At 44.1% G+C, this 47,165-nt stretch carries 38 protein-coding genes, 1 tRNA gene and 3 pseudogenes; 26 read left to right on the top strand and 16 right to left on the bottom strand.

What is annotated here, in order from left to right; translation table 11 throughout:
• Positions 1-12 precede the first annotated feature (12 nt).
• Positions 13-89, top strand: a tRNA-Asp gene (locus tag Xhom_RS15670).
• A gap of 574 nt (positions 90-663) precedes the next feature.
• Positions 664-1,524 (top strand): endonuclease/exonuclease/phosphatase family protein, encoded by an 861-nt coding sequence (locus tag Xhom_RS15665; RefSeq protein WP_084023261.1) that lies wholly within the window; start codon positions 664-666, stop codon positions 1,522-1,524.
• A gap of 57 nt (positions 1,525-1,581) precedes the next feature.
• On the opposite strand, the gene Xhom_RS15660 is transcribed toward Xhom_RS15665, so the two are convergent.
• A complete protein-coding gene (locus Xhom_RS15660) occupies positions 1,582-2,967 on the bottom strand; it encodes an amino acid permease (protein WP_069318102.1) in 1,386 nt (461 codons plus the stop codon).
• A gap of 169 nt (positions 2,968-3,136) precedes the next feature.
• Between Xhom_RS15660 and queE the strand changes: the two genes are divergently transcribed.
• On the top strand, positions 3,137-3,808 hold the full coding sequence (gene queE, locus Xhom_RS15655) for a 7-carboxy-7-deazaguanine synthase QueE (RefSeq protein ID WP_069318103.1): 672 nt from the start codon (positions 3,137-3,139) through the stop codon (positions 3,806-3,808).
• Positions 3,809-3,842: 34 nt separating this feature from the next.
• Here queE and queD read toward each other — a convergent pair whose 3' ends face one another.
• Positions 3,843-4,205: a 6-carboxytetrahydropterin synthase QueD gene (gene queD, locus Xhom_RS15650; RefSeq protein ID WP_069318104.1), complete on the bottom strand. Its 363-nt coding sequence runs from the start codon at positions 4,203-4,205 to the stop codon at positions 3,843-3,845.
• Positions 4,206-4,562: 357 nt separating this feature from the next.
• On the opposite strand from queD, the gene cysJ reads away from it, so the two are divergent.
• Genes cysJ through Xhom_RS15635 form a run of 3 tightly spaced genes read left to right on the top strand, consistent with a single transcriptional unit; the run spans position 4,563 to position 8,855 of the window.
• Entirely contained in the window at positions 4,563-6,383 is a 1,821-nt protein-coding gene (cysJ, locus tag Xhom_RS15645; RefSeq protein WP_069318105.1) for an NADPH-dependent assimilatory sulfite reductase flavoprotein subunit, read from the top strand.
• A 1-nt stretch (position 6,384) separates the two neighbouring features.
• Positions 6,385-8,124: an assimilatory sulfite reductase (NADPH) hemoprotein subunit gene (gene cysI / locus Xhom_RS15640; RefSeq protein ID WP_069318106.1), complete on the top strand. Its 1,740-nt coding sequence runs from the start codon at positions 6,385-6,387 to the stop codon at positions 8,122-8,124.
• Positions 8,121-8,855 (top strand): phosphoadenylyl-sulfate reductase, encoded by a 735-nt coding sequence (locus Xhom_RS15635; protein ID WP_069318107.1) that lies wholly within the window; start codon positions 8,121-8,123, stop codon positions 8,853-8,855. The genes cysI and Xhom_RS15635 overlap by 4 nt, the downstream gene beginning before the upstream one ends.
• Positions 8,856-9,056: 201 nt before the next feature.
• Here Xhom_RS15635 and Xhom_RS15630 read toward each other — a convergent pair whose 3' ends face one another.
• The 9 genes from Xhom_RS15630 to Xhom_RS15590 all read right to left on the bottom strand — a co-directional run bounded on the left by Xhom_RS15630 (position 9,057) and on the right by Xhom_RS15590 (position 18,516).
• A complete protein-coding gene (locus Xhom_RS15630) occupies positions 9,057-10,370 on the bottom strand; it encodes a DUF6687 family protein (protein WP_232326180.1) in 1,314 nt (437 codons plus the stop codon).
• A gap of 35 nt (positions 10,371-10,405) precedes the next feature.
• Complete coding sequence (locus Xhom_RS15625) at positions 10,406-10,918, bottom strand: DUF2165 family protein (RefSeq protein ID WP_069318109.1); 513 nt, start codon at positions 10,916-10,918, stop codon at positions 10,406-10,408.
• Between the two features lie 45 nt (positions 10,919-10,963).
• A complete protein-coding gene (locus tag Xhom_RS15620; protein ID WP_069318110.1) occupies positions 10,964-12,367 on the bottom strand; it encodes an MFS transporter in 1,404 nt (467 codons plus the stop codon).
• A gap of 36 nt (positions 12,368-12,403) precedes the next feature.
• The gene (locus tag Xhom_RS15615) at positions 12,404-13,267 is read right to left on the bottom strand and encodes a VOC family protein (RefSeq protein ID WP_069318111.1); all 864 of its coding nucleotides are present in this window, start codon (positions 13,265-13,267) and stop codon (positions 12,404-12,406) included.
• 2 nt (positions 13,268-13,269) lie between these two features.
• Positions 13,270-14,322: a methyltransferase gene (locus Xhom_RS15610; RefSeq protein ID WP_069318112.1), complete on the bottom strand. Its 1,053-nt coding sequence runs from the start codon at positions 14,320-14,322 to the stop codon at positions 13,270-13,272.
• Between the two features lie 161 nt (positions 14,323-14,483).
• Positions 14,484-15,467, bottom strand: coding sequence for a formylglycine-generating enzyme family protein (locus tag Xhom_RS15605; RefSeq protein WP_069318113.1), 984 nt, complete (start codon positions 15,465-15,467; stop codon positions 14,484-14,486).
• A gap of 15 nt (positions 15,468-15,482) precedes the next feature.
• A complete protein-coding gene (locus Xhom_RS15600; RefSeq protein ID WP_069318114.1) occupies positions 15,483-16,178 on the bottom strand; it encodes a class I SAM-dependent methyltransferase in 696 nt (231 codons plus the stop codon).
• On the bottom strand, positions 16,175-17,872 hold the full coding sequence (locus Xhom_RS15595; protein WP_069318115.1) for a WD40 repeat domain-containing protein: 1,698 nt from the start codon (positions 17,870-17,872) through the stop codon (positions 16,175-16,177). Before Xhom_RS15595 ends, Xhom_RS15600 begins: the two co-directional genes overlap by 4 nt.
• On the bottom strand, positions 17,869-18,516 hold the full coding sequence (locus tag Xhom_RS15590; RefSeq protein WP_069318573.1) for a GTP cyclohydrolase II: 648 nt from the start codon (positions 18,514-18,516) through the stop codon (positions 17,869-17,871). The genes Xhom_RS15595 and Xhom_RS15590 overlap by 4 nt, the downstream gene beginning before the upstream one ends.
• Before the next feature lie 354 nt (positions 18,517-18,870).
• On the opposite strand from Xhom_RS15590, the gene Xhom_RS15585 reads away from it, so the two are divergent.
• The 14 genes and pseudogenes from Xhom_RS15585 to rpoS all read left to right on the top strand — a co-directional run bounded on the left by Xhom_RS15585 (position 18,871) and on the right by rpoS (position 31,550).
• Entirely contained in the window at positions 18,871-19,530 is a 660-nt protein-coding gene (locus Xhom_RS15585) for an ArsR/SmtB family transcription factor (RefSeq protein ID WP_069318116.1), read from the top strand.
• Between the two features lie 338 nt (positions 19,531-19,868).
• A complete protein-coding gene (gene cysG, locus Xhom_RS15580; RefSeq protein WP_069318117.1) occupies positions 19,869-21,311 on the top strand; it encodes a siroheme synthase CysG in 1,443 nt (480 codons plus the stop codon).
• A gap of 10 nt (positions 21,312-21,321) precedes the next feature.
• A complete protein-coding gene (gene cysD, locus Xhom_RS15575) occupies positions 21,322-22,230 on the top strand; it encodes a sulfate adenylyltransferase subunit CysD (RefSeq protein WP_069318118.1) in 909 nt (302 codons plus the stop codon).
• Positions 22,231-22,241: 11 nt separating this feature from the next.
• Entirely contained in the window at positions 22,242-23,684 is a 1,443-nt protein-coding gene (gene cysN, locus Xhom_RS15570) for a sulfate adenylyltransferase subunit CysN (RefSeq protein ID WP_069318119.1), read from the top strand.
• Positions 23,685-23,693: 9 nt separating this feature from the next.
• Positions 23,694-24,338 carry an adenylyl-sulfate kinase gene (gene cysC, locus Xhom_RS15565; protein ID WP_099139804.1) on the top strand — a complete coding sequence of 215 codons (645 nt, stop codon included), beginning with the start codon at positions 23,694-23,696 and terminating at the stop codon, positions 24,336-24,338.
• Positions 24,339-24,520: 182 nt separating this feature from the next.
• Positions 24,521-24,838 carry a cell division protein FtsB gene (gene ftsB / locus Xhom_RS15560; RefSeq protein WP_069318121.1) on the top strand — a complete coding sequence of 106 codons (318 nt, stop codon included), beginning with the start codon at positions 24,521-24,523 and terminating at the stop codon, positions 24,836-24,838.
• A 20-nt stretch (positions 24,839-24,858) separates the two neighbouring features.
• Positions 24,859-25,656, top strand: coding sequence for a 2-C-methyl-D-erythritol 4-phosphate cytidylyltransferase (gene ispD / locus Xhom_RS15555; protein WP_069318122.1), 798 nt, complete (start codon positions 24,859-24,861; stop codon positions 25,654-25,656).
• Entirely contained in the window at positions 25,653-26,126 is a 474-nt protein-coding gene (ispF, locus tag Xhom_RS15550) for a 2-C-methyl-D-erythritol 2,4-cyclodiphosphate synthase (protein ID WP_069318123.1), read from the top strand. The genes ispD and ispF overlap by 4 nt, the downstream gene beginning before the upstream one ends.
• Before the next feature lie 2 nt (positions 26,127-26,128).
• Entirely contained in the window at positions 26,129-27,178 is a 1,050-nt protein-coding gene (gene truD / locus Xhom_RS15545; protein ID WP_069318124.1) for a tRNA pseudouridine(13) synthase TruD, read from the top strand.
• Between the two features lie 267 nt (positions 27,179-27,445).
• A pseudogene (locus tag Xhom_RS36745) lies at positions 27,446-27,604 on the top strand (P-loop nucleotide/nucleoside kinase family protein); the annotation flags it as partial.
• 288 nt (positions 27,605-27,892) lie between these two features.
• Complete coding sequence (surE, locus tag Xhom_RS15535) at positions 27,893-28,657, top strand: 5'/3'-nucleotidase SurE (RefSeq protein ID WP_069318125.1); 765 nt, start codon at positions 27,893-27,895, stop codon at positions 28,655-28,657.
• Entirely contained in the window at positions 28,651-29,277 is a 627-nt protein-coding gene (locus tag Xhom_RS15530) for a protein-L-isoaspartate(D-aspartate) O-methyltransferase (RefSeq protein ID WP_069318126.1), read from the top strand. Before surE ends, Xhom_RS15530 begins: the two co-directional genes overlap by 7 nt.
• A 152-nt stretch (positions 29,278-29,429) precedes the next feature.
• Positions 29,430-30,503, top strand: coding sequence for a murein hydrolase activator NlpD (gene nlpD, locus Xhom_RS15525; RefSeq protein WP_069318127.1), 1,074 nt, complete (start codon positions 29,430-29,432; stop codon positions 30,501-30,503).
• Between the two features lie 54 nt (positions 30,504-30,557).
• On the top strand, positions 30,558-31,550 hold the full coding sequence (gene rpoS, locus Xhom_RS15520) for an RNA polymerase sigma factor RpoS (protein ID WP_069318128.1): 993 nt from the start codon (positions 30,558-30,560) through the stop codon (positions 31,548-31,550).
• 228 nt (positions 31,551-31,778) lie between these two features.
• On the opposite strand, the pseudogene miaE reads toward rpoS, so the two are convergent.
• From miaE to Xhom_RS15505, 3 genes and pseudogenes are all read right to left on the bottom strand, one after another.
• Positions 31,779-32,581 (bottom strand): annotated as a pseudogene (miaE, locus tag Xhom_RS15515) (tRNA isopentenyl-2-thiomethyl-A-37 hydroxylase MiaE).
• 17 nt (positions 32,582-32,598) lie between these two features.
• Positions 32,599-35,160 (bottom strand): DNA mismatch repair protein MutS, encoded by a 2,562-nt coding sequence (gene mutS, locus Xhom_RS15510; protein ID WP_069318574.1) that lies wholly within the window; start codon positions 35,158-35,160, stop codon positions 32,599-32,601.
• 711 nt (positions 35,161-35,871) lie between these two features.
• Positions 35,872-36,219 (bottom strand): GFA family protein, encoded by a 348-nt coding sequence (locus Xhom_RS15505; RefSeq protein ID WP_069318129.1) that lies wholly within the window; start codon positions 36,217-36,219, stop codon positions 35,872-35,874.
• A 51-nt stretch (positions 36,220-36,270) separates the two neighbouring features.
• On the opposite strand from Xhom_RS15505, the gene Xhom_RS15500 reads away from it, so the two are divergent.
• The 6 genes from Xhom_RS15500 (at position 36,271) to yjiA (ending at position 43,299) form a co-directional block, all read left to right on the top strand.
• Entirely contained in the window at positions 36,271-36,582 is a 312-nt protein-coding gene (locus Xhom_RS15500; RefSeq protein ID WP_232326181.1) for a winged helix-turn-helix transcriptional regulator, read from the top strand.
• 441 nt (positions 36,583-37,023) lie between these two features.
• On the top strand, positions 37,024-37,833 hold the full coding sequence (gene map / locus Xhom_RS15490; protein WP_069318132.1) for a type I methionyl aminopeptidase: 810 nt from the start codon (positions 37,024-37,026) through the stop codon (positions 37,831-37,833).
• 146 nt (positions 37,834-37,979) lie between these two features.
• Complete coding sequence (locus tag Xhom_RS15485) at positions 37,980-39,548, top strand: phosphoethanolamine transferase (protein WP_069318133.1); 1,569 nt, start codon at positions 37,980-37,982, stop codon at positions 39,546-39,548.
• 175 nt (positions 39,549-39,723) lie between these two features.
• Positions 39,724-41,877 (top strand): carbon starvation CstA family protein, encoded by a 2,154-nt coding sequence (locus Xhom_RS15480; protein WP_069318134.1) that lies wholly within the window; start codon positions 39,724-39,726, stop codon positions 41,875-41,877.
• 163 nt (positions 41,878-42,040) lie between these two features.
• Complete coding sequence (locus Xhom_RS15475; RefSeq protein ID WP_069318135.1) at positions 42,041-42,244, top strand: YbdD/YjiX family protein; 204 nt, start codon at positions 42,041-42,043, stop codon at positions 42,242-42,244.
• 101 nt (positions 42,245-42,345) lie between these two features.
• Entirely contained in the window at positions 42,346-43,299 is a 954-nt protein-coding gene (gene yjiA, locus Xhom_RS15470) for a GTPase (RefSeq protein WP_069318575.1), read from the top strand.
• Between the two features lie 436 nt (positions 43,300-43,735).
• Here the strand turns inward: yjiA and Xhom_RS15465 are convergent.
• Together Xhom_RS15465 and Xhom_RS15460 are read right to left on the bottom strand one after the other, a co-directional pair.
• Positions 43,736-44,302, bottom strand: a pseudogene (locus Xhom_RS15465) (tyrosine-type DNA invertase); the annotation flags it as partial.
• 952 nt (positions 44,303-45,254) lie between these two features.
• On the bottom strand, positions 45,255-46,580 hold the full coding sequence (locus tag Xhom_RS15460) for an SLC5/6 family protein (RefSeq protein WP_069318137.1): 1,326 nt from the start codon (positions 46,578-46,580) through the stop codon (positions 45,255-45,257).
• Positions 46,581-47,165: the final 585 nt, after the last annotated feature.

Genomic DNA, 47,165 nt, shown 5'->3' with positions numbered 1-47,165 from the left:
AAGAAATTCGGTGGTGCGGTAGTTCAGTTGGTTAGAATACCGGCCTGTCACGCCGGGGGTCGCGGGTTCGAGTCCCGTCCGCACCGCCACCGTATTTAGAAAAAACCCTGAGAGAAATCTCAGGGTTTTTTCTATTGATAAAATGTTAATTCTTTATTGATATATGAACGATTTCATCGAAGTATATTAATTTTTTTCTTATCATTCATAAGTTTCTTGACTTCCCAAACAGTCTAACGCCGATATTGTAATCAGTAATGGTTCTATATGTTATTCTTAATCATCTGAAATCTTGAGTATCAAGGGGCAAATAGAGCCGTTTAATATTTGACACATTTAATATCTGAGATAGCTACTCAGGCCGTGTTTCTTAAAATAAAGTGGTAGTATCATCATTACGGAGCATATTCTAAGAGTTTGTTTTAGGCTATGTAGCGTGATTCACCTAAATGTGATGGCTCTTGAAAAATCACTTATAACCGATTTAACAACAGCTCAAAGTCAGCCATTATCAACAAAATTTTTAACCAGTTACTGTCCAAGTTTGATGAAAAAGGCTCGATGAACCTCAAATTTTTTCTGGATGATAGTAATATTCGCACCAGCAGAGATGAGACTGACAGATAAAAGAGTTCAAGCGGGTGTGCTGTTGATGGGGGACGTATGGTAGGGCGATATTTGGCGAAAAGCTTGGCAAAAAGGGACTATGTGAGAAAGCTATATGCTAAAAGGAGAAATGCGACAAAAAACTATGCCATGCGCTATATTGCAGGTCAGCCTGTAGCGAGAGTTTTACCCACATCTACACAATTACTTGCAGACAACTCATTACCCTATGGGCAGCCGCTGCCAATCTATAATCATGAGTTTTGCGTTGCCATATGGAATATCTACAAACAACAACGCAGATCGTGGCAAGACGTTTTGGATTCTTTGATTAAGAATAGCCAACTCATTTTATTGCAGGAGGCGCAAACAACGCCTGAATTACTGGATTTTGTTGCTGCTACAGGTTTAGTTGCAGATCAAGTTCCTGCATTTTCTATCCCTCAGCACCCATCTGGTGTTATGACCTTAGCATCTTCTTCTCCCGTCTATTGTTATCCATTACGTGAAAAAGAGCCGATACTGCGATTCTCAAAATCTTCATTAATCACAATTTATTCATTACCCGATGATCGTCAATTGATGGTCATAAATGTACATGCTATTAATTTTAGTTTTGGCATTGATGTATATAGCCGACAACTTAACGACATTGGCCTTCACATTATGCTGCATCATGGCCCCATAATTTTTGCCGGTGATTTTAATACGTGGAGCCGTCAGAGGTTTAATGTGTTGGAGCACTTTGCCCAGCGGATGCAATTAAAAGAAGTTTATTTTAATGATGATCGCAGAAAGATTGTTTTTGGTAAGCCCCTGGATTTTATTTTCTATCGTGAGCTAAAAGTTTCGAGTGCATCGGTTTTAACTACGAAGGCTTCTGATCACAACCCTTTGATTGTTAAATTTGCTTTATGACATGGAAATAGTAGATAAAGGAAAAGCGCCGGAATTTCTCTGGCGCTTTTTTCGGTATTATTGATTAGATGGACGTGTTGCCGATAATTTTTTTTTGACCCCAAAGAAATAGGCCAGAGTGAGGATAAGTACCCAACCTATTCCAACATAGAGAGCATCTCTTGTCTGCTCAAAGTAGCCTAGCAATGCGATGATGCTGATCATGAAAATAATCGTAATTGCGGGAGCAATTGGCCACATCGGAATTGGAAATTTCAGTGTTTTGATCTCTTCCGCACTCATTTGATGGCGCATGGCGACATGGGAAATTAAGATCATTAACCATACCCAGACAGTCGCAAATGTTGCGACAGAGGCGATAAGAATGAATATTTCCTTAGGGATTAGATAATTTAGCACGACGCCAATCGACAGCGTTGCTGTCATGACAAGAACAGTCATCCACGGTACACCATTACGGGTCAATTTTTTGAATGACTCAGGTGCTTGTCCTTCCTGCGCCATACCGTACATCATCCTGCCGGCACCAAAAATATCACTATTGATAGCGGAAATAGCAGCCGTAATAACTACGATATTCAGGATATTTGCAGCGGAATTAATTCCCAGATTGGAAAAAATCTGTACGAATGGACTTCCTTCCTGACCAATCTGATTCCATGGATAGATGCACATTAGAATACACAGGGTCAGAACATAGAAGATCAAGATACGAAACGGGACGGCATTGATTGCTTTAGGGATCGTTTTTTCTGGATTTTTTGCTTCACTGGCGGTGATACCAATCACCTCTATACCACCAAAAGCGAACATAACAATGGCGAATGAGGCAATGACTCCACTGATGCCATTTGGCATAAAGCCGCCATGCTCCCATAAATTTGACAGACCAGTCGCGTGATCAGTTGTTTGCCCGAAACCGTAAAACATAATGGCAATGCCACCGATAATCATGGCAATGATAGCTGTGACTTTGATAATCGAAAGCCAAAACTCCATTTCCCCGAAGATTCTTACGTGGCAGAGATTCAAGGCACCAATAAAACAGACTATACCCAGAACCCAAATCCACTGATCAACATGTGGAAACCAAAGCTTCATATATGTGCCGAATGCAGTAATATCAGCAAGACAAACAAACAGCATTTCAAGTACATAGATCCAACCGGTCAAAAAACCGGCCAAAGGCCCCAGATAATGGCTGGCATATTGTGAAAAAGAACCTGAAACGGGATGATGAACGGCCATTTCGCCAAGTGCTCTCATCACAATAAATACGGCAGCACCACCGATTAGATAGGCCAGCAATACAGCGGGGCCAGCTTGCTGAATTGCTGCTGCTGAGCCATAAAACAGCCCCGTGCCTATTGCAGAGCCTAAAGCCATAAAGCGGATATGCCTTACGCTTAAGCCCTGTTTAAGCTGATTTTCATTATTTTGCATTCGTTATTTCCATCTATCTTTTCATGCCAGAGAGTATTTCAGGCATATAATGCTCTGTCTGGCATGAGATGCCAGCAAACGCAACCTCGTACCTTACCATAAAGATGGATGTCCGCGGGATAGATATCTGTAATAATAACGGGTAGTTTTAGTGAAATTAGGGTTTTTTATGATCTACCCAATAAATGAAATCTTTCAGACTTTACAGGGAGAAGGGGTATTTACCGGTGTTCCTTCGATTTTTGTTCGCTTACAGGGATGTCCGGTAGGGTGTAGCTGGTGTGATACCAAACATACGTGGGAAAAAGCAGCTGATAAACAGCAACCAATGGACAACATCTTACTAAAATCGCAGGACAGTGATATTTGGGGTGTGGCTACAGCGAGGCAATTGCTCAATATATTCACCCGACAAAACTACAGCGCGCGTCATGTTGTTATCACAGGGGGGGAACCGTGCTTATATGACTTGCGTCCCTTGACTGAAACACTGGAAAGTGAAGGTTACCAATGTCAGATAGAGACAAGTGGTACACATACAATCCAGTGTTCTGACAAAACATGGGTAACGGTTTCGCCGAAGGTAAAAATGCGTGGTGGATATCAGGTCTTGCCTGAAGCCATGAAGCGTGCGGACGAGATCAAACATCCTGTTGGACGGGAGCGCGATATTGAAGCATTGGATGAACTATTGACGATGCTCGATGGAAATCCTGTCCCGGTTATTGCCTTACAGCCTATAAGTCAGAAAGAAGAAGCGACCCGTTTATGTATAGAAACATGCATTGCCCGCAACTGGCGTTTTTCTATGCAGACTCATAAATACTTAAATATCGCCTGAGGTTTATTCAGCACCAGATCTTGGTGCTGAATCCTTATTCTCCACGATAGATACAACCTGCACTACAGGTTTCTTTGACCATGATAGCGCTGAGTTGAGTCAATGTCGGTTTTAATTGTTCCCAGATCCACTTAGCCAAGATTTCACTGGTTGGATTTTCAAGCCCAGGGATCTCATTGAGATAATGGTGATCTAGCCGTTCCCAGATAGGTTTAAACGCAGTTTTTACATCGGCAAAATCCATGATCCAGCCTGTCAGCGGATCGACCTCTCCGGTGATTTCCAGACGTACCATAAACGAGTGCCCATGCAAACGCCCGCATTTATGTCCTTCAGGAACATGTGGCAGGTGATGCGCAGCTTCAAACTGAAAATCTTTAAAGATAGTTGTACTCATGATGCTTTTCCCTGATTTCAAAAGGCCGGCTATTCTACCTGAACTTTGCAAGCTTAACGTGATTTTTCTGGAGATATAACGCACAGCGCTTAACGACTTTATCGATATATTAAATCTGTAAATAAAGTTAGGCTTTTTGGTTATGAGATATTGCGATCCTTTCTTTAAATACTCATCTTATTTTGGGATAACCTGATAATTAATCCATGTTTATTATTTTTAGATCCAATGGATTTCGAATTGTATTGAGGAAGTCATCGAATGAATGTAACCAACAAAAATATAATTTAAAGATCAATGGTATACATCATAAATTTATATGACATGGATATTGGCTATAGCAAAGGGCACTGGATAATGACTGCAAAACCACCTTCAACTGTATTACTACCTGTTTCTCCAGAACAATTATCACGTTTGCAATCAGCAACCAGTGATTTTTCCCCGCATCAATTAGCTTGGCTGTCGGGATATTTTTGGGGAATGGTGAATCACCAACCACAAACTGAGATGGCGACGCCAGCCGTTCCAGCTCAAGAAACTGTGACTTTGCTTTCTGCGTCACAAACAGGCAATGCCCGACGTTTAGCTGAACAACTCCGAGATTCGTTATTGGCAGCAAATCTTAATGTGAAATTGATTAATGCGGGTGATTATAAATTTAAGCAAATTTCTCAAGAGCGGGTATTGATTATTATCGCTTCAACACAAGGTGAAGGAGAACCCGCCGAAGAAGCAGTTGCACTGTATAAATATCTTTATTCCAAAAAAGCGCCCTCAATGAAAGAGACAGCTTATGCTGTATTTGGTTTGGGGGATACATCGTATGAAAATTTTTGTCAGGCAGGAAAAGATTTTGACAATCGTTTGAATGAGCTGGGTGCCCAGCGCCTACTGGATCGTATTGATGTGGATGTAGAATATCAGGAGCAAGCTGACCAATGGCGTCAGCAAATCACGGATATTCTGAAACAGCGTTTGCCAGTACAGGCAAAAACGACCATTTCAACTCAATCCATTCCAACTCAATCTATTTTAGTTACGCAATTGGACGCTGTAGGTGAGAAGTATACCAAAGATAATCCTCTGACAGCATCATTGCTGACAAAACAGAAAATTACGGGGTGTGGTTCTGACAAAGATGTTCGCCATATCGAAATTGATTTTGGGGATTCAGGGCTGAGTTACCAACCCGGAGACGCTCTCGGAGTTTGGTTTGAAAACGATCCCGCCTTGGTGGATGAATTAATCACATTGCTTTGGTTGGAGGGTTCTGAACAGGTCAATGTACATGGTCAGTCATTCCCATTACGTGAGGCATTGATCCATTATTTGGAGATCACCCAAAATACTGGGGTGATTGTTGAGAAATATTCCGCATTGGCGAAAGATGAAAAATTACTGGCATTAGTAGCTGATAAACAGGCATTGCAGCAATACGCCCAGAAAACGCCTATTGTGGATATGGTCAGGGACGCAGCCTCACATCCTGAACCCCAACAATTTATTGACTTGTTGCGTCCACTGACACCACGGCTTTATTCCATTTCCTCTTCACAGTCTGAAGTTGAAAACGAAGTGCATATTACGGTGGGAGTGGTTCGTTACGATATTGACGGGCGGGCTCGTACAGGTGGGGCGTCTGGTTATCTGGCTGACCGATTGCAGGAAGACGACAGCATACGCATTTTTATTGAGCATAATAACAACTTCCGCTTACCTGCTGATCCCCAAACACCTGTCATTATGATTGGACCGGGTACTGGCATCGCCCCATTCAGGGCATTCTTACAACAACGTGATAGTCAGAGAGCTGAAGGTAAAAACTGGCTATTTTTCGGTAATCCACATTTTGTTGAAGATTTTCTTTATCAGGTTGAATTCCAGCGCTACGTGAAAGATGGCTTGTTGACCCGTATTGATCTGGCATGGTCACGGGATCAACAACAGAAAGTGTATGTACAAGACAAACTGCATGAGCAGGGAGAAGAAGTCTGGCGCTGGATCCAAAACGGCGCGCATCTGTATGTTTGTGGTGATGCGAACCGTATGGCAAAAGACGTAGAGCAGGCCTTGTTGGGCATCTTTTCACAACATGGTGGAATGGACGCTGAACAGGCTGATGAATTCTTGAATGAATTGCGCGTTGAGCGCCGTTATCAGAGAGATGTTTACTAACATGAGCAATGTGAACAATAAAAAACAGGGCCCTTTGAACGTTGAAGGCAAACTTGCTGATAGTGAACGTATGAAGTTAGAAAGTGACTACTTGCGTGGAACGATCAGCGAAGATTTAAAAAATGGGCTGACAGGCGGGTTTGAGGGCGATAATTTTCTCCTTATCCGCTTTCACGGTATGTATCAGCAAGATGATCGTGATATTCGTGCTGAGCGCGCAGAACAAAAATTAGAACCCCGTCATGCCATGATGCTGCGGTGCCGCCTGCCGGGCGGTATCATTACACCTCGCCAGTGGTTGGGGATTGATCGGTTTGCGACAGAAAATACCTTATATGGCAGTATTCGGTTGACCAATCGACAGACCTTTCAATTTCATGGCATTTTGAAAAACCACCTTAAACCTGCCCATCAACTACTGGCTCAAATGGGGTTGGATTCACTGGCAACAGCTAACGACGTCAATCGTAACGTATTGTGTACCTCCAATCCCGTGCAATCAGCCTTGCACCAACAGGCTTATGAATGGGCGAAAAAGATATCGGAACATTTATTGCCTCGTACCAGCGCATATGCTGAAATTTGGCTGGATAAAGAAAAAATCGCAACAACCGATGAAGAGCCGATTCTTGGAGCAACTTATCTGCCGCGTAAATTTAAAACTTCGGTAGTTATTCCACCACAAAACGATGTGGATTTGCATGCCAATGACCTTAATTTTGTCGCTATCGCAGAAAACGACCAATTGATCGGCTTTAATCTGTTAGTGGGTGGGGGGCTGGCCATGACCCACGGCGATAAAAAAACGTTTCCGCGGTTGGCGAGTGAATTTGGTTTTATTGCATTGGAACACACATTGGCAATTGCGGAATCAGTGGTGACAACCCAACGTGATTGGGGCAATCGTACCGATCGCAAAAATGCCAAGACCAAATATACCCTTGAGCGTGTTGGTGTCGAAACCTTCAAACGGGAAGTTGAAAAACGTGCGGGTGTGAAATTTGAACCGATCCGGCCTTATGAATTTACCGGTAGAGGCGATCAAATTGGCTGGTTAAAAGGCATTGATGATCAATGGCACTTAACTTTGTTTATTGAAAATGGTCGTTTACTAGATTATCCCGGCAAGCCGTTAAAAACAGGAATTGCAGAAATTGCGAAAATTCACCAAGGTGATTTTCGTTTGACCGCCAACCAAAACCTGATTGTGGCTGGGGTTCCTGAAAGCGAAAAAACACGGATTGAGGAAATTGCTCTTCTGCATGGATTAATTGATGAGAGCGTAACGACCTTACGCCATCATTCCATGGCTTGCGTTTCATTTCCTACTTGTCCACTGGCGATGGCGGAAGCCGAGCGTTTTCTTCCAAGTTTTGTTGACCATGTTGATGCGTTGATGGAAAAACATGGTGTCGGTGATGAAGAGATTATATTGCGTGTCACGGGCTGTCCGAATGGCTGTGGTAGGGCAATGCTGGCAGAAATTGGTTTGGTCGGTAAAGCGCCTGATCGTTACAATCTGCATCTTGGTGGAAACCGCATTGGCAGCCGTATTCCCCGTATGTACAGGGAAAATATTATTTCCGCAGAAATTCTGGAAATACTGGACGAATTAATTGGCCGTTGGGCTGCAGAACGTCAGTCTGATGAATGTTTTGGCGATTTCTTGGTCCGCGTTGATATCATCAAACCTGTATTAAATTCAGCCGTTGATTTTTATGACTGGCAGGAGGCGATATGAGTCAGCCAAATTTATCGGAGTTAGAGGGGCTAACAACAGAGCAAAAAAACACCACCTTGTTTGAAATTAATCAACAATTGGAATTACTGGATGCCCGTGCACGCGTTCGTTGGGCATTGGCGAACTTATCTGGCGAGTTTGTGCTTTCCTCTAGCTTTGGTATTCAGGCGGCTGTTTGCTTGCATCTGGTGACACAGGAATATCCTGATATTCCTGTGATCCTCACTGATACGGGATATTTATTTCCTGAAACTTATCAGTTTATCGATAAGTTGACCGAAAAACTCAATCTGAACTTAAAAATATTTCGTGCAGATAATTCCTCTGCTTGGCAAGAGGCACGTTACGGAAAATTATGGGAGCAGGGTGTAGAGGGCATTGAACGTTATAATCAAATCAATAAAGTTGAGCCGATGAACCGAGCTTTGAAATCGTTGCAAGCACAAAGCTGGTTTGCGGGGTTACGTCGTCAGCAATCAGAAAGCCGGGCTAATTTACCTGTGCTGGCAATTCAACGAGACGTTTTCAAAATTCTGCCAATTATTGACTGGGACAACCGGCAAGTGCATCAATATCTAACGCAGCATGGCCTTGAATACCATCCATTCTGGGAACAAGGCTATCTTTCCGTAGGAGATACCCATACTACCCAAAAATGGGAGCTGGGCATGAGTGAAGAGCAGACCCGTTTTTTTGGTTTAAAGCGCGAATGTGGTTTACACGAAAGTTAAGTTAATATTGAGAGTCATGTTGTTTTTTTATGAGGCTGACCTCTTATAAAAGAGGTCAGCCTTTATTCATGTTGAATATTTTGCTTAATCGGTTTTGGTAACACCTTAAAAATTTGGCGAAAAATGCCGTAATAAACCCTGCCAGCATTGGGCGAGGGGTACGATGTTTTTCGCTAATTGGTGGGACTTTTCGTACAGAGCCTAAGAAGCAGCATATACACTTGGTGACCAAGCCGCGGGTGCAATCGCGAGGAAGTGTTTCAACTCGCTCACGATCGTCTCTATCGGTAAACTACTCAGCTGTGCGCCGTCGCGTCCAAGTCGTGGCATAATGTGTTGCACACCATCGTAGTGCCAGCAGAAATCTTTTGTTTCGGCTGATTGTAACGCCTGCGCTAAAATCGATAGATCACGACGCGGTCGTGGTGCAGCAGAATCTAACTCCACCCATCCTTCATAGCGCTGGTGGATGACTATGTCATCCTGCGTGACGAGAGCGATCGTCGATAATGGTGTGCGGTTGTGGAAGGCAATAGACGAAAGTCCGAAGTAACGTTGCGGTATGCGCACATATGGCACATTAGAGGTAGGTAGACGGAATATCGCAAGATCAATTTCAGGGTATTGCTCAACCGTCACGTTCTGACTGTCGAGTAACGCTTCCGTTTCCATGTGATGCCGTTCGGCATCACGCCAAAGCGCATCGTGGATTACAGAAACATCCAGCAAATCACGCAATGCTGGCAGCATTGTGCTAAAGAGTGCCGTAATACGCAAACTTTCGTTTGGTATCATTCCAGTAGCGTGTGATGTTTGTGCAGCGATTGTGTTTAGAGCGAATGCGAGTTGGCGTGCCTTTGTGTTATGACCACACGCAAAATCACCGAACCGTGCAACGTCGACGAGAAGTTGTCCGTGGCTCTGCGCGTGATCAGGCGCGATCAGTGCGTAGACAGATGCTAGTCCATCTAGATCAAAGTGGTCGGTCGTCACATGTCTCACATCAGGATACTCTGACATATCAGACAAAAAGCGAAATACGCTTTCAGTTGACAGGTTCGCTTTGTAGCGAGCCGGAGTTCGGTTTGCTGGCCAATGCGACAATGTAAGTTGCGTTGCTATATTATGGATTGCGTCGGCTGATATATTCGGCACGTCACGCGCCTCTTCGAACGGCAGGAACGCGAGGCGATCGCTGGATGATAACCGTACTTCTTGGATAGGTGATGATGAGGCTGTAGCTATAATTTTCGGCGTGAGCGCGGTAAGACGAGCACCGTCAGCATTAGGCTCGCGCAATTCAAGTTCGCCATGACGGCTAAGATCGTAATGCAGCACTGCGAGATTTTGCCGTCGTAGGTCATGTGGATTACCGTTTCGTGTAATAGCACCTCCCCCTGCAATTAGGTTTTGTAAATCAAGGAATTGGTTGTCACGGATCGCGACAACGCGGCTTGCGAGAAGCCGTAGCTCAAATCCATCAAGCCTAGCGGCAACGTCATCGTTAACTTGCACGAAGCAATCACCATCGTGAAGTGGAAGGGAACTTATCATCGAATGTCTCCTATCAATTCGGGTGCCATACTGAGATGGAACAGCAAAAATGCGGCGATCGACCAAATAACGATAGCAATGTGTGTAAGTTGCAGGCCCTCTTGCCGTATCCAGTAGCCATACCACAATCCCCCCAGTAACAGAACGAACGCACACATAGCAAAGCAGGTAATACCCACATTGAGCCATGGTAGCGCTTCTGGGTATGATGAAGCCGTCATCAGTAGCAAATAACCGCCTATCCACATGGCAATAGCGGTAATTGCCTGCAGTACCACAATAAAGGCAAGTGCAGCTCCATGCATCGCCCGTGATGTTGTTGCACGACGCAGCAACGGTGTATTCACGGGCGGTTCCTGTTTGAGAAATGCCATGCTCATCATGCGACCGACTGTGCCCGTCGTCACTGTGAATGACTGCACATTATTGATCACGCCTATTGTCGCCCATCCGGCGATCCCGAATGCATGCAGAGCCTTAAATAGATCGATTCCGGCTATCGAGTCCATGATTAGTCCTCATAATGGGTCTTCGTGGGCAGACGCTTGGCGAATTCATACAATGCGTACACGGCGTACGATAAACATAGCGAGCACCGGAGCAATCGCAAAGACTGCGAACATCCACATAGCGGCACTCTGAGCGCCAGCTAAACCGCCAGGGTCAGAGAATCCGGCAAGATTGGCCACGATACCGGCAAGTGCTGAGCCAATAGCTGTTGCATACAGTTGCACAGTTGTGATCGATGTCGACGCAAGATCTTCCTGACCAGCAGGCGCGTTCGTAAATACCTGTGTGAGCAGATGCGGCCAGGTGGCACCAATGCCGGCACCAACCGCAGCGAGCGCCACGCACATCAAGGTAAGGCTAGGAACCGGGCTGAGCAGGTGCTGCGATGGCATGATGATGGCAAGCACGATGAGCGCAAGCACAACGAGAATCGGGCCACGCCGCACAAGCGCCTGCGCAGTATGTGCGCTGCGTCCGGAGCTGAATAGCGAGCCAGCCGTCCAACCCGCCGCCATCAGTGCAGTCGCATAGCCAGCGATTAACGGCTGATAGCCGTGGATGGTTTGCAGAAAATACGGTACGAATATCTCGCTCGTCATACCGATTACAAGCAGGCTCATGCACGCATAAATTGCGCCAAGAGGCGCGCGTATATCGTAAGCGCCGGTCGGCAGCAGTTTAATTTTCGACTTATGATCAAAGCGCGCAATCAACGCGAAGATCACGAGGCCAGCTATGACACCGCCGATGTTTGCAAAAACTTCCTTCGACAGGCTTGCGACCGATATGATGAGTACCGATACACCGAGCAGCAGAATCTTGCCAATTGCGGCTCGCTCCGTTTGTGCACTAGATTTCTCATAGGCCGGCAACTGGACGAGCACGATCACCGCCAGCACGGCGGCAACAGGCAAAAGAGCGATAAATGCGAGACGCCAGGTGTCTGAGTGCGCAAAGATGCCGCCGATTGCAGGGCCGCAGAGTGTGGCGATACCCCACATGCCGGACACCATCGCCATTGCACGGGGCCACAACCGCCCATCGAATACGATACGAATGAGTGCGTAGCTGAGTGCAAACAGGATGCCACCGCCGAAGCCCTGCACAAATCGTCCAACAAGCATCCACAACATGTCTTTTGCACTTGCGCACACGAGTGTCCCCCCACAGAACACAATGAGAGCGACGAGATAAGCAGCACGCGGTCCGAAACGGCTTAGTACGTTTTTGGACAATGGTGCGCCAATAATCGACGCGACCATGAACAACGTGGTGTTCCATGCATAGTACTCAAGCCCACCAATATCTCGTACGACGGACGGTAGGATTGTCGTCGCGATATAGATATTGATCGCATGTAGCGCAACTCCCCCTGCAAGCGCAATTGAGAGCAAGCCGTTACGTCCGGAAAGCAGTTCTCCCCAAGAGGGAGTATTGTTAGAACTCATGGACTACCTCGTTTGTTAATAGGTTGAAAATGGTTATCAGTTCGGAGAAAAATGCTGCGAGATGAGATATGGATTACTCTCAAGCATTTCGATTTCTGGTGAATAAATCTCAATTACAAGACCGTCAGGATCTTCGAAGTAGAAAGCGGTACGCACACGATCCAGTCCCAAATGATAGCCAGGAGTTGGGCCGTTGCCTTTTACGATCTTGATATTGCTGTCTGCCTCTACTATTACAGCGATCGATTTGACACCTTCAGGGTCTGTGCGCACGCCAAAATGGTAACCTGGTGGGTAAACAACGGTATCCGTTTGTTCGATAAAAAAGTCGAAGCCGTTTAGCTCCATCACAACCTTCTTTGGACCTAGATTATAGCAATAGGATGCTCCTAAGATTCGATGATAGAAATCGACAGATTTGTCAAGATTTCGAGCAAGGATGTTAATATGATTCACTCGTAGTTCGCGCGGCTTGCCATCTTCAGGTTTGTCACGTAGGCGCCGCCACATCTTGATACAGGCAGTGAATGTAGCGAAGCTTGCAAGCCAGTCACGTACGATATCGGCTGACTCTCCCATAGATTTCATCTCAAGTGCGAAGGGATAGCCGAACACACCCTGAGGAACTTCGTGCCATGCTGCAGATGCTTCACCGCCGATACTTTCCCGATCGATACAAACCTGTGCAACAGCAATCGGCCCAACTTCAGCTAGTCTATTGTTATTTATAACATTCGGTGTACCACTCGAAAGTACAAACACCCCATCCGGCGTTGTACTGCCCACCTCTACTATACTCAATCGGTAGCCGGCTACTGTGCATTGCTCGGATAATACACGAGTGACCTGTTCTGCGTCTGTTGGATTAATATCAAGATTGATCAGTTTGAAGACAAGCATAGTTATACCTCACTAGCAGGGCGTTGACCGATGAGAAGTGTATAGCGGCCAATTGAGTGCTCACTGATAGACAAGCCATTCTCATGCACAGCGCGCGCTATCCACTGAGTCGGATGTAGTTCGCCGTGATTGGTGTTAATCATCATATGGAGTGAGAAGTCAGCAGATAGCGCGGGAGTGATACGATTTTCATCCATTGTCATTGTGAGGATCAAGAGTACTCCACCGGGATTAACAATATTGGATGCGTAGCGGATCACTGTAAGTACTTCTGTTTCATCAAAGTAGTGAAGGCAGTCGTTCAACATAACTACGTCAGCGGCTGCTTTCTCGAAGTTGAGAGGATCAAGCAGGTTTTTCTCACAAAACTTAAGCCGTCCACTGAGGCCGTATGCTTCAATAGTTTTTTGCGCAGCATCTCGGGTCGTTGGTAGATCCCATATCTGGCCTATCAGTTGTGGATGACAACGTAACGCCTCTGCGAGGTAGGTACCGTGTCCACCGGCAAGGTCGATCGACGTATTTGCGTTCGTGAAAACACTGAGGCCGCTCACGATGTCGCGCATGGGCTGGCTCAAGCGTACCATTGCGTCATTAAACGCGTTGCGAGCGCGTTCATCGCGCATGAAACGGTTTTCCTGTTGGAAGTCGAGAGGTTTTTCGCTACGTAGAACTTCTCCAATCCGGGGCCAGTTATCCCACTGCAAATGCTGATGTTCAATAATCGCGCCTATGTAGTCGGAACTAGTACTTGTCAAGTATCGCGTAGTTAACTCAGTGTTCAAAAATTCGTTGCCATCCTTCCTCAGAAGCCCGAGAGCAACAAGAGCGTTTAACAGGATAGATACCTTACTCTCGACCATGTTAAAATTCTTGGCAATTTTGGCCGATGTACAATTTTCCTGTGTCAAATCAAATAGCTTTTCGGCAACGGCATAGTGCAGGACTGCCGATTGCCGGTATTGGTCGGACAATTTCACCAAGTCGACGACTGAAGTCAGTGCAATTTTGTCGTTTGCCGACTCATAAATTGTCTCAGCTGCTAGTTCGATCATTGAAGTCCCTCGTTAAATAATATGATTTTTGAGAAGCTGGTACGCCTTGCTACACTATTGATAGGTTATCCTTCTGCTGGAAAACCTGCTCATCGCAAAGGTGCTGTCTTCAGATACGCTACTACAGTTATAAAGTGGTCTAATCACAATTCTGACCATGCTTAAAGCGACTCTACGAGCCGAAAACCCATCGCGTAGATATCACGCTGATAGCGGCCATGACGACGTGTGCAGCGTGCCAGATCGCCAAAGCGCGTGAAGCTACCACCACGTGCGACCCGATAGCTACCCTGAGTGCTTGCTAGATCATCGTTAATCACATTGCCTCCAGGGTAGGGATAATAATCGTCGGCGACATATTCCTCGACATTGCCAGCAAGATCGTCGATTCCAAATGTGCTACGACCAAGAGGAAATATACCAACAGGCGTTGTCGATAAGGGCCCTGCTTCGACCGTATTGGCTGCGTAAGGATTAAACTCGTTACCCCACGGATACTCGGATCCAGTACCTCCAGAAGCTGCATACTCCCATTCAGCTTCACTAGGCAACCGAAAACGCCGACCCGTAGCCCTGCTCAGCCAATTTGCATACGCTTCTGCTGCTTCCGGAGGGATAGACCAGACTGGATGATTTGCTTTCTCGCTTGGGTAGACACCGAAGGACCAAGACGTCGGAAGCCATGGCGCACTCATTTGCTCAAGAAAGAGCCGATATTCGAGATTTGTGACTGGATAGCGCATAATCCGGAATTCCTTGATTTCCACGTTGTAGCGTGGGCATTCCTTAGCTATCCATTCCTCGATTACACCGACACATTCCCATTCGGCAATTACCTGTGGAACTTGCTCCGGTGCAGTGCCGAGCCAAACGCTTGCACCGGGTACATCACACATTTCAGGATCAAGCGGACGGATACGTGGATCGCCAGAAAAGCTGAGCAATGTACCCGCTGCGTAACGGCGTTCGAATGGCGTAGACGGATTCTGCGCGATTGCTATCCACTCTGCAGGCTCAAATTGCAGTAGATCGAGATGCATTGAAAATACCGTCGTGGGCATGCGCGCAACGAATAGATTTTCTGGCAGTGCCATCGCTGCACGATCACTGAGATAATTAGGGTTGTCGGCGAGCATAAGTTTCATGGGCATGGCCTCATCTCAGTAAGAACACGATTTTCTAACCGTCATAACTAAATAGTTCAGTCCGGCTTTTGGACGCGGTACTCGATGCACACTAACAAGAGTGAAATGCGTGATGTGCAACAACTCGATAAGCTCAGACTCTGTGAACTCACGATAAAGCCGTTGCGTTTTATTTGCATACAGCCGTCCTGGCTCTTTCGACTCAAACACTGATATTGTGAAGAGCCCAGTTGAACGTAAAAGCTCGTGGATGCGCCTGAGATATATAATGTATTCGTCTGGATGTTGGTGATGTAGACAGCCGTTGTCTAGCACTCCATCAAAAAGGTTCTCACCATCAAGATTAGTCACGGGTGTTGTGCTAAATAGAACCTGATTGCCCCAGTTCTGCACTAGTTGTGCCCACTCGGGGAGTTCAACAAGGTCAATCGCTGTGACCCGATGACCTTGAGCTAGTAAGAACTGGGTATCACGTCCGCGACCTGCGCCAACGTCTAGGACATCGGAAGAACGACCAAGATGAGCATGCAAGATAGTACTTGCCTGCTGCATTGCGGCCTCTTCGGTCCAGACGTCTCGTCCCTCGTTATAACTCGACACAAAATCCGAGCGTAATACCTCTTCATAGTCGTGTGGTGCTGTGCTTGGAACGTCAACGGGAACGATTACCCGCTGAGTATCAATATAATGCGGTTTAGTGCCACTGCTCATATGTGCTCCAGCGGGATGTGATAGACATTGCCGTCATATGAACTTGCAAGAAACACATGTGTGAGCGGATCGTAGCTGAGGGACGACACTCCCGCAGTCGTTACCTGCTCATTGATTACCCAGAGGCTATCGATACGGTCATAAATAGCAACACGGCCGTTATAGCTGCCAGTCGCGACATAGCGACCGTCAACTCCTGCCGCAACACATTTGATCGAGTGTGTGTGGGGAGTCGAGATTACATCCACATGATGATTTGGTGACCATATCCGCAATTTCAGATCGCGGCTTACCGATGCAAAATAGCCGTCACTGAGGCCGATACAGCCATTCGCGATCTTCTCGTGTGCATTCTTAAGCATGCATACCTGCTCAAGTGTTGACACACGATACCAAGTCGCTGACGCGTCTGCCGCAATGGAGAAAATCAGATCACCAGAGATGGCAATGCCCTTAACCGCGTTACCATGCAGTGGCAGGTCAGCGACGTGCGTTACTTGCGAACCATCTATACGCAGCACAATACCTTCACCCGTGTATGCACCGAGCACCGCATGATCGATGCCATTGCGCTTGAACGCCACTCCGCAGTTTAGTGGGGAACGATGCTGGTACAACTCGCGACCAGTACGCGCATCAAACACTTTGCCGAGTTGCCCACCTGTCAGGATCACGTCACCTACGGGCGTGAGAAAGTTGCATAGACTGCCCGTGCGTGCGTGTTCACGCTGATCGACCCATACGATGCCTGCATCACCAATCGTCCATTGTTGGCCATCGACTAACACGGCTGCATTGACGACGAGTGTTGGCGCTAGCTCAGTCAAATCCCAGTCATTGGATTTCCAGTTGTACAGACGATAGCTGGCTTGGAAAGTCGCGAACACAATGTGATCATCACCTTCGAAAGAGCATGAACGCGGCCATACTTCAGGCGGCAACGACGCGCTCACGAGTTCTTCCAAATGCCCAAATGGATCCACTTTCCATAGCCGCATTGTGCGATCGTATGATAGAGACACTAAAAGGCCTCTGTTATGGTCGAGTACAAGACGTTTTACACCCGCATCATGTGCCCTAAATGTCACCTGCGAACCGTCAGTATAGATTGAAATTATCTCTCCTTCGTCGTTGCCTGCGAATATGCGTCCGTCTGCTGCGATAGCGATCGTATCGGTTTCGATGCCATCGAGATCGATGTCAGCGACGAGGCTGTTTTTCTCAAGTGACCAACGCTTGATCGTACCGTCGTCGCTTGACGAGACAAGTTCGTCGGCATTATGCATCCATTCAACCGAGATTACGTCAGCTGAATGGCCTTTGAACGTATGTAGCAGCTTGCCACTGAAATCGTACACCCGAACGTGATGATCGCGTGAAGCAGTTGCGACCAGAGGCTTATTCGGATGAAATACGCTCATTTCTACATCGTCCTCATGATCGGCGAACACAGCGACCAACCGTAAGTCGGGGACAGTCCAGAGCCGAGCACTATAATCTGATGATGATGTAACGGCATAAGCACCATCGGGCGAGAACACTCCCTGATTCGCTAGGTGATCGTGCATTGCACGGACGAGTGGACGTTGGGTCTTGGCATCCCACAAGATAATCTGGTTATCGTAGCCTGCTGTTAAGACGTACTTATCACGGTATGCGGCAATTCCGCTGATCGGTGCATGATGAGTGATCATTGGAGTTCCTCGCCAAGGTTTATGGTGTGATGGTGTTTGTCGATCTTCGTGCGCAAATAGCGGTGATTCGTACTATTGACGAACACTCCGGTCTGTAACACGTGCTTGACACTAATCCCGCTTCTCTCGAGCTGCGAAATCTTGTCCGGATTATTAGTAACAAGGGATATCTCGAAAATACCAAGTGCCTGCAGCATCTCTGCGGCTACGCGAAAATCACGCATGTCTTCAGGAAAATTGATCGCTTGGTTTGCAGCGTACGTATCGAGGCCTTGTGAAATCTGCAAGTCATACGCGTCAAGTTTGTTGTACAATCCGATACCGCGACCTTCTTGGCGTAGATAGAGCAGGATGCCACCAAGCTTACCGAGCATGGTAATCGCTTCGTCGAGCTGCTCGCCGCAGTCACAAAGCGCAGAACCGAACACATCACCTGTTAGGCATTCGGAATGCACACGAACATGCGGTGAGCTGCTGAGCGGTTCAAAAACGATTGCAAGATGTTCTCCAGTGTCGCAAAGACCAGAGAACGTTACCATCTCGGCTTCAAACCTCTGGTGACTGCTACGAAGATGTATGGGAACTTTGACACGGGTCCGAACAGATGCGCTCACTGTTGTTGAGGTTATTCGAGCTTTATTCATTCTGTATTTCTCGCAGTTAATCAGTATTTTGTTTGGCCACATTAGTTGGCAATCGATAAATTACTCGCCCATCGTAGAAACAGCTTCGCAAAAGGCCAGCAACTTGCCAGTGCAAACAACAGGAACGGCATCTTTTCGGCAAAATGAAAATTACAGTTGAGTCGAAATCAGACATCAAGCAGAACCTTCTATGACCATTGAATTCCGTATGGCGTATGCGTGAACTTGCCCAGTTTGTGGTCATTTTATTTTATAAATCCATCATTCCATAAATGAATGGATTAATTACATAATTAGACGAATTATGTAATCTATGTCGCAAATATTTAGGTTTTAAGCTGTTATTATATAAAAATGAATAATCACACCACCTATGCTATTAGCGAAATGGCGGATTTCGCCAAGACACTTGGGCATTCACATCGATTGACCTTGCTTGAGGCAATCTTTCGACACGAAAGCTCGGTAGAACATTTGGCAGAAATATCGGGTCTCTCTATCACCAATACTTCACAACATTTGCAGCAATTGCGACGTGCTGGATTCGTCCAAACCCGCCGCGAAGGCAAGCATGTCCTGTATCGGATTGGTGATGGTCCAGTTGCAAATATACTGAGCGCGTTACGAGACTATCTTGCTTATCAGCAAACCGAGATTCAGCGTGTCGTTTCCGACAGCATTCATCATCCAGGACATTTAGAAGGTGTCTCTATTGAAGAACTGCTCCGCAGGCAGGAGGAAGGTGTACTACTGCTGGACGTGCGCTCGGAAGAGGATTATGCGGCAGGACATATTCCGGGAGCTATTAACATCCCAACAGAAGTGCTCGGACACCACCTTGAAGAGCTGCCTCGTAATCAGGATATCCTCGCCTATTGTGGTGGACGATATTGTGTGCTCTCTATTCAGGCTGTTTCATTACTGCGATCCAAAGGATTCAAAGCACTACGCCTTGGAGATGGATTACCAGGATGGCGAGCAGCAGGTTTGCGTGTGGAAGCTCTAGGACGTTGATCCCCATCTGTATACTGCACCGAGTCTTCTCACGACCATAACAACCCGTCTCTGACCATGAAAGCCAGCGTAAGACTTGTCATGAATAAGCAGCGATCTTTGACGTAGGAAGACTCGCCCGGAGGGCGGGGAGCAGTCACCTTATGCGATTCAGGAACAAATAATTCCTTTTTGTCATTTCATAACCTGATCGTGGCCTCATATATTCATTATCTAGTACTCATAATAATTAATAGGTTGTATACCCAATAAATTTCAAATTGCAGCACAGACAACAAAACTGCAATGTGAAAGATGAAGGGAACACGTACAGCTTTTACACTGGATGATCTGCCACCGTGGACTATTTACCCTTATTTGTTGAGCTCAAAGCCCGATCTGTACTGCTGGTGGGCGGCGGAGAAATCGCCTCCCGCAAGTCGAGCTTATTGTTGCGTACAGGTGCCAAGCTAAAGATTGTGGCGCCTGAACTGCATCTTGAATTGCAACAACGCTATCAAAAGGGCGAGTTTGAGTGGTTACAGGGAACGTTTAAACCAGAATATCTTGCTGGCGTATTTTTGGTGATTGCAGCGACTGACGATTCTATTCTCAACGAATATATTTTTACAGAAGCCAATAATCGTTCTATTTTGGTGAATGTCGTCGATAATCAGCCACTTTGTTCTGCTATTTTTCCCTCAATTATTGATCGTTCTCCGATTATGGTTGCGATCTCATCGGCAGGAAAAGCCCCTGTATTGACCAAATCACTGCGAGAAAAACTGGAGTCTTTGTTGCCATTTCATCTTGGCACAATGGCAAAAATTGCGGGGGGCTGGCGTGGACGTGTGAAACAGCACCTTACTTCCATGCGTCAACGGCGCCACTTTTGGGAAAAAGCATTTAATGGACGTTTTTCCACTCTGATCGCGAACGGGCAACTTAAACAAGCAGAAGAGCAGCTAGAGCAGGAGTTGCTCCATATCCAAGAACACCGTCAAGGCGAGTTGGCATTGGTTGGGGCGGGGCCGGGTGATCCGGGACTGCTGACCTTAAAGGGATTGCAGGTGATCCAGCAGGCTGATGTCGTACTGTATGATCATCTGGTTAGTGCGGAAATTTTGGAATTAGTGCGCCGTGATGCAGACAAGATCTGCGTTGGAAAAAGAGCGGGAAATCACTCAGTTGCACAGGAAGAAACTAACACGCTTATCATCAAACTGGCGAATCAGGGGAAAAAAGTGGTTCGCTTAAAAGGCGGCGATCCATTTATCTTCGGTCGTGGTGGAGAAGAATTACAAATTGCCGCAGCGGCAGGTATTCCTTTTCAGGTTGTACCCGGCATTACAGCGGCAGTGGGCGCATCGGCTTATGCAGGTATCCCATTGACTCACAGAGAACATTCGCAAAGCGTCACTTTTATTACAGGCCACTGCCATGAAAATGGCAATGATCTGGATTGGCCGGCATTGGCGAGAGGTAATCAAACACTGGCAATTTATATGGGCGTCATAAAGTCAGCCCTGATTAGCCAGAAACTCATTTCACATGGGAGAGATGCCAATACCCCTGTTGCGGTCATTGGCTGTGGCACTCGACCTGAACAGCAAGTGTTGACCGGAACATTGTCTGAACTCGAACGGTTGGCACAGAACGCACCATCGCCCGCATTATTGGTGGTGGGAGAGGTGGCTCAACTCCACCACCAAATAGCATGGTTCGGGCATCAAGCGCAGTCAATTGATCAAACACAGTCTGTCGCCCACATAAACCGCCATTCTGTTATTGACTTAGACTAAGGATCTATCAATGGACGAAAAAAGACTGACCCATTTGCAGCAACTTGAAGCTGAAAGCATCCATATCATTCGTGAAGTGGCTGCTGAATTTGCTAATCCAGTAATGCTTTATTCCATTGGTAAAGATTCCTCGGTGATGCTGCATCTCGCACGTAAGGCATTTTATCCGGGGAAATTGCCTTTTCCTTTATTACATGTTGATACGGGATGGAAATTTCGGGATATGTACGACTTCCGTGATCGCACAGCGGAAAAATACGGTTTTGAATTGTTGACTTATCGTAATCCCCAAGGTGAAGTACTGGGAATTAACCCGTTTATTCACGGTAGTGCAAAGCATACTGACATCATGAAAACGGAAGGGCTGAAACAGGCGCTGGATAAATACGGCTTTGATGCCGCGTTTGGTGGCGCGAGGCGCGATGAAGAAAAATCGCGGGCTAAAGAACGTATCTACTCATTTCGTGACCGTTCCCACCGCTGGGATCCTAAAAATCAGCGCCCGGAGCTCTGGCGCAACTATAACGGCCAGATCAACAAAGGGGAAAGCATCCGGGTCTTCCCGTTATCTAATTGGACTGAATTGGATATCTGGCAATACATTTATCTGGAACAAATCGAAATTGTTCCTCTGTATTTTGCCAAACCGCGCCCTGTTATTCAGCGAGAAGGGGCGTTGATTATGGTTGATGATGATCGAATCAACCTGAAATCCGGAGAAGTTATTAGTCAGCGCAAAGTACGCTTCAGAACACTTGGCTGCTGGCCGCTGACAGGTGCGGTGGAATCGGAAGCCGAATCGCTGCCGGAAATCATAGAAGAAATGTTGATATCGACAACCAGTGAGCGGCAGGGGCGGCTGATTGACAGTGATCAATCTGGTTCGATGGAACTGAAAAAACGTCAGGGTTATTTTTAAGGAGTCCAGATATGCCAGCAGTTGCACACAATGAAATTATCGCTAGCCAAATCAAACAGCAAGGTGGCGTTGAAGCCTATCTGCGGGCGCAGCAGGAAAAGGGATTACTGCGCTTTTTAACCTGCGGCAGCGTGGATGATGGCAAAAGTACACTAATTGGTCGTTTGTTACATGATACCCGTCAGATTTATGAAGATCAGCTTGCGACATTGCAAAGCGACAGCAAGCGGATTGGGACTCAGGGCGAAAAACTGGATTTGGCATTATTGGTTGATGGATTAGCTGCCGAACGGGAACAAGGCATCACCATTGACGTTGCATACCGTTACTTCTCCACAGAAAAACGCAAATTTATCATTGCAGATACACCGGGGCATGAACAATATACCCGCAATATGGCAACGGGTGCTTCAACCAGTGATCTCTCCATTTTGTTGATTGATGCACGAAAAGGCGTTCAAGAACAAACGCGTCGGCATAGTTTTATCAGTACCTTGTTGGGGATTCGCCATTTAGTCGTAGCAGTGAACAAAATGGATTTGCTCGACTATCAACAAAATATATTTGAGCAGATCAAACAGGATTATTTGGATTTCGCTGCTCAATTACCTGCCAACTTGGACATTTATTTCGTTCCGGTCTCAGCACTGGAGGGCGATAACATTGCCACTCACAGCGAAAAAATGACATGGTATACGGGAAAAACTTTACTGGAATTTCTTGAGACTGTGGATGTACAGACAAAAGCATCGGAACAGCCCCTACGTTTTCCTGTGCAGTATGTTAACCGCCCTGATCTCGATTTTCGTGGATACAGTGGTACTTTGTCGTCAGGGGTTTTACGCCAAGGCCAGAAAATCAAAGTTATGCCATCAGGTGTCGTTTCCACCGTGGAGAAGATTGTCACTTTTGACGGTAATCTGCCCTTTGCCGTATCTGGAGAAGCCATCACTGTTGTACTAAAAGATGATATTGATATCAGTCGAGGTGATCTATTGATTGCCGTCGAAGATCAAATGACGGTAGCACGCCATGCTTTGGTAGATGTCGTATGGATGTCAGAAAAACCGCTGGTTCAAGGGCAAAGTGTGGATATCAAAGTCGCGGGCAAAAAAAGCCGTGCCAAAGTTGATAATGTCCAATATCAGGTGGATATTACTAACCTGACTCAGAAAGTTGCGGTTGAATTGCTATTGAATGGAATTGGGCTGGTGGAATTTTCATTTGATGAGCCGTTATTACTCGATAATTACCGGAAAAATGTGGATATCGGCGGCATCATTCTGATTGATCGTTTGACGAATGTCACGGTAGGTGCGGGTCTAGTCCGTGAAATTCAAACTGATGTTTACGAGGAGCCGAAAGAATACAGTGAGTTTGAATTAGAACTCAATCAGTTAGTTCGTCGTCATTTCCCTCACTGGGGAGTACGTGACTTACTGGGAGGAAAATAAGTGTCTCAAATTAAAAATTCAGTTTCTTCCGACGATCCTGGCAATATTTCTAATCATGCCGCTAATAACATTGTCTGGCACTCACATGTATTGGACAGAAAACAGCGAGAAACAGCGAATGGACATCCTGCATTAGTGATTTGGTTTACGGGGTTATCGGGATCAGGAAAATCCACTCTTGCAGGGGCATTAGAGCAGGTATTATTTTCGCGAGGAATTAAAACCTACTTACTGGATGGTGATAATTTACGCCATGGCCTGTGCAGTGATTTGGGATTTACTGAAATCGATAGACAAGAAAATATCCGGCGAGTAGGAGAAGTCTCAAAATTAATGGTTGATGCCGGGCTGGTGGTACTGACCGCATTTATTTCTCCCAATAGAGCAGAACGACAAAAAGTACGTGAACTTATGGCATCGGGGCAGTTTATTGAAGTACACGTCGATACTCCATTGGCGGTGTGTGAAGCTCGTGACCCTAAAGGCTTATATAAAAAAGCGCGAGCGGGAGAATTGCCTCATTTCACAGGAATTGATGCCGCCTATGAAACGCCAGAACATCCCGATATTTATTTAGATGGAGCACAATCCGTAGAATTATCAATTGAAAAATTACTTTTTGTACTGAAAAACTACGGTATCCTGCCTGCTTAATTATTATTCCAACGAAACATCCATGAAACACACTATTGCGAGTGGAATAATGTGTTTCTACACTCACTTAATTCGATGCGTATCCATTACGTCTTGCAATCATGTTTTGTGATTCATGTATTGTGATAGTGGCGTCATGCTTTCAGTTGTGGGATGATTAGCGGGTTTTTCAGGGGGCGGAGATGGGCAAACTAACGCTACTATTGTTGGTTCTACTTGGCTGGTTACAGTATTCGCTGTGGTTCGGCAAAAATGGTATTCATGATTATATGCGGGTTAAAACAGAGGTCGATAAGCAAGAAATCGACAACTTTACGCTTAAAGCACGTAATGACCAGCTATTTGCTGAAATCAAAGATCTGAAAGGAGGACAGGAGGCGATCGAAGAACGTGCCCGTGATGAATTGGGCATGATTAAGCCGGGAGAATCCTTTTACCGTATGGTGCCAGATAATTCGAAACAAAATGCACAACCATCCTTGAATCAGAACAGTAAATAATAATCGAAATGAATAATTCCATGCCTGATGCGCTTGCTGGCCGTTTTTTTACAGAAAACGCTTTTACTGAAATAGTCGCATTGATCCCTGCTGCGGGCATTGGTAGCCGGATGAAATCAGACTGCCCAAAACAGTATCTTCAGATTGCCGGAAAGACCATCCTTGACCATACCTTGTCAGCATTGCTTGAACATCCCCGTATTGAGCGCATCATTGTTGCGCTTAATCCTGCTGATACGCATTTTAGACAGCTTGCCATTGCTTCTGATCTACGGATTACCACTGTGGTTGGCGGAGAGGAGCGCGCTGAATCTGTCCTGGCCGGACTAAACTATTTGGCGAGTTTACCGACAGACAGAGCTGTTTGGGTCTTGGTACATGATGCCGCCCGACCTTGTTTGCATAGGGATGACCTTGAGAACCTGCTACGGCTGATTGATTACAGCTTGGAATCGCCAGAAGTGTGTGGTGGCCTTTTAGCCTCCCCCGTGAGGGATACCATGAAACGTATGGGATCGCCATTAGTAGAAAAATCCGCCACGCTTAACCATACCGTCATTGATCATACCGTTGATCGTAAAGGACTTTGGCACGCTTTGACCCCACAGTTATTCCCTTTACAGCTATTGCGTGATTGCTTAATGAAATCACTGGCAGAAAAAGCATGCATCACCGACGAGTCTTCAGCGCTAGAGTATTGTGGTTACCAACCCGTACTGGTCAATGGACGGGCGGACAATATTAAAGTGACCCAACCCGAAGATTTGGCATTGGCTGAGTTTTACCTATCCCGAAAATCGAAGGAATCTATCTTATGAGAATTGGACACGGTTTTGATGTGCATAAATTTGGTGGAGAAGGGCCATTGATCATTGGAGGCGTCCGTATTCCTTATGAGCAGGGATTAATTGCCCATTCAGATGGTGACGTTGCTTTGCATGCTGTCACTGATGCTTTATTGGGTGCGGCGGCATTAGGCGATATCGGTAAATTATTTCCCGATACTGATCCTGCCTTTAAAGGTGCGGATAGCCGTGAGTTGTTGAAAGAAGCGTATCGCCGGATTCGTGCAAAGGATTATCGAATTGGCAATCTGGATATCACCATCATTGCACAGGCACCGAAAATGTTGCCCCATATTCTCCAAATGCGGATCAATCTGGCAGAAGATCTTGAATGCCATATGGACGATATTAATGTTAAAGCAACAACCACAGAAAAACTGGGATTTGTTGGCCGTAAAGAAGGTATTGCCTGCGAAGCCGTGGCTTTGCTGGTAAAGGAATAAGCATGACATTGAGTGAATTACACTGGCTTTATGGCCAACCAGAAGCGACAGGTATTGTCAAAGCCTCACCAGAAGACTTTATTGTTCGTGAAGATTTGGGATTTTCTCCTGATGGAGAAGGCGAACATTTGATGATTCATATCCGCAAAACAGGGTGTAATACCCAATTTGTGGCAGATCATTTAGCTCGTTTTGCCAAAATACCTGCTCGCTCGGTCAGTTATGCGGGGTTAAAAGATCGAAATGCAGTTACGGAACAGTGGTTTTGTTTGCACCTACCGGGAAAACAAGATCCTGATTTAACGGCGTTCCAGCTTGAGGGTTGTGAGGTACTGGCGACTTCCCGCCAAAAACGGAAACTCCGGATTGGTTCATTAAAAGGCAATGATTTTACACTGGTATTAAGAGAAATATCTGACCGCCCATCCGTTGAAAAACGTTTGCAACAGATAACACAGACTGGTGTGCCGAATTACTTCGGTGAGCAACGTTTTGGTCGTGGTGGACAAAACCTGGTTCAGGCACAGCTTTGGGCTGCTAATGAAATCCAAGTCAGAGAACGTAACCGCCGTAGCTTTTACCTCTCTGCCTGCCGTAGCGCCATGTTTAACGCCATTGCCAGCCTGCGTATTGCGCGGGGTGAGCATCAGCAGGTACAAAATGGGGATGCGTTACAACTAACAGGACGCGGAAGCTGGTTTGTGGCTGATGAATCTGAACTGGATGTATTGCAGCAACGGGTTATGGGTGGGGAATTACAGATAACCGCTCCTTTGCCGGGTGATAAGGCATTGGGCACTCAGCATCAGGCTTTGGATTTTGAGCAGCAGTACTTGCAAGATTATGAATTGCTTTGGTCATTAGTTAAGCGTGAGCGTGTAGAGAGCGCCCGTCGGGCAATGTTGATCAAGCCGCTTAACCTGCGTTGGGAATGGCTGGATGATCAAACTGTGACCCTCCATTTTTCTCTGCCATCAGGTAGTTTTGCAACCAGTGTTGTTAGGGAGATTATCAATCAGGAGCAAAATAACGAGGCTGATATTGCGGAGTAGTTATTATTTCGTAGTCACCATTATTGCGGGTAACTACCTCAATTAACTCTATTGCTTTCCCATAGGTTGATGCCAAGAAATACAAATGGCTTTTCATTGTGTCTCTTGGCAACACCAAAATAGAGTCATTTCATCTCGTTCAGAGTTGTCCTTTCACGCTATTTGTTGATATAAAGCTATTGATATAAAACTCAAAAGCATCATTTCCTATTAACATACTTTTTGGAAAGGTGGGCCTTTGTCTGGCACCGTCTAGCGAGGAAAAATATGTCTTTATCAGAACCTCCCAATTATAAATATTCCACCCATAAAGACAGGCCTGTTCTCCACATATTGTGTGGAAAAATAGCCTCGGGAAAGTCGACTCTCTCGGCAAAACTTGCTCAGCAGCCAATGACAATTGTGATTAGTGAGGATCGATGGCTACATAGTTGTATGGAATAGTTGTTCGGAATCGTTGTGCCGAATAGTGACACAGCATAGTTGGCTGCGCTAATTCACTCAATGGCTTACGTAAATGGTGGCTTCTTTCATTTGTTATGGTCTGAATGCAAAGCACTCTACAAAACTGGTAACGTCATGCTAAGATCAAACAATTTTCTAATTGTCTTAATATTGTCCAATCGCGGGTTACATTAAACAAACAGGACAATATTCTAGGGGAAATTAACGTATCAACTATGTTTCACTTAATAAAATCAATGAGATACTTCAATGCTGCGGATATTGCTGAGTAACGATGATGGTGTCACCGCTCCGGGAATTCAAACCTTAGCGGCTACATTGCGGAAACACTATCATGTTCAGGTGGTTGCACCTGATCGTAACCGCAGCGGTGCGTCGAATTCCTTAACGCTGGATCGCCCTTTGCGCATTAATACACTGAAAAATGGTGATATGGCTGTTCAGGAAGGTACGCCGACAGACTGTGTCTATCTAGGGGTAAATAATTTGGTTCGTCCTCGCCCTGATATTGTGGTTTCAGGAATCAACTGTGGCCCTAATCTTGGTGACGATGTGATTTATTCCGGTACCGTTGCGGCTGCAATGGAAGGGCGTCATTTAGGATTACCTGCATTGGCGGTATCACTCAATGGTGAGGAACATTACGAAACAGCAGCAGAAGTGACATTGCGTTTATTAACCATGCTGCAAGCATTCCCACTGAGAGCAGGTAATATTCTGAATATCAATGTACCTGATATCCCTATTGAGCAAATCAAAGGGTTTCGGGTGACACGATGTGGCAGTCGCTGTGCTGCTGAAGAAGTTTATGCTTTGGAAGATCCCAAAGGAAGTATGCTCTACTGGATAGGCCCTCCGGGCGAGAAACATGATGCTGGGCCTGATACGGATTTTGCTGCGGTAGAGGAAGGATTTGTCTCTATTACGCCTTTGCAGGTGGATTTAACGGCTTATAAAGCACAAGAACTGATAAACGATTGGTTGAAAAAAGTCGGGGATATCGGGGAATGTTAAGCCGGTCAATGAAAAATTTGCTGGATCAATTACGTCAGCAAGGTATACATAACGAACAGCTACTGGACATCATTGCTAAAGTGCCTCGGGAAAGTTTTGTTGATGAAGCCCTTGCGCATAAGGCGTATGAAAACACGGCACTGCCCATTGGACATGGGCAAACGATATCTCAGCCCTATATTGTTGCCCGTATGACAGAGCTGCTGAATTTAACGGCTGATGCCAATGTACTAGAGATTGGTACAGGATCGGGTTATCAGACGGCAATACTTGCTCATTTAGCCAAACACGTCTTCTCCGTAGAGCGTATTAAGGGATTACAGTGGCAGGCTAAACGCAGGTTAAAGCAGCTCGACTTACATAATATCTCAACCCGTCACGGTGATGGATGGTATGGATGGCCATCAAAAGGGCCATTTAATGCCATCATTGTCACAGCAGCCCCGCCAGAAATTCCACCATCACTCCTTCATCAGCTTGCTGACAGAGGAGTGATGGTGTTGCCTGTAGGTGAGCGCTCTCAGTCACTGAAAGTGGTACATCGTTATGGGAATGATTTTCATGGCGAAGTTATCGAATCCGTCCGTTTTGTACCCCTAATTCAAGGTGAATTGGCATAACTGGCTAATTACTTTGTCTTAATTTTTTAAAGTTGCTGTTATTTTTGCTGAAATTAAGCAAAATATTTCGCTTTAAATCTCTTATGATTCTAAATTTCTTTATAAATAATCATTCTTAACACTTATTATTTTCCTTTGTGGGGGAATAAGGTATGAATTTAGGAAACCCAATGAAAAAAATAAAGTGGATAATCACCAATACTGTAATGGGAATTATGCTAGTCGGTTGTAGCAATACACCAGACCGCCCTGCTCCAATAGTGAATATTGATAATAAGGCAAAAGATGGAGGAATATCCTCCAGACCGCCATCAATTTCGACTCCCATGCCATCTTCTCCTGCAATCATTTCAATGAATCGCAAACCAGAAAATCGTGCTATGGAAAATCGTTATCCAGTGAATCATGCTGCAAAAGATAGCTCACATCAAGGAAAGATCGTCTATAACCGTAACTATGAAAGTATTCCCAAAGGAAGCTATAGCGGAAGCTCTTACACGGTTAAGCATGGGGATACGTTGTTCTATATAGCATGGATTACAGGGGTTGATTTTCGTGATCTATCTCGCATAAATAATATTTTGGAACCATATGGCTTAAATGTTGGTCAGGTCCTGAGAATAGATAATGTAACCTCCAATAATGGTGTATTATCAGCATCAAATAGCAACCAATCTAAAATTAAGCAGGTTGATTTTCAAAAAATTAATGCGTATCCTGCAAATATTGATAGACCTAGCTCTGAAAGGATGTTGCCAAGAGAAACTATTTCTGTTAGCGACAATTCCTCTTTAAAAGTATCTACAGCAACAGATACAGGCGCCAATAGCACCATTAGCAATAGCAACGGGGTTACTAGTAGTTGGAGATGGCCTGCGGAAGGAAAAACCCTTGAAGGTTTCTCTGATTCTCTGGGGGGAAATAAGGGCATTGATATTGCGGGTAGTCGTGGCCAACCCGTATTTGCAACTGCTAGTGGGAAAGTGGTTTATGCCGGAAATGTGCTACGCGGATATGGAAATTTAATAATAATAAAACATAACGATGACTACCTGAGTGCCTATGCTCATAACGACACCATGTTGGTACGTGAGCAGCAGGATGTTCAAGCGGGGCAAAAGATTGCCACCATGGGTAGTACCGGAACAAGTTCCGTAAGATTACATTTTGAAATTCGCTACAAGGGAAAATCCGTAAACCCGCTGCGTTATCTTCCGCAGCGATAAACCGGGGCAGGGATCTGATATTCCTGCCCGCATTATCATGGGTAGGAGCAGCTGATGAGCCAAAGTACGCTTAAAGTTAATGAGTTGTATGATGCGGATTTAGACGAAAATAGCATGGAAGCTGATGACTTTGATGAAGCGTTGCTGAAAGATGGGGATGATGTAGCTAGTCTTGATGACGATTTGGATTTGTTGCAAGGGGTAAACCAACGAGTACTTGACGCAACACAACTTTATCTCGGAGAGATTGGTTTTTCTCCACTGTTAACAGCAGAGGAAGAGGTTCTTTTTGCCAGACGGGCACTTCGGGGAGATATGGCCGCACGCCAACGCATGATTGAAAGTAACTTGCGATTGGTCGTCAAAATATCACGCCGATATAGCAATCGGGGATTAGCACTGCTGGATCTGATTGAAGAAGGTAACCTTGGGCTTATTCGTGCGGTGGAAAAATTTGATCCTGAAAGAGGTTTTCGTTTTTCTACCTATGCGACATGGTGGATCCGACAAACAATTGAACGAGCTATCATGAACCAAACTCGAACAATTCGTCTGCCTATTCACATAGTCAAAGAACTGAACGTCTACTTACGTACTGCAAGAGAACTAGCACACAAATTGGATCATGAACCCAGTATCGAAGAAATTGCCGAAAAACTGGATAAACCTGTTGAAGATGTAAGTCGTATGATGCGGCTTAACGAACGCATTACTTCTGTCGATACGCCAATTAGTGGTGATTCAGATAAAGCATTGTTGGATATTTTATCTGATGAGAACGATTCTGGGCCAGAGACAACTATTCAAGATGACGATATGAAACACAGTATCGTCAAATGGTTGTTTGAACTGAACGCAAAGCAGCGTGAGGTTTTGGCCCGCCGTTTCGGTTTGCTGGGATACGAAGCAGAAACATTAGAAGATGTTGGGCGAGAAATAGGATTAACAAGAGAAAGAGTTCGTCAAATTCAAGTTGAAGGGTTGCGTCGTCTTAGAGATATACTGCATAACCAAGGCTTGAATATAGAGTCGTTATTCCGCACTTAGTGACTTATTTTATCGGATAGATTTCAAATTGCAGCGTGACGGAAAATAAATGGCTTTCTCTATAACTCGTTGATTGAGTGCAGAGACGCTAATCCTGAGGGTGGCAATTTGAAAGATAAATAGTATATTAATCCATAATAAAAGGTGGGCTAAATAAGTCCACCTTTTATTCGTTTATTATTTATCTTTCGCTTAACCGGTTTATCTTTTGTTCACTTATTCTTGCGTTTATTTATTCGCGATAGCAGGAATACCGCTGTGAAATTTAAAATCATGGTCATATGTTTGAATAAGTTCTGCTTCAATCCGGCCGAAATAACTTATCCTTTCCGTAATATCGTCTTTGGATATCGATTGGACCAGTGTTAAATAATCCTGATAATGGCGTGCTTCAGAACGCAGCAAAGAAATATAAAATTTGCCTAATTCTTCATCCAGATGAGGAGCAAGTTTCGCGAAACGTTCACATGAACGCGCCTCGATATAAGCACCAATAATCAGTTTATCAACCAGTGTATAAGGCTCATGGTTGGTAATATGTTGGAACAGCGATTTGGCATAGCGGCTGGTGCTGATGCTGTCATAGCTGATCCCTCTGGCATCCATGATTTCCAGTACCTGATAAAAGTGGTGTAATTCTTCCTTAATCAACAACACCATTTTATCAATTAAGTCCTGACTATAAGGTGACTTTGCCCGGGCAGTAATTTGCTTGGTGACCTGATTTTTGCCTTTCAGTGAGTGGATATCGCCAATTTTTTTATAGGCAAAGTCTTCATAAGGCTTAAACCATGCCAACAAAGTATCGGCACTTTCGGGATCAACGGCATATTTCGAATTAAGAACATCGCACTTTGAGCAGCTTTTAACTCACATAACAGATGGTCGCGTAGTAAAACCGGCAGATTTTCAGGCTGCCGGGCTTTTTTTACCCATTGTTCAGGGGTTTCACACTGTAAAAATTGATAAATGGGTGATAGCAGATTGGTATCAAAATTCATTGAGACATTACTGATTGCTAAGCTATTCATTATCACCGCATTCATGGTTATACCATATCTTTCAGACGATAAATCCATTCCAGTGCCTGACGTGGTGTCAACGTATCTGGATTCAGGTTTTCCAGTGCTTCAACTGCCGGAGACGTTTCTTCTGTCAGCAGAGTCAATTGTGGTGTATCGACGTGGCTCGCTGTCGTATTATTGGAGAGTGATTCCAACTCCTTGAGTTTCTGGCGCGCTCGTTTAATAACATCACGAGGAATACCCGCCAAAGAGGCAACCGCCAGTCCATAACTCTTGCTCGCTGCGCCTTCTTGCACACTGTGCATAAAAGCGATGGTATCGCCATGTTCAACGGCATCCAGATGAATATTAACGACACCTTCCAATTTTTCAGGCAGCATCGTCAGCTCGAAATAGTGAGTTGCAAATAGTGTCATCGCCTTGATGCGGTTAGCCAGACTTTCAGCACAGGCCCAAGCAAGAGATAAGCCATCATACGTTGATGTACCACGCCCAATCTCATCCATCAAAACCAAACTGTACTCGGTGGCGTTATGCAAAATATTGGCCGTTTCAGTCATTTCCACCATAAATGTGGAACGTCCTGAAGCCAAATCATCGGATGCCCCTACACGGGTGAAGATGCGATCTACGGGGCCAATGACGGCTTTTTCGGCAGGAACAAAACTTCCTATATACGCTAGCAGTGTAATCAAGGCCGTCTGGCGCATATAGGTACTTTTTCCCCCCATATTCGGCCCAGTGATAATAAGCAAACGGCGTTGTGACGAAAGCGTTAATGGGTTCGAAATAAAAGGCTCACTGAGTACTTGCTCAACAACCGGATGGCGACCACCCGTGATTTGAATCCCGACTTTATCTGTCAATGTCGGGCTCGTGTAATTCAGTGTTTCAGCACGTTCAGCAAGGTTCGCCAGCACATCCAGCTCTGCCAGTGCTTCGGCACTGGTCTGCAATTCTGCCAGATGAGGCAGCAACAAATCGAACAATTCTTCATACAGGGCTTTCTCAATGGCGAGAGCTTTGCCTTTGGATGTCAGCACCTTATCTTCATATTCCTTTAACTCTGGAATAATGTAGCGTTCCGCATTTTTCAGCGTCTGACGGCGTACATAATGGATTGGTACTAAGTGGCTTTGTCCACGGCTGACCTGAATATAATAGCCATGCACCCCATTGAAGCCTACTTTCAGGGTATCGATACCGAGCTTCTCACGTTCGCGAATTTCCAGCCGATCCAGATAATCACTGGCACCGTCGGCTAAGGCTCGCCACTCATCTAGCTCAGCATTATAGCCTGTGGCAATCACGCCACCGTCACGGACTAAAACAGGCGGAGTTTCGACAATCGCATGTTCCAACAGCGTCTGTAATTCTTCAAAATGTCCCACGCGCTGCTTTAACGCTTGAATATAAGGCGAATCGGAAGATGCCATGATTTGATGAATATCCGGCAATTGCTGGAAGGCGTGGCGCATTTTGGCCAGATCACGAGGGCGGGCAGAGCGGAGTGCAAGACGGCCAAGTACACGTTCTAAATCACCGACTTGACGTAAAAATGGTTGCAATTCATAGCCGATTTCCTGCAAAGCGGAAATGGCCTGCTGACGATTTTCCAGTATGTCTTTGTTACGAATGGGCGCATGTAGCCAGCGTTTTAGCATTCGGCTGCCCATTGGTGTCACACACTGATCGAGCACTGAAGCTAGCGTGTTTTCAATACCACCAGATAGATTTTGTGTCAGCTCCAGATTACGGCGGGTTGCGGCATCCATAATGACTGTTTCTTGCTGGCGCTCCATCGTAATACTGCGGATATGGGGCAGAGCGGTACGTTGCGTGTCTTTCACGTATTGCAGCAAGCAGCCGGCAGCACGTAGGGCGAGGGTTGCTTTTTCCACGCCGAAGCCAATGAGATCGCGGGTGCCAAATTGCAAATTCAGTTGTTGTCTTGCTGTATCCAGCTCAAATTCCCACATTGAGCGGCGACGCAAACCATGACAGCGTTCAATCAACGCCATATGCCCAAATGTTTCAGGATAAAGTAGCTCTGCAGGACGGGTACGTTGCAATTCTGCGGCAATGGTATCTTCGTCGGCCATCTCGGAAACGCGGAAACGTCCGGAAGTGATGTCCAGCGTTGCATAACCAAATCCCTGATTATCCTGCCAGATAGCGGCCAGAAGATTATCCTGACGCTCTTGTAGCAAGGCTTCATCAGTCACCGTACCGGGGGTCACAATACGTACAACTTTGCGTTCAACGGGGCCTTTACTGCTCGCCGGATCACCTACTTGCTCGCAGATTGCCGCAGACTCACCGAGTTGTACCAGTTTTGCCAAATAGTTTTCGATAGCGTGATAAGGAACACCCGCCATAGGAATAGGTTGACCTGCCGATTGCCCGCGTTTGGTTAGTGAAATATCCAGTAACCTTGCGGCCTTTTTGGCATCGTCAAAGAACAACTCATAAAAATCCCCCATCCGATAAAGCATAAGGATATCTGGGTGTTGTGCTTTCAGACGCAGATACTGCTGCATCATGGGAGTATGACTATCTATATCCTTTGCTGGAGATTCTTTCATATTGATTTGATTCAAATTATTATTCCTGTTGACTCGGTTGGGCTATCGACGCTCAGTCAACCCATCTAAATGACAAAACCTAAATATAATCAGCTAAGGATGGGACGTTAATGAACCTCATCCTGGGCAAAAACGCTATCTTATCACTGATAATCCGTGTGATTCATCTGTGGATTAGATTAGGAAGATTTGGGGGTTTAGGTTAGCAGGATTACTCGCAGGAATGTATCGGATTTTTTGATTATTCAGCAGGATTGCGAAGTGGCTCGATTTAATCTCACCTATGATTTCATGTAATTGAGTTGATTGCTTTATGCACAATCCAAGAGAACTTTATGATATCCACATTAATGATAATAATTATTATTGTTCCTGAATTCAGATAATAAGTGTCTGTAATTCAGGCAACCCAAAGTGGTTTTTGTAGAACGACGTGGGCTGCATAGATGGCGTTGCACTTGAAAGTTGAATCCGTCATTAACCTCGTCTTTTGCGTTATTTTTTGTTATATCTATCTGAAATTATTTAATTATATTCTCACTTTCTTCATCGTACGTTCAGAACGAACCTTACGGTGAAATTCTAGACCAAATCAGCTTTAATCTCTTGATTGAAATCCTTGCTCAAAATTTAAGTGAGGATTTATCCCAAAAAAGTGAGATTTGGCGGTAGCAATCTATATGTTCAGGCTGCAATGTAGCAGCCTGATACTTAATCTTTCATGAGCGAAAGCGGAGCGAGTTCTTGTTGTCCTTGATGATCGAAATTACCGAGAATTAATCCAACGGTAGGACCATCATCAATCGCACCTAGTGAGCTGCCACATTGGCTACAAAATGCCCGGCAGGAATAATCAGAAGAGCGATATAATGAGGGCTCTCCTCCTTCTCCAGTCCATTGGACCGCTTCTTTAGGAAACTCCACCCAGCAAAGTGTTAATGCGCCGGAATGACGTTGGCACATAGAGCAAGAACAAGTATGAGGGTTATTGGGATCACCCAGAGCAAGGAACTTGATGTTGCCACATAAACATCCACCTCGATATTCTTTTGGAATCATGATTTTTCCTTATGTGATCGTGCTAGTAACTGTATGCTATTTATCGATTTTATGCTGGAAAAATTAGCCGAAGCGCTGAGAGAAAGCCTTGATAGCCAAAAACGGAATTCTGTTGCGATGTCGGTGCAGGTGTCGGTACAAAATTCACGGCGATTCAATGCCACGTCGCAAAAAATCTTAGCTGTTATTATTGTTGCCCCTGCAATTACCATAATTCAATTAGCTGAAAATTTGGGGGTAAATCGTCGCACTATAGAGTGTAATATCAAAATATTACAGGATGCAGAATATTTGATTCGCATTGGAGCAAAAAAAAGATGGTTATTGGAAAATTGGATAGTGGGGAAATTATGTGGTCAATAAAGATTTGTCATTATCTTTTCTCGGCCACTTTTTGTCATTCCCTAACCGGGTTGCTTTTTTAGTATCAAATGATCTTCGTTATTTATGTCATTCAAAAGAACCTTTTCATTATATATCCATTTTAAATCAATTGGTTAGTATAGAAGGAGGAAGGGGCACGTATGATAAATTTCAGTATGGTGTGATTCAGGTCAAAATACGAATTATTTTAAAAGAATTTGAGGTGGGTGTTATCTTGAGTTGTTCACTGATATAAGTGCATTATAAAAAGAGATCTATACCTATCATTTTTTAAGCTGCTGCTTTGTGGGCTGTATTCATGCATTTCGGTCACTATTTCTGGTCACATAGTTATCCATGCTGCTGGAAATTTGTCCCCCTGCCGCCGCGCTGCAACATGACATTTATTGGGTATAAATAATATTGAATAGAGGAAAAATAATGGCAAAAAGCAATGGAATACTGATAAAAGATGTGCAAGAAATCAAGAAAATGGAAATAGCAGGGCGCTTGACGGGGCAGGTACTTGAAGCCGTTCGTTCGGTTATTGTGCCGGGCATAACGACTCTTGAAATTGATACGTTTTGCCATGATTACATAATCAATACCCTTGATGCGACACCAGGCAGTCTGGGGCAGTACGGTTTTCCTTATACAGTCAATACTTCGGTAAATCATGTCGTTTGTCATGGTTGGCCTTCGGAGAAAAAACTGAAGAATGGCGATATTGTTAACGTCGATGTGACGGTCATAAAAGAGGGTTATTATGGTGATAGTAGCATCACATTTTGTGTCGGTGACGTACTTTCCCATACCCAGCGTTTGGTGGATGTGACTCAAGAATGTCTGTATAAGGCGATTAAGATTGTTAAACCGGGTATTGCGTTGGGGGATATTGGTTACACAATACAACAGCATGCTGAAGCGAATAATTATACGGTAGTGCGCGAATATTGTGGGCATGGCATTGGCAGCAGTATGCATGAGGAGCCACAAGTCCTGCATTATGGTCGGGTGGGTGAAGGAATAGTGCTGGAAGAAGGCATGACTTTCACTATTGAGCCGATGATCAATCAGGGGAAAAAGGACGTTAAACTGCATAAAGATGGCTGGACAGTTACCACCAAAGATCGCCGTCTATCAGCTCAGTTTGAGCATACGATCTTGGTTACCCGTGATGGTTTTCAGGTGCTGACTTTGCGGGAAGAAGAGCGTGAGTCTTTTGAACGCTATCTGTCAATCTCTCAATAATCTGCGTTCTTTCTGTGCGATAGTGAACTCACTGTGAGTTGATTTGAAATAGCATCGGGTTTTTTAGCTATGCTATCAGGAGTCTGGTTTAATAGCATTTCAATCAAACTCTAAGTTTATCGGATATATAAAATCATAGGATGACTATGTCTTTATCTTTGCATAAAAAAAAGTTTTTGTTTAATTTTATTATTCTTTGGTTTCTGATTTATTTAATACATACATCTCTGGGTTATCAGTTAAAACAGATATATGTATTTAGTGCCTTTGCTCTGTTCTTATTGGTGGCGGCTATCAGTAAACGAATGTATGTCTTTTTGATTGCTTTTTTTTCGCTTTTGGGAATGCTCTATACCCCGATTGGCCTTAATTACGGTTATCCGGATGTCAATGCTGTGGGATCATTGATTTATACGAATAAAAATGAAACATTGGAATATATCAGTGGGTTGCCGATTGTAACTTATATAATAGCCATCGCCATTTTTGTGCTGATGATGTTTTCATTTAAATTAAATGTCACTTTTTCTAATAAAGGGAAAAAATGGTTATTCTTTCTGTTCTTCATTTCGGCTTTCTGGTCGCCTGTTAAGGGATATATTAAATCGGATTTTGAAGATAGCTCAGAGCTTTTGAATACCAGTTTACCAGAAGTCCGTTTTTTCCGGGATGCTTATCAGAATTATGAGAAAGTGATGTCCGAAAATAGCCGATTTGCCAAGATTATCGATCGTCAGGATGACTGGAAGCCTACTGTCAAAGAAGGACAATATGACACATACATCATGGTAATTGGTGAAAGTGTTCGTAAAGATTTTCTGAATGCTTATGGATTTCCAGATACAAATACCCCGTGGTTAGATAAAGTCAATTCAACAAAATTAACCAACTATATTTCTTCAGCACCGTCAACGCAGTTATCGCTAATGAATTCTTTAGCAATACGTGGATCAAACGAAATTCAATTGAATAACAGTGTCGTTTCTCTGGCGAAAAAAGCGGGATTTGAAACCTACTGGCTGTCTAACCAAGGTATGAAAGGTGGATTTGATTCTCCTGTGGCATTGATTGGACAGCAGGCTAATTATCATACTTTTTTAAAGGAAGGTAGTTCAGACGATCGTAGCTATATGCCAGACGAAAATTTGCTTTCTCATATTCGCAAGGCGTTGACGAAAGATAAGCGGAAAAAATTAGTCGTTATTCATCTAATGGGTTCGCATCCACAACCTTGTGTCAGAACTAATGAACAATATAGTACCTATTTTCATTCCAAAAATATCTCATGTTATGCCCAGAGTATTCACAATACAGACAGTTTGTTGGCGGAAGTTGAAAAGGTTGCTAATCAGAACCAATTACATTGGACGATGCTCTATTTTTCAGATCATGGATTGTCATTTGTGCATAAAAACACGGATGACGAAAATCTTACCCATAACGATGATAATAAACAAAACTATCAAGTTCCATTTATCATTACCGGTTATGACTATTCTGCTAAAAACACCATAGATGCCCATCGCAGTGGTCTGCACCTTTTGTCAATGTTAGCGAAATGGATGAGGATTGAAGAGTCTCGTCTGATATCTGAATGTGATTGGTTTTCTAACCAAGAGTGCGAGAACCAACATACTGTTATTTCATTTAGTGGCGAATATGAAGATTTTAATCAACTGAAAGATGACGCCATTAATTTTGGTTTTAAAAAGTGAGTTAGATCGCAAAATCTGATCGTTTCTCTCTATATGTAAACCGCTGATTGGAGGATTATGACCGCTTAATATGGTATTCAACCGCTGGCTCAGATCCTTCCAATATGACAGGGGAAGGTTTTATATCATAGGGCATTATGGCAAAGAGTATATACCTTAAATATGGTGTTTTATTATGAACAATAATAAATTTTTGAAACATATCCCTTGGATGATATTGGGGATAATTGGCGCATTTTGCCTTGGCGTTGTTGCGCTGCGTCGGGGAGAACATGTTAGTGCGTTATGGATCATTGTAGCATCCGTAGCCGTTTATCTTGTTGCTTATCGGTATTACAGTTTGTATATCGCTACCAAGGTGATGAAATTGGATGCAACACGCGCCACTCCTGCCGTCGTTAATAATGATGGATTGAACTATGTTCCCACCAACAAAAATGTCCTGTTTGGTCATCACTTTGCAGCCATTGCTGGTGCCGGCCCATTGGTAGGGCCAGTATTGGCGGCACAGGTGGGCTATTTACCAGGCACATTGTGGTTATTGGCTGGGGTGGTTCTCGCTGGGGCGGTACAGGATTTTATGGTGCTGTTCATCTCCTCCCGCCGCAATGGAGCATCGTTGGGTGAGATCGTCAAAGAAGAAATGGGACGGGTTCCGGGTACTATCGCCCTGTTTGGTTGCTTCTTAATTATGATCATCATTCTGGCAGTACTGGCTTTGATCGTCGTGAAAGCATTGGCAGAAAGTCCGTGGGGTGTCTTTACGGTTTGCTCGACAGTACCGATTGCACTTTTCATGGGGATCTATATGCGATATATCCGTCCGGGACGTGTTGGTGAAGTCTCTGTGATGGGTATTCTTATGTTGATTGCTGCCATTTGGTTCGGTGGTGTTATTGCAGCTGATCCTTATTGGGGGCCTGCACTGACGTTCAAAGATACCACCATTACTTATGCGCTGATTGGTTATGCATTCGTTTCTGCATTATTGCCAGTTTGGCTCATTTTGGCACCGCGTGACTATCTGGCGACTTTCCTGAAAATTGGGGTGATTGTTGGTCTTGCGATTGGGATCGTTATCCTGAACCCTGATCTGAAAATGCCAGCTGTAACACAATATATCGATGGTACAGGGCCTGTTTGGAAAGGTACGTTATTCCCATTCCTGTTCATCACCATTGCCTGTGGTGCGGTGTCAGGTTTCCATGCACTGATATCTTCAGGTACTACGCCTAAATTACTGGCGAATGAAAAAGATGCTCGCTTCATCGGTTATGGTGCGATGCTGATGGAATCGTTTGTTGCAATCATGGCATTGATTGCTGCATCCATCATTGAACCGGGGCTGTACTTCGCCATGAATACGCCGCCAGCAGCGTTGGGCATTACCATGCCTGATTTGCATAACTTAGGCACAGCAGAAGCACCTATGATTATGGCGTCCTTAAAGGAAGTGACTACCCATGCGGCAGCGACTGTGAGTTCTTGGGGTTTCGTCATTTCACCTGAGCAAATCCTGCAAACGGCTAAAGACATTGGTGAACCATCAGTCTTGAACCGTGCTGGTGGAGCGCCAACCTTGGCGGTGGGAATTGCACATGTATTCCACAAGATCATTCCTGCGGCCGACATGGGTTTCTGGTATCACTTCGGTATTCTGTTTGAAGCTCTGTTTATTCTGACTGCGCTGGATGCGGGCACACGTTCAGGTCGTTTTATGTTGCAGGATCTTTTGGGTAACTTTGTCCCATTCCTGAAAAAAACCGACTCCCTGATTGCAGGTATTATCGGTACAGCAGGCTGTGTAGGCTTATGGGGTTATCTGTTGTATCAAGGTGTGGTTGATCCATTAGGTGGAGTCAAGAGCCTGTGGCCGCTGTTTGGTATCTCTAACCAAATGCTGGCTGCCGTTGCGTTAGTACTGGGTACTGTCGTATTGATCAAAATGAAGCGTACCAAATACATTTGGGTAACGGTTATTCCTGCGGTCTGGTTGCTGATTTGTACGACATGGGCATTGGGCCTGAAATTATTCAGCGATGATCCACGTCTGGAAGGTTTCCTCTTCCTTGCGAAAGAGTACAAACAGCGGATTGCTGAAGGTGGAGCGGAATTGACTGCTGCACAGATCAGCAACATGAACCACATTGTAGTGAATAACTATACCAATGCGGGTTTAAGCATCCTATTCTTCGTCGTGGTGTATAGCATCATCATCTATGGCATCAAAACGGCGATAAAAGCGAGCAAAACCCCAGAACGTACCGATAATGAAACACCTTATGTTCCGGTTCCAGAAGGTGGGGTAAAAGTTTCGTCTACACACTGATGTGATACATATACCCAATGGATTTCAAGGTGCCGCCAACAAAGCGGCAACTTGAAAGACGAAGGGAATACTTCAATTTGAGAGATGAAGTGTGTATACCCCACATAATCGACTTCGTATTATGTGGGGTATTTTTTGGAGAACAGGTTCTTGGAGAAAAATGATGTTTGGTAATCTTGGCTGCGCAGGTAAATATTTGGGGCAGGCCGCCCGCATGTTGGTTGGTGTGCCTGACTATGAAACATACGTACAGCACATGAAAGAAAATCACCCTGATAAGCCTCATATGACTTATGAGGAATTTTTCCGTGAACGTCAAAATGCCCGCTATGGTGGTGATGGCAAGGGTGGCATGCGCTGCTGTTAGTGAAAAATGCACAATGTTTGTGAATGGATAGAGTGAATAAATATTATGAATGGATATTGTGAGTGGAAAGAAAAAAAACGATGATTCAGCAGGAAACAAACATGCAACCAATATCAGTCACAATACTGACAGGTTTTTTGGGATCAGGCAAAACGACGCTACTGCGTCATATTCTCAATGCCAATCATGGTCATAAAATTGCTGTCATCGAAAATGAATTCGGTGAAGTCCCTATCGATAATGAAATGATTGGTGATCGCGCTACTCAGATTAAGACATTAAGCAACGGTTGTATCTGCTGTAACCGTTCGAATGAGCTGGAAGATGCTCTGCTGGATTTACTGGACACCATGGATAAGGGCGAAATTTATTTTGATCGCTTGATTATCGAATGTACTGGTATGGCTGATCCAGGGCCGGTTACTCAGACTTTCTTTTCCCATGAGATCTTGTGTCAGCGTTTTTTATTGGATGGCATTATTACATTGGTGGATGCAGCTCATGCTGCTCAACAATTAGATCGCTTTTCCATTGCACAGGCGCAGGTGGGATATGCCGACAGGGTTTTCCTGACGAAAACAGATATTGCCCCAATGCATGATGAGCTGCTTGAACGTTTGCAGAGAATCAATGCCAGAGCGCCGATCCATAAAGTCATCCAAGGTGATGTGGATTTAAGCGTATTGTTCAATATCGAAGGTTTTATGTTGAATGATAAACTGGCGGTTTCAAAGCCTGTGTTTCGGTTTCTACCCAAACAACAAAACACCATCCAATCGCTTGTCGTTAACTTATCGCATTCAGTTGAATTATCTGGAGTGTCTGACTTAATGGAAGAGCTGTTGCTGAGTTATGCGGATGATTTGCTGCGTTACAAAGGGATTCTTGCCATTAAAGGTGAATCACGCCGATTATTGTTTCAGGGAGTGCAGCGTCTCTATAGCGCGGATTGGGACAGAGAATGGCGTAATGATGAGTTACGTGAAAGTGTATTAGTTTTTATTGGTATGGATTTACCAGAACAGAAAATCCGCGAAAAATTTACTGAATTATAATTTATTATTTTTATGCCTTATTGAGCAGTGCAATGAGTCGTCTACCTAATTGGAGTGGCGCTTACGGATAACTCAATCAATCCCCAGAAGCATAGCTAACTATGTGACTGGGGGAATGAGTGCAGCCAACAAAGAGGCAACTTGCAGGTAATGTGTATCAACTTGCTACTTGTGTTTAAATAGAAACTTATATTATATATTCCATCTTTTAGATTTAAATTTCTGTAAAAATCTAATCAATATATTAACAAATATAAAACAGTAAAAATAAAATCCATTCATAAACTGAATTTGTCATACATGAAAAATAATAACTTATTTGCGTTATGATGAAATTATCTATTATATTTGCTCCGGTAATCTCCACAAATTAGTGAGTGGAGATTGTAGTAATCACAGTTCATGTAAATGAAAACAGTAAAGAAAAATAAAACATTTATTTAGAATGCGTCTCCCAAATTTGGGAAAAACGTTTCACATTACTGGCCGTGTAAATCACAGTATGTGAAATATTACGGTGTCCAAGATAATCCTGAATCAGACGTGTATCACGACCGAGATCTGCTAATGCGTAACCGCAGGCATGCCTTAACATATGGGGATGTGGAGAAACACTGACGGAAGCTTGCTTCCCATAACGTTTCAGTAATCCATAAACTTGCTGCCGTGAAACAGGGCCTGTTTTTTGTGAGAGAAATACCCATGGTGAGTCGGCTTCCCGCCATTTTTGGCGAATATCGAGCCATTTCTTCAACGCTTCAATTTCTTCTGGAATTAAAGGGTGTGTAGTTGATAGGCCACCTTTTAACCGTCTGATATGAATGATAGCTGAGTTTAGATCGAGGTCGGATAAACATAAATTACATAACTCACTTACCCTAAATCCATGAATAAAACACATTAATAGCATGCAATAATCTCGCTCTGCATGACGCCCTTGTTTTGTTTCTGCCAAAATTGCGTTTATTTCATATCGGGTTAAAAATTTACGTTGCTTCATGAAATTATTATTCCTATTACTTCAGATAGATCAATTGTGAATAGCCAGGGTATTTAAGCTAATCGAATACAACAAGCCATCAGTGTTTTTGAACATGATTGGCAAAATACTAGATTAATTTAATTAGAAAACAGCAAATAAAAAATTGCTGCTTCTGTTCGTCTTATTTTTAATGAAAATACTAATTGAAATTTTATAAATACGTGTTACATGATTCTAATGTACAGAATGGAGCAATCATAAGTGAAATTCCACATAAAAAAATTTCTCAATTGAATTTTACAATTAATCATTTGGACTGGTTTTTCTTTTAGTTTTTTATTCTTTCAGTGTTTCTTTTTGAGTGTACTGGTTGTGTATTTTTACTGTATTTAGCTAAAAAAGTAAATGATTTGTCTAACTTGCCTGCTTGCACCCTTAAAATTGATTAAAAATTACCTTCCTATTGTGTTTTTTTAGTTTAATGTGTTAATTTTTTTCCTTATGTTGATTTTTTATTCTGATTTTTTTGGAGGGGATTGGTAAGGTCAGGGAGTTTTTGTGTGATTGGAGGAAGATATTTAGGACTGAGTTAAAGTGAAGTACAGTATTTTGGTTATTTTGATATCTGTGGTTACTATTTCATTTATATATTATCACTGTAATTCAAGCTTGCAATTTAGACTGTATTTTGTTCAATTTGTGAAGTTTAATTGAATAAATATATTTTGTGATTAATTAAGAATGATTCTATTTCTGAAATGGTTATTTACTACATTATGAGACATAAAATATAGTCTTTTTCTTTCAAATTGTAGCCTTAGTTAGCTGAATTTATTGCCCCGTTGCATAAATCGTTATGCAACGGAGGATTTGTTTTTTAGCTACTGCATTGCAACTTGAAGTCTATTGCTGTAGATCAGCGTGTTACATGGTTTAGCGTGCGGCTCTTAATGACAAATCAGTCTTCTGCGTATCAGGAAAAAGCCAGAAAAGGGGAAACGCATAACAATATCCCAGTAAAGACGATCAAAATGAGTGATATTCCTCTGTAGTGGCTCAGACTGGGGACTTTGTAAACCAAGTAAGCAGGAATGAGGCAGCCAACGATACCAAATATTGGGCTACAGATGGAAGTGAAGCTAAGTACTGGTGCATTTAGAATAATGGCACTCCAGGACAATAAAATGGCAAAAATGATGATTCCTTTTTGAACCCATTTTTCATTGATCTTTTCGGCAGGTATCAAACGACCAAGAATATTCATGGCAATTCCCTGACTAGCTTCGCGGAAGCCGAGGTAAACGCCAAAGAAGGCGGTCATCACAGCAAAGATATTGAGCATGACACTGACACCAATGACCCAGCCTCCGGGAAAGAACTGAGCGGCAATCGCCAGTGCAGAAATATTTTGTTCATAGGCTTTAAGGGCTTCATCACGACCCATTGCCAGAGTAAAAGAAACGGCATAGAAAAATACTGTACAAAACAGAATACTAAAGGCGATATTCATCGCTCTCAAAGCCTTATGGCGGGCAACCTCACGGTTTTTTTCTCGGTTGCGGTAAGAAATCACCATCGGACTTAGCGTTTGGATAAATAAGATTGAGGTGAGTGTAAAAGGTAATGTGATAATTGCTTTTTTGATCAGCAAATCGATGGGGGGCAACACTCCGATATTGTACAGATGCCACATACCGATCATGGAAACGCCCAATGCAGCAACAACAAATAATTTTGCCATTACCATCAGACTGGATAACTTGAACAATAATTTCTCACTACGAGAAGATATAGCAACCAGAGTACAAATTAATATCAATCCATAAAATGGATTTTTTGACATTAATTCGTCTGTAATACCAAATGTTTGTAGGTACGAAGCACTATCATTAGTTATGGCGGTGGAGTAAACAAACATCCAGATTACGAGCATCACAAAGTAAAGTACGCCTAATAAAATACCCCAGTTTTTACCAAGATAGCCACTGATTACGCTGGGATAGTCTTTACATTCTGTTGACTCCGCGAGGGTATTGATAAAGAGTCGTTGAAAAAGATACATAGCGGGGTAGCCAATAATGGAAGACAGCAGGAAAACCCACAATCCTGTTAATCCGACCTGAACAGGCAGGAAAACAATTCCGGCACCAATTGCCATCCCAATACTCATGATGACCCAACCTGTATCGGTATTATTGAATTTTATCGCTTTTTTCCATTCCACTTCCGTCATATTGGCACGCTTGGCCGCCAAGGATAAATTGGTCGGGGCCTCATTGTTTTTTACTGCTTTTTTCATAATAGCTCTCGCTTACATCTTTGATGCTGTAATAGGTATTGAGCAGTTACAGAGAGAAATGCATCACATATCCCCTCAATCTTTCTAATTGCAGCTTGAAATCTGTGGGGTATAAACACCGAGTAACCACTCATTAAGCAAGTGAATTATCGTGTGCTGATCGTAAATGATTTCAAGGAGAAAAAATTTCCCTAAACGTTCCATCTAATCAATGTCTAAGAGAACAACTTCTTCATAAAGAAGAAAACGCTATTTATTGCGTTCAATAAGAAATCACGAAGAGAAATAGTGTAAAAAAGAAAGCTGTAACTCAAATCTATTTCATGCTTATCTAATTAATAAATAACGAAATTTTATTTTTATTTGCTAATGTCTTATGTGTGTTTATGATATTAACAATTGAAACAACTCGAGAAAATTGTTGTGGGCTTTATCACGTTTATATCTTTCCAAAACATCCTTCCAGTATTAAATCCTTTTTATTGTTATTAACCCGGCGGAAAAATACATCGGCTATGCGGCATATTTAATAAACCGTGATTTGAAATAACTTTTTACGCGCTCGGGTCGTCGTTGTAATTGACG

The sequence above is a fragment of the Xenorhabdus hominickii genome, assembly GCF_002632725.1.
Classification (GTDB): domain Bacteria; phylum Pseudomonadota; class Gammaproteobacteria; order Enterobacterales; family Enterobacteriaceae; genus Xenorhabdus; species Xenorhabdus hominickii.
This window is presented reverse-complemented; position numbering and strand designations above follow the sequence as displayed.

Excerpts from the sequence above, each read along its gene's own strand:
- cysD (WP_069318118.1), top strand. The coding sequence starts at position 21,322 with ATGGACGAAAAAAGACTGACCCATTTGCAGCAACTTGAAGCTGAAAGC.
- yjiA (WP_069318575.1), top strand. The coding sequence starts at position 42,346 with ATGCAACCAATATCAGTCACAATACTGACAGGTTTTTTGGGATCAGGC.
- mutS (WP_069318574.1), bottom strand. The coding sequence starts at position 35,160 with ATGAAAGAATCTCCAGCAAAGGATATAGATAGTCATACTCCCATGATG.
- Xhom_RS15665 (WP_084023261.1), top strand. The coding sequence starts at position 664 with ATGGTAGGGCGATATTTGGCGAAAAGCTTGGCAAAAAGGGACTATGTG.
- cysN (WP_069318119.1), top strand. The coding sequence starts at position 22,242 with ATGCCAGCAGTTGCACACAATGAAATTATCGCTAGCCAAATCAAACAG.
- truD (WP_069318124.1), top strand. The coding sequence starts at position 26,129 with ATGACATTGAGTGAATTACACTGGCTTTATGGCCAACCAGAAGCGACA.
- Xhom_RS15530 (WP_069318126.1), top strand. The coding sequence starts at position 28,651 with ATGTTAAGCCGGTCAATGAAAAATTTGCTGGATCAATTACGTCAGCAA.
- map (WP_069318132.1), top strand. The coding sequence starts at position 37,024 with ATGGCAAAAAGCAATGGAATACTGATAAAAGATGTGCAAGAAATCAAG.
- Xhom_RS15635 (WP_069318107.1), top strand. The coding sequence starts at position 8,121 with ATGAGTCAGCCAAATTTATCGGAGTTAGAGGGGCTAACAACAGAGCAA.
- Xhom_RS15460 (WP_069318137.1), bottom strand. The coding sequence starts at position 46,580 with ATGAAAAAAGCAGTAAAAAACAATGAGGCCCCGACCAATTTATCCTTG.
- Xhom_RS15625 (WP_069318109.1), bottom strand. The coding sequence starts at position 10,918 with ATGGACTCGATAGCCGGAATCGATCTATTTAAGGCTCTGCATGCATTC.
- surE (WP_069318125.1), top strand. The coding sequence starts at position 27,893 with ATGCTGCGGATATTGCTGAGTAACGATGATGGTGTCACCGCTCCGGGA.
- ispD (WP_069318122.1), top strand. The coding sequence starts at position 24,859 with ATGCCTGATGCGCTTGCTGGCCGTTTTTTTACAGAAAACGCTTTTACT.
- Xhom_RS15600 (WP_069318114.1), bottom strand. The coding sequence starts at position 16,178 with ATGAGCAGTGGCACTAAACCGCATTATATTGATACTCAGCGGGTAATC.
- Xhom_RS15605 (WP_069318113.1), bottom strand. The coding sequence starts at position 15,467 with ATGAAACTTATGCTCGCCGACAACCCTAATTATCTCAGTGATCGTGCA.
- rpoS (WP_069318128.1), top strand. The coding sequence starts at position 30,558 with ATGAGCCAAAGTACGCTTAAAGTTAATGAGTTGTATGATGCGGATTTA.
- queE (WP_069318103.1), top strand. The coding sequence starts at position 3,137 with ATGATCTACCCAATAAATGAAATCTTTCAGACTTTACAGGGAGAAGGG.
- Xhom_RS15475 (WP_069318135.1), top strand. The coding sequence starts at position 42,041 with ATGTTTGGTAATCTTGGCTGCGCAGGTAAATATTTGGGGCAGGCCGCC.
- Xhom_RS15620 (WP_069318110.1), bottom strand. The coding sequence starts at position 12,367 with ATGAGTTCTAACAATACTCCCTCTTGGGGAGAACTGCTTTCCGGACGT.
- cysJ (WP_069318105.1), top strand. The coding sequence starts at position 4,563 with ATGACTGCAAAACCACCTTCAACTGTATTACTACCTGTTTCTCCAGAA.
- ispF (WP_069318123.1), top strand. The coding sequence starts at position 25,653 with ATGAGAATTGGACACGGTTTTGATGTGCATAAATTTGGTGGAGAAGGG.
- Xhom_RS15590 (WP_069318573.1), bottom strand. The coding sequence starts at position 18,516 with ATGAATAAAGCTCGAATAACCTCAACAACAGTGAGCGCATCTGTTCGG.
- Xhom_RS15660 (WP_069318102.1), bottom strand. The coding sequence starts at position 2,967 with ATGCAAAATAATGAAAATCAGCTTAAACAGGGCTTAAGCGTAAGGCAT.
- Xhom_RS15500 (WP_232326181.1), top strand. The coding sequence starts at position 36,271 with ATGCTGGAAAAATTAGCCGAAGCGCTGAGAGAAAGCCTTGATAGCCAA.
- Xhom_RS15505 (WP_069318129.1), bottom strand. The coding sequence starts at position 36,219 with ATGATTCCAAAAGAATATCGAGGTGGATGTTTATGTGGCAACATCAAG.
- cysI (WP_069318106.1), top strand. The coding sequence starts at position 6,385 with ATGAGCAATGTGAACAATAAAAAACAGGGCCCTTTGAACGTTGAAGGC.
- ftsB (WP_069318121.1), top strand. The coding sequence starts at position 24,521 with ATGGGCAAACTAACGCTACTATTGTTGGTTCTACTTGGCTGGTTACAG.
- Xhom_RS15595 (WP_069318115.1), bottom strand. The coding sequence starts at position 17,872 with ATGATCACTCATCATGCACCGATCAGCGGAATTGCCGCATACCGTGAT.
- nlpD (WP_069318127.1), top strand. The coding sequence starts at position 29,430 with ATGAATTTAGGAAACCCAATGAAAAAAATAAAGTGGATAATCACCAAT.
- queD (WP_069318104.1), bottom strand. The coding sequence starts at position 4,205 with ATGAGTACAACTATCTTTAAAGATTTTCAGTTTGAAGCTGCGCATCAC.
- Xhom_RS15610 (WP_069318112.1), bottom strand. The coding sequence starts at position 14,322 with ATGATCGAACTAGCAGCTGAGACAATTTATGAGTCGGCAAACGACAAA.
- Xhom_RS15615 (WP_069318111.1), bottom strand. The coding sequence starts at position 13,267 with ATGCTTGTCTTCAAACTGATCAATCTTGATATTAATCCAACAGACGCA.
- Xhom_RS15480 (WP_069318134.1), top strand. The coding sequence starts at position 39,724 with ATGAACAATAATAAATTTTTGAAACATATCCCTTGGATGATATTGGGG.
- Xhom_RS15585 (WP_069318116.1), top strand. The coding sequence starts at position 18,871 with ATGAATAATCACACCACCTATGCTATTAGCGAAATGGCGGATTTCGCC.
- Xhom_RS15485 (WP_069318133.1), top strand. The coding sequence starts at position 37,980 with ATGTCTTTATCTTTGCATAAAAAAAAGTTTTTGTTTAATTTTATTATT.